This window comes from Metallosphaera tengchongensis (assembly GCF_013343295.1).
Taxonomy (GTDB): domain Archaea; phylum Thermoproteota; class Thermoprotei_A; order Sulfolobales; family Sulfolobaceae; genus Metallosphaera; species Metallosphaera tengchongensis.
Genome location: NZ_CP049074.1, coordinates 2,013,161 through 2,070,831, shown reverse-complemented (window position 1 = coordinate 2,070,831; position 57,671 = coordinate 2,013,161). Strand labels below are relative to the sequence as shown.

Genomic DNA, 57,671 nt, shown 5'->3' with positions numbered 1-57,671 from the left:
AGTCGACAGGATGAAAGACCTCATCAAGAGCGGTGGGGAGTGGATAAGCAGCGTTGACCTAGAGAACGCCATAATGTCCTTCCCCAAGGTCCTCGAGGCTGTGGTCATCGGGGTCCCAGACCCCAAGTGGGGGGAGAGACCTGTAGCCCTAGTGGTTGCCAAGGAAAAGACCTCGCAGGAGGAGATAGTCCAGTACTTGCAGGGACTGAACTCCTTCCCAAAGTGGTGGTTGCCTGACAGGATAATATTCGTGGATTCCATCCCAAAGACGAGTACTGGGAAACTCGATAAAAAGACGGTCAGGGAGGACGTCAAAAAATTCCTACAGAACCCATGAGGGACTCTCCTGAGTCTATGACAATCACCTGTCCGGTCATACCCTCCACCTTCAACATCGATATCACCAGCTGAGCTACATCCCTGGGGTCCAATATCCTCCCAGAGAGGGTGAACTTTTGGGCGTACTCCTCCTCTGTCATGCCCCACACCTTGGGGAGGCTCTCTCCCATCCTCGTCTTTACAAGACCAGGGGCTACAGCGTTGACTCTGATCCTTGGGGCTAGCTCCAGGGCCAGGTACCTGGTCAAGGTTATGACAGCTCCCTTCATGGCCCCGTAGATGGAAAGCCCTTTAAATGGAAGGATACCAGCTAGGGAAGCCACGTTCAATATCTCCCCACCGTCAGATATCCTTGACGCTCCCGCCTTCGAGCAGTAAAGGACCGATTTAAAGTCTGTCTGGAAATGTTTCTCCATTATCTTTTCGTCAACCTCTGCTATGGGGGAATATATCCCAACCCCTGCGTTGTTTATCAACACGTCCACCTTACCTAAGCTATTCTCAGTCTGGTGGAATATATCATTACACCCGTTCTCCGAGGAGACGTCAGCCAGAACCCCTATAGCCTCACCTCCTGTCTCCCTGATTTCCTGGACGGTTTTTTCCATCTCCTCCCTCCCTTTCTTGGCGTTGATAACCAGCTTAGCTCCTTCAGTAGCAGCTACAAGGGCTATCTCCTTCCCAATACCCCTCCCTGAACCCGTAACCACGACCACTTTTCCCTTCAGGTTGTACATGGTGGATACTACGAAAAGGAAGCTTATTAAGTTTCACTTGGACTGTGAGGGCTTTTCCTTCTGAAACGCGATAGAAAAACTTGCACAACAAGGGAGCTCCTCACTTCCCCGAAACAGCTTCCATAATCTCATACCGTTCAACTAGAAAAAGAAAGTCTTACCTGTAAAGAACTCTTGGCTTGGGGATTTATCCTTATAACTGAGTACTATATTTAGGCTAGTCTGTAGCCTCGTTCACCTCCTCCAACCTGACCTTTACGGTCTTAGGTAAGGCAAAAACGGTCACAATGGCCATTATTACCGCTGGAATCCAAGGGATCACCCACGCTCCCACGTTACCCAGAACCGAGATCAATGGGAATAGCGCCAGGAGTCCTATGGCTCCCCCCAGATGTCCCACCCCGTCTGCTATGGAATAACCAGTGGCCCTAGCGTGCGTTGGAAAGTTTTCACTACACAGTAAATAGTACACATTAAACCACCCTACTCCCACAAGCTCAGCTATGAAGGCTCCAAGGAAGAAGGTCGGAATACTCCTAGCTATACCACCAAGTGCCATGATACCCGAACCTATCATGAACATCACTACTCCGAATATGGTCATGTACCTTCTGTCAAACCTATCAATAATAAACCTGAGCAGTATAGCACCTAGGAAAGCTCCTATTCCTGCTAAACCGAAATAAAATATCGTGGACGATAGCAGTGAACCGGTGTAGCCTAGAATGTCCTTTGCCCACGTTTCAGGCAAGACTAGAAAAGGATAATCCATGAAGTAAATGGTGAACATCAGTAGGAAAAGGACTATCAGCCTCTTCAAGTACTTTGGCTTCGCCAAGGTCTTGAAGGGGTTCTCCTTGGCTACCCCGTACATCTTTACGTTGGGCTCAGGTAAGGAGTTTAGCTTAGCCCTCCGCATAGAAGTCTCCTCCATCACCTTGCACAGGCTATCAGCTTTGTCAAAATTGCCCTTGGCCGCCAAGAACCTTACGGTCTCTGGTGCATAGGCCCTTATGGCAAGGGCTAGTCCCGCAAGGATCCCCCCAACCACAAAGATCACTCTCCATCCAACCACTGGGATTGACGTGACGATGAGGGCAGCGATGAAAGGCCCTATTCCAATTCCAGCCCAACCTCCTATGAAAGCCAGGTTAGTGTACTGTCCTCTCTTTGAGGCGGGGGACATCTCAGCCATGTAGGTCATCACTAGTACGAGGTCAGCACCTATGGCCATTCCAGTTATAAATCTGAAAACAGCAAGCATGGGATAGTTGACTGAGAGGGCGTCCCCGAAACTCCCTATGGCAGTCAGGAGGGCTGTAAACATCAGGGTCGGTCTCCTTCCCACTATGTCAGCAATGTAGGAAAAGATAGGCGCTCCGACAACGTAACCGAAGAGGCCCAGAGAGGCTATGAGCGATGCCTGACCCGCTGTGACCACGAAGGGTATGTAGGGAAGAGCGAAACCCACGTTTATCACGTCGTAGAGGGTTATGAAAAATGAGAACCCCATTGCCCATATCAACGCGTAGGTCAACCCCCACGTGGGTAGCCTGTCTACCCTAGCTACGTACCAGTCTGGAGACTGTTTTAAATTGGAAGAGTCTGCCATTATAGTTTCATAAACCAATCAACTATATAAATATATCTTAACAAAAGCGTTATCCTCTAGTTTTTAATTTCAATTTAACGTTACGATTCATAAAACTGAGGAAGTGGTCACCTATATTCACTTAAGGTTAGAAGTTCATGCTTCCCGCAGGTGTCCACCCCTTAACATTTCCAGCATAGCTCTGATTATTTTCCTTTCACCGCTCCTTAGATCGTGGATGACCGAGTTCTTGGGTTTCTTCAACCTCATTGACAAGTCCCTTAGACTGGCCCCCCTTGGAAAGTTATAGTATCCCATTTCAAGTGCTGTGGTCAGAGTCTTCAGCTCGTTCTCGGTAAGCTTTTCATAGTGATAGTCTTCGACAGACACATCCCTAATTTTTGCCACTCCCTCCAACTCCTTAACCACGTCCCTGACCTGATACTCGTAAGCCAGGAAGTTCCACATTTCGTTTCCGTGGACAATGGTCGGTTCCAGTAGTAATATATTGTGGAAGTTAAGGATGGAGAAAATCGAGTTATGATAGGAAAGAGTCATGTCAACAAGGACCTTATTCCCCTCTAGATAGTTCACGTTGCGTATCTCCTCTATCCTGGTTTTTACGTCGAGTTTCTTGAGGACAGTAAACCCCCTTTGGTCACCCAAAACCAAGTCCCTGTATATCCTCCCGTTCGTCTTATGGGCTATGACTTCCATTCTATCGCTCAGGTAACTCGTCCAGCACCCCTCATGGAGGAGATTTACTGAAACCAGTTTTAGAGGATATTTGGAATACATAGGTATATATTATTTTCAACAATAATAAACCTTAAATAGGTCAATAACGATGGTGACGCGGTTAATGTTTTTAACGGGATTCCGTGAGTCCCTTAAATAGTTCCTGAGGGTGCCATAGATCCTCTGACCTCTCCCTCGCCTTAAAGGACAAAGTCTGAATCTCTTCTATCAACGGTTGTGTACATAGGAAAAGTCTGGGATATGAGGCAGAGAGACCGTGATGCGCGTTCGATGAGTTCCTCGACCTCTTGAACAACCTATGGATAGGAAAATTAATTATCCTAATAAGTGATAGTGAACATATGAGGACAAAAGGCGAATTTATTGAGTCGTTGAGGGATAAAAGAAAAGTTTATTATAGGGGAAAGTTAGTCGACGTTACTGTCCATCCTACGCTGAGGGTAGCTGTAAAACATGCCTCGAAGCTCTTCGAGTACGGAGAGAGGATCTCGGAGGGTAGGGTTAGTAAGTTCTTCACAGTCCCCAGGAACTCACGTGACTTACTAGACAGACACGAGCTTATATATGGCCTCACCATGTACTGTAACGGAGTTTTCAACATCTCCCAGGCGATAGGTACAGACGCTTTATTCGCCCTCATGGTCGCTACCAGGAAGCTAGACAGAGAGGTAGGGACTGACTACTTCAAGAGGTTATCATCCTACTTCGACTACGTGTCCAGGAACGACCTTACCATGGCCACAGCCCAGACGGACGTAAAGGGAAATAGGTCCAAGAGGCCTGGGGATCAAGAGGATCCAGATATGTACTTAAGGGTCACAGAGGTCAATGAAAAGGGGATAAGGGTAAGGGGTGCCAAAGCCCACACCACGCAAGGGGCAGTCTCCAACGAGATAATTGTTATACCGACTAGGGCCATGAGAGAGGGAGAAGGTGAGTACTCAATTGCCTTCGCAGTTCCAGCTGACGCTGAGGGACTGAAAATGTATGTGAGACCCATAGACGAGCTGGAGGGTAACTCCTCGTCAGTTCTGTCCAGGGAGGACTACGAGTTGGAGACCCTTACCGTCTTCCAGGACGTTTTCGTACCGTGGGACAGGGTGTTCCTCTTTAAGGAGACTAAGTATAGCGGAATAGTGGCGAGTTTATTCGCAACGTTCCATAGGTTCACTGCAGTCTCGTATAGGATAGCCACCTCAAACCTTTTCTTGGGTGCGTCAAGGTTAATGGCGTTAGCCAACGGAATTCTGAACGAGAAGCAGGTTAGGGACGAAATAGTGGACATAGTAATGTACAAGGAAGTCATGAAAGCAACAGCCATCGCCGCAGCCATGAATCCCATAGTGGATGAGGAAGTGGCTATACCCAATCCCACTTTCACTAACGTGGGAAAACTCTATTCCAACGCCCATTTCCACGACATAGTTAGGGACCTTATAGACATATCTGGGGGTATAATAAGTACTATGCCCTCGGAGGAGGATCTGTCTAGCCCTGAGGGAGAGGTTATATCTAAGTATCTTAGAGGCGCAGTGGACGGAAAGGAGAGGGTCAAGCTTCTGAAGATAGCTAAGGAACTTGGATCCAGTCACCTGACCGGTTACCTTCTCACCCTCATGGTGCATGCTGAAGGGTCCATGGAGGCGAGTAAAATAGAGCTATCTAGAAGTTACAACTATAAGGACGCCGAGGATTTAGTGCGTAGGTTGACAGAGCAGGAGGGCTGAAATGAACGTGGTTTACGAGAACGTTGGGGTTTTCGCGAAACCATCCAATCCAGCTAGGTTACCTGCTCTTTATATACTCATATAATTTATATAAATTAAATCAAAATGACCTCGGTAGCTTAAGTACGTTATGGGCAATATCAGCTAAGATCAAGTTTTTGGATATTGGAGCAACGAGGAAGAGCCTAGTCTCCCTAACCTTCCTCTCAATACCCAAGTCCCGCGCATACCCCAGCCCCCCGTAAACGTCCATAGCCACATTCCCAGCGTACCAGGCAGCTTCGGTAGCCTTAAATTTGGCGATGTTGGCGAAGGTACCTATTGATCTCTCATCGGAACTGGTTTCATAGAGGTCCAGTGCCTGCTTCAAGGTAGTTGAGGAAGTCATGAGCTCCATGTAAGCCTGGGCCAGTGGGAATTGGACTCCCTGATTCTGGCCTATAGGCCTTCCGAACACCCTTCTCTCCCGGGAGTAGTCCACAGCCCTCTCCAAGAAGTACTCCGTGTTCCCTACCATCTCTGCAGCTATCATTATCCTCTCCGCGTTTAAGCACCTCAACAGGCACTTAAACCCATCGTTCTCCTTCCCCAGCAGGTCCTTCCGTGTTACTTCCAAGTTGTTGATGTAGAGCTCATAGGCGTCGGTGTTGGACATGGTCCTTATTCTCCTCATTTCAACTTGTCCCTTCAGTTGCCTCATGTCAACTAGGAACATGGAGATCCCTTCGGTTTTCCTCTCCTCGTTGTAAGGCTTAGTTCTAGCTACCAGCACTAAGAAGTCAGTCCTGTCCACCCTTGAGATGAATACCTTTCGACCGTTTATTACGTACCTGTCCCCTCTCTCTTCCGCGAAGGTCGTTATCCTCGTACTCTCAGACCCAGCCTCAGGTTCGGTCAAGGCTAAGCTCAAGACCAGCAAGTTATCTCTGACCATCTCGGGGAATATCCTTTCCTTGAGCTCCTGGGAGGCGCACTTATTTAGGAGGGCTAGGTTGTAATACTGCCCGTGAACGAAGTAGGAGTTCCCTCCAAGCCTGTTAATCTCCCTGAGGATCAGGGAAGCCTCCTTCGTACCGAGCCCAGCGCCCCCAAATTCCTTTGGGATGAGGATGGAGCCGAAGCCACTTCCCACGAACTCCTTGAAGAACTCCTGGGGGAACTCCTCCTTGCTGTCCATCTCGTTCCAATAGCCCACGTTATACTTCTCCATGAGGCTGTCCACCGAGGAGAGTAGCAGGTCTACCTCCTCCGAGTGTCCTATGACCTCCAGGACCTCCTTCAAGCTATCACGCCCCAGATCCTCGACATCTCCACCAGGTCGTGCCCCTCATGTCCCTTTAACTTCACCTTCTCGTGATACTTCAGGAGGCTGTCCTTGAACGTTGGGTGAGCGCACTTCTCTATCAAGAGCTCAGCCCTCTCGGACGGGGAGAGACCCCTTAGGTCTGCATATCCCTGGTCCGTCACTACCACATCAACGTAGTGTTCTGGTATGTCCACGTGGCTTACCATGGGGGATACCCTAGATACCCTTCCGTTAGATGTCGTAGAAGGGAGGGCTATCACGGTCAGATACGCGTTGGGAGCGAAGTCCACTGACCCTCCAACTCCGTTATATACCTTCCCACCGATGTGGGATACGTTAACGTTTCCGTAAATGTCGACCTCTATTGCTTGGAGGATGGACACTAGCTCCAGTCTCTGGATCACCTCAGGGTTGTTGGTGACCTCTTGCCCCCTTATGGTGAGGTCCTTGAACATGGAGAAGGCCTGATAGAACTCCTCCAAGTACCTTTCCTCCCCGTGGAGGGCGAAGAGGGCTGAAGAGGTTATACTGTCCACCTTTTCTCCCAACAAAAATGCCCATTTCACGGGTAGAGTCTCAGCCCAGATGCTCACCCTCATATCTCTCTCCTGGACCTCAGTGGACATGGCGCTGGATAACGACCCCGCACCTGGCTGAATCACAAACCTTGATCTCTCGTAGAGCTCTCTCGTGTGTCCCTTGCCTATCTCCTGGACCAGGAAGTCCATTAAGTTTCTTGACACCCTCTCCTCAGCAACCGAAGGGGTTTTATAGGCACCTGAGGAGCTCTCCTTAGAGTCGGAGATGACTACCCCTGATATCTTATCCTTAGGGATCCTAATCTTTGGGGACCCTATCCTGTCTCTGACACGGGTTAGGGAAATTGGCCCGTCCACGTCCACTACGTCGTGGATACCTTCAAGGTCAGGCTTGGACACGTTAACCTCCACTACGACCTTTCTAGCTACCTTCAAGAAGGACGTGGAGGAGTCCAAGGAGAGGGACGGAGTGACCCTACACTGGTCATCTATGGCAGTCCCCTCTATCACGGCTAGATCGATACTGAACGAACCGTTTCTGACCATTCTGTTGAACTTGTACAGTCCGTAGTCGAAAAACCTTAAGGACAGTGAGTTGGCCATGTCCCTGTGGACTCCCCCACTCAGAAAGGGATACCTGGCCTTAAAAGAACCCGAGACTTCGGATATGCTCTCCTCAAATGACTCCGAGGTCGCGCCTCCAGTGAGGAGAGTAATGGAGTAATCTCCTCCCCTTAACAACTCCTTTAGAACCTTGGGAAAGACCTTGGGTAAGGAGGAACCAGACATTCCACCTACTGCTATCACACCGTTTGTCGGTATGAGAGCCCTCAAGGTCTCCAGGAGGTCCCCGGAAGAGTCGGGGGAACACCTCACTCTTTCCATATTTTCACCCAAGGGGAAAATCCCTTTCTGTAAATCTCGAGTTCCCTCACAAAACTTCCAACTTCCTTGGAGAAGTTGTCCTTGAATACGGTGGTCTTCGCCCTGACTATTCCCGTGGTCTCCAGAGGTTCCGCGCCCAATATTTCAGTCTTGGCGTGGAGTGTGTCACCATCGAAGACGGGGGAAGTGAGCTTAAGTTCCCTGATGCCTAGGTCCCTAGCCAAGTTTACTCCAAGTTCCGTGGAGGAAATTCCGCACGCTATCCCCACGACGAGGGGTCCCTGTACTACGGGTTCGCCGTATTCGTGAAAGAGCATGTACTCGCTGTCGAAATGTAGAGTTGCCACGTTCATGGAGACAACAGTGCTCAACAGATTATCGTATTGATAGACTGTCCTACCAATTCTGTGTATCATGACCTGACCAGGGGAGAAGTCCTCTAGGAACCTCCCCCACCAACCTGGATGGGAAGGAGACAGCTCCTGAGAGGCTATGGGGTCTCTCCTGTAGTCCTTATTTTCCCTATTTTTGGTTACAAGGTCTCTGGCCTCTAGGTACTTTATCCAGGGGGACTCCTGCCTTTTGTAAATGAGGTTGCTCCTCTTGGTCTCGTACACAATCTCTCCCTTCTGATTGAAAGCCCTAACTACCCAGCTAACTACGCCGACGTTGGGTCTCTTAGACTCCCTTTTGGTCACAACCTCCGATTCCACGCATAGGGTATCCCCAGGGAAGACAGGTGCGTGTAGCTTTTCGTAGTCTACCCCAAGGAACGCCATAGTGTTTAGGCTCGTGTCCCTAGTGGAGAGACCAACCACCAGGGAGTGAACGAATCTAGGATTTATTGAGATCCTCCCCGTGCTAGTCAGGGACGCGTAGGTCTCGTCTAGGTATAGGGGAGTATAGTCCAAGGTTAGCGCAGACCACAGCACGTTATCGTACTGAGAGACAGTACGGCAAGGCCTGTGTTTGATTTTCATTCCTATTTCAAAGTCCTCAAAAAAGGGACCGAAGGCTCCAAATACCACAATGTCACCCATCTCTATTAAGTAATGAAAATTATAAACTATTCTAGACAGAGCATTCTCTACGTATGAAGGAACTACCACGCAGACGTTAACCCTGACCCTATACTGATGGGAAAAAGTAATAAACCGGCTCCTAGGTTTCCTAATTTTGATGGAACCAACTTACTGCACGTGAAGGTATCTGCAAGAAGCAATGAAATCGGTTTCCTTGTTGCGATGATCCGGAGCGTAACCAGGTTAAAGCAGGAAAACCTTCCCTGCCAGTCTATCCATGTGTAACTCTACCCATGTTAAGGATCACCATCGTATCAACACGCTCTCCTAGGTCTTATAAAAATATTTGAGGATACAGAAAAAATGTTTAAAAATATTCATCTAAATAGGTCTTAATTTAAATAGTTCTGATTAATTTTAAATAACTATATCCGTGTGATAATATGTTATTCATCTCGATGAGGAGATAGTTATTAACCTTTCATGGATTCAACTTTTATTTGTATAAATATCCCATCGTATATTATTTTCTATGCCCCTCCATAAATTAGAAATAGACAGATGATTGAAACGATGCACCCTAAGTCCAAACTGACCATGGAAAGTGGAAAGCTGTGAGTGGCCAGGAGGACTAGCCCTATGAAGCTGGGAACAACCATTGTAGCGACCTGGGAGACTGAATTGGTGAAACCGATACTGGTCCCAGCTCTCAAGTTACCGCTAACCTTTATTATTAACGCGTCTGTAGGGGGTCTGAAGGCGAAGGAGAATACGCCCAGAGGTAGCGCTTCAACCATGAGGAGCATAGTTGACGTCGTGACGGCCACGAGACCGGTCAGGAGGAGAAAACCGAGTAGGTTTATCAGGATGACCTTCTTATCCCCCATCACATTGACCAACCTGCCCACGGCCAATATCCCCAGGAGTTGACCAAGCCCGAAGAGGAGCAAGAAGACGCCAGAAAGGGAGGTAGATACGTGCCGGTATAGGACCAGTAGAGGGAATATCCATGTGATGGTACCCCACGTGGACCACATCTCCCCAAACCTCATTGCGGTAGCTATGGCAACCCTCCTGTCCATCAGGATGGTCAGTGACCGTCTTACCCCAATAGGTCTGTTATTCACCTTAACCCTTAAGCTAAGGATCAGGGCTATAGCGAATCCCAGTGAGAGGGCGAGGAAGAGGTACCTCCAGTCCTTGATGAGCACAGGGGAGATAACCCCAAGAAGGAGGATGGTCACCGGGAGGGCTCCGTCCAACAGTGCTATGGATGAGACCAGACCCGACCCGCTCTCAGTCAAGCTCACCACCTTCATAGCCGACGGGAATATCCCAGATGCTATCGTCCCTTCCATGAGGTAAGCTATGAAGACTAAGGTGAAGGAGCTTAGGTTGAGGAAGAGCAACAAGTTGATGATGAGGAGGACTAGGGAGGACAAGGAGATAACCTTGGTTGGGCCGAACCTGTCAATGGTCACCCCCCAAGGGATGGAGGTAACGACGTAGCCCAGGTAAAAGGCGCTTGCGATCAGGCCAATACCCAGGGAGTTGAGGTGAAGGACAGTCGCTAAGGGAACGGAGATCACTCCCCAGCTCGACCTTATTAATAACTGCAGAAATGTCCCAAACCACCCCAGGAAGATCTCTTTTCTCACGGGGGACTTTGTTCATGACAAGAATAAAGCTTTAGTTGCCCAAGTCCCTGGACGGAACAGTTGTTATTCTCATGACTACGTTGCCTATGGGCGTCATTAGTGGCGAGGTTTGGACGGCCTCCGGTGGATTAGACCTGGAGTGACGGGAGGAGGGATAGCCCTAAACATTTTGTCCTTCAATTAGTGAGTTAAGACGGAAACTCTCTCATTAATCTAGGGAGTGGGTCAGGAGAACTGCAAGGGATGGACAGTGAACCGTGAGTAAGGTACAGTACACCACAAAATAGCGGAGTTAATCGGCGTCCCTCACACAGCTTCGTATACTTGGGCTGTTACCATGAGCTCTAGATTCATCCCTTGGAATATTTTCCCTAAGTCTTCGTAGCCTGACTGAGCGTGCAGAAGTTGAAGGTTTAAGTCCTTCTAGATTATATTAGGAAAAGTTTCTTTATGAATAGTTTTCACTGACCTGCTCCCGTCCTAAAGGGTTAGATTCGCCTTTCCTTTGTCACTCTCCCAAAGTAGTCAAACATGAAAGGCCTAGAGAGAACGGCGTGATAATAGATCTATGGTTGTGTTCAACTTCTTAAAGATTAGATTTAAATATAGATTTTGAATCAATTATACTATGAAATATAATCGTTGGTTGTCCATTCTTTTAGTATTTTTCATGACAACCCAGTTTCTTAGTATACCCACAAACGTTACCCCCGTTACGGCTCAACAGAATAGCTATTCTATACACTACTTTGAGAACGTCACAGAGGCTATACCAGCGAATTATTTCTTCTTTTATCAGTTCACAGTGCCTAACACTAGTCCCAATGCGACTATTGGAGTCTATTTTACTGAAAGTAACATCTCCGTTGCTACGGCTATAATGACGGCCCAGCAGTTCAACGAGTTCAATTCTACCGGTATTATCAACGGGAACAGTATAGCAGAACAGAACGGTACCCTTAACTTAGATGGGGTGCTGTTCACTGAGGGGACGTATTACCTAGTGGTGTACGCTTATAATGGACCTGCTGATGTCTATATATATCTTAATGTGACAAGTAGCTTACAGGTAGTTAATGGAACACAGTATGCGGGTGCGTATGTTACAGTCCCTGCTGATAGGGACATTTCTATTCCCCTCCATTATGCCACTCTCGGATCACCTTTTAACCTGACTGTGCTAGGTGCCTCCAATCAGACTGTGGTGTATCAGCTAATCGATCTCACAAGTCAGTCAACGGTATTTGAGTCCCCACCTGTGACCATAACCAACTTGAGCCTTGTATCGTATAACTACACCTTTAAGGATTTGAACAGGGGCATATATTACCTTCGGATCCTTAATCCACATCCCACGCCCGCATTCGTTTATTTTGAGTACCATATCAACCCTCAGTACGTGAACCCATACCTTTACCATGAATTATCTGGAAAACAGGGTGCCCCCACAGGCCTGGCGTCATATGGGGTGTTAAACCAGAGTGGTACGCCAACGCCTTATTATGTAGTAACTAGTAGCGTGATGGGTGAGGCCAACATAACTTCGATCTTAGCGTATAACTCCACGGCTGCATTTATTGCGAATTTATCAAACCCATATATGGCTTCTCTTCAGCTCAACCTAGTACTTGTGGTTGTAGACTCGAACAACGGGATACAGGTTTATTGGCCCCAGAACGTCCTTTTGTTCCTCACCAATGAGTCCTTAGTTGGATTATTAGATAGCGTCCTTAATATTTCTGGGGATGGTGCAACACTCTCAAACACAAGCATAACCTCTCCCAATGGATATGTTGACCAACACTATTATTATGAAAATTACTTAAATCTGCCATTGTTAAACTACAAGCTGCCCTTCTCTTTTATCCTCGGGATGAATGAAACCGTTATTCAAGGTCAAGGTGTCCAGATAAAGATGATAATCACAGTTCTACAGAACGGATCCTCCATAGCCAATCCCACCCCATATACGTTTGACACAATCATGATACACGATCCATCTGTGGAGGCTGCGGGTTTTGCTGTGTCAGGATATACATATACTCCTGCGGGCATAAACTCCACAGTTGGTCATTACTACGATGCTGAACTTGTGTTTGGAGGAGGTGGAAACGGTGAGGTAACCCAGTTTCAGAGCTTGAATGCGGAAATAGGCCTGCTTTACTATAATATTTCAACAAATACCTATGTACCGTTCCCTTCATACTACACCTTCGGCGGTGACACAGCAGAGGCTACCACTAACGTCCATGTAACATATCTAGGAGACGGTTTGGCCTCATTATCAGTGGGCCAACCAGACTATTCTTATGCTGTTCCACAGAATGTAAGCGGGCATAAGAGTGTCAAGGTTTCAAATAATACCACCACGAATACTACGACAACAAAGACTAGCACTACGAATACTACTACCACGAAGACCACCACCACGAATACTACGACAACAAAGACAACGACAACCTCAACGAATACCACTTCCAGCAGCAGAACTCAGTCTTCCTCCACCACTCAGAAGACCTCTAGCACCACCTCCTCACCGCCGTCATCACAGTCTTCGTCAGGTTCAGATGCAGCAGGATCAGTCTTCCTAGTGATAATAGTGGTGATAATCGCCCTAGGAGTAAGGTTCTTGCGTCGGAGAAGGAGAAGATAGAAAGTAAGATTTTTTGTAGGAATATTCATAAAATTTCATATCTTAATTTTTATAAAAGAAAAAGAAAACCTCGCCTTTCAATGCGGGGATGAAGTCCTCTGGACAGTTAGAGTGGTAAAAGTAACAGACCTCTTGGTCCTCTCTTAGACTGCTTCATCGCGCCCTTCATAAGGACTATCGTAGTCTCTACCTTTCCAGAAGTTCAGCAACAGGTACATAAAGACCCATATGCGCTGGAAAGGAATGAGATAAACCAGGGTGAGACTATGTTCTGCACCTCATCTATTAATATGATCCATCCTCCAAGTTTGCTCAGAATAGTCTGTAACCCCTTGACTGGTCTCTTGGTAACCTCAACCTTCAATATCCTCAGGTCAACCAGGACTCTAAAACTGAGTGAGTCGACCAGCTCGTTCGCTAGTGTCCTAAGGGAGTTTATCCCGGTAGCGTCAACGTAGACTCCATTGAGCTCTTTACTTACTATTTTAAGGATTGAGGTCTTCCCAGTCCTCTTAGGGCCTATTATCAAGGGCCAGAACTTACCTTCCAATAGTTTCTCCACGTTGTCTAAGACTTCTTCATTATCAAAGAATTCCTCCCTGCTGGACTTGGGGTAGGGATCAAAGGTTTTACATATACCCATATTAGTTACTAATATGGCTTTTACTCCCACGTCGGCTCCACAGTCCCAGAACCTCCTTGTATTTATGAAGGTTGGAGATCCCAAATTTCTTTCCTAGAAGGGCTAAGCTTTCCTCATCTTTAACGGAGTCCTTACGCGGACTATAATATTATGTGGACGTCCTGGTAAGGGTAGGAGTGAAGAGGGTGTTTATCCCGAAAGGGAGTAAGGTAACTTGAGATGTGCGGGTTAACTCCTAAAAACTTTACATTCACTGGTATGTGGTTTCCTCTCACAATACATGGGAACCTCGTGTAGGGGAACCTTCACTGGTTGGCAAGAGAGCGTTAAACAGCAACTACGCCAAAAACGAAATTCCAAAAAAACGGTCAAAAATAGCGAGGAAATTAAAGTTTCACTCCTCTTTCTTCTTCTCTTCAGCCTCCGCCTTCTTTGTCTCCTCTCCTCCTGTGGTGGTCTCTAAGTAAGCTACCTCTCCGTGCATTGCGTAGTCTCCTACGTTCAAGGTCTCCGGAGGTGCCCTAAGAGGTATGAACAGCCCTATTGCCTTGAGAAGACCGTACGTTATTGCGAAGTCGTAGACGAACACCACCGCTGCTCCCAGGGCCTGTATGCCCACTTGCGCTATGTTACCGTATAGAGCTCCTACCAACGCAGGGTCCACGTACTTTGTCACGTTGGGGTCTGCAAACACACCTGTCAGTATACCCCCTACGATCCCAGCTATACCGTGGGTGGAGAACACGCCTAGACTGTCATCTATCCTGAACTTAGGCTCTAGTTTATACAGGGCTAACCAGGGGAGGGATCCTGAAGCTATCCCTATCAACATCGCGTAGAACCCGTTTATGTAACCAGCCGCTGGGGTTATGGCTACCAGACCAGTTATGGCTCCGGAAGTAGCTCCCACCAAGGAGGGCTTACCAAAGAACTTCATATCCATTAACATCCAGGTTATGGCACTTACTGCTGTCGCAATGTTGGTATTTAACACAGCGATCGCCGCGTCTATGGTGGACCCTCCTGGGTCTCCACCGTTGAAACCGTCCCACCCCAACCATATGAGGCCAGCACCGGCTAGTATTAGGGGTAAACTGTGCGCCTCTAGCTTCCTCTCGGACGCCATCCTCGGTCCCACGGCGAGGGCCGCAGCTAACGCTCCGACACCGGCGTCAACGTGGATGACGTAACCGCCAGAGAAGTCAACTGCGCCCAGCTGGTTCAACCACCCTCCTGCAAATAGCCAATAGGCTACGGGGCTGTACACTAGGAGGGACCAGAGGGGCACGAAGACCATCCAAGCCTTGAAGTTCATCCTCTCCAGGACACCGCCAGCCAACAGCACAGGAGTTATGGCAGCGAACACGAACTGGAAGAATATATACGTGGAGGTCGGGATGTCCAACGGAACGTTCCCTGGCCCGTATATGGTCTGGGATCCCTCATACAGTCCTGCAGTTGCAGGTGTGGGGGAACCCAATATCCCGAAACCGTTTATCTCCAGGAGGGGCTTCCCGAACCCGAAGTTGTACCCAGCAATCATCCATATTACCAACACCGCGGCGAACGCGTAGAACACCATCATGGCGCTGTTTATAGCGTACTTCTTTTTGGAAAGCCCAGCGTAATAGAGCGCCACACCAGGGACGCTCTGGAGACCCACGAAGGTCGCTGCGGTCAACATCCACGCGTTGCTTCCAGTGTCAAGCCAGGAGGGGACAGAGACCGCAGGGTAGTCAGCAGTGTGGTTGGACAGCGCAGCTATGCTCTGATTTAGTTGTTGAAGAGTGGAGTTGGTCGAACCTAGGGCTATGAAGCCCATAAAAAGGGGGATTAGGAGTAACACATATATCCTTTTCATTTTTTTCTCGATGATGGGATTCTCTAAATTATTAAAAAATATTAGCCCTATTCTAGGTTAAAAATATCTAAAAATAAGATTAAGTTTTTAGCAAATCTTCATACTGAGTACTACTAAGTCCAGGGAAAGTTTGATTATTTTCTAACAAACAATAGGAAAGGAATATGGTGGAGTTTAAATAAACAGAAATTAGTAATAGAAAATTCACGGCAACGTCGAAGGCTACCCCCAGGTTTTAGCCCCTTCCGTGTTTTAGGGTCCATACGGTACTGCCCCATCTCTGCTTAAGGTAGCCCTCATAAGGGTTTCCTCAAGGTCATGAGAGATGATCGAGACTGTCTAGCACTGGAGAGGACATCTATCTTTCGCTAGGGTCAGAGAGGGAATGCAGACCTCACCCTGAGGAGTCAGAACGGTCTGTAAGCCTCGTCCTAGACCTGGGGGATGACGTTTTACCCGTCGATGACCTTGAGAGTTGGGCCCAGCTCTCAAAGCGCTTAACCCCACTAGTTCCTCTCCAACTTCTACAGAACACCTCTGCATGATAATTTAATAAAAATTTAATTAACACGAGAAAATCTTATAAATTGTTAGTTACATTAAATGTCCATGCAGTTAAGAAATTGGTTAGGCGTCGTAATAGCCTTAATTGTTGGGTTAGGGATCGGGACTGCAGTGGGTTTTTTGTACTTCACCTCCCACGTTAACTCAAACGGGGTGCAGGGACGCTCCCCGTCGGTCTTGCTCTACAAGGTCCAGTCGTCTCCTTCCTCCCTTTACACGGTTGATGGGTTTCCTGTCTGCGTTACCTATTTCCAAGAGAACTCACCTGGTCTTACCAACGGGTCTTGGACGCTTTTTGACAATTCCACCAACAGGGTCCCGTCAATACCTGGGGAGTTAAACGTGAGCTGGGTCTTCCAGCAGGAGATGCCAGCTTTCCAGCTAGGAAACATCAGCGGTTGGGTGAACTTGATTAAGGACTACACCCCACAGTTCAGGGAAGGTTACGTCCAGATGATGGGAGACGCCGTCCCTCCCTCTTACGCCAACGGGATGGTGTACATAGCTGCTTCCGACGGTTTCCTCTACGCCATTGACGCAGAGAACGGAAAGCCGGTGTTCATCGACATGATCCCAAGTACATTAATGTCCCAACCCCTCATATACCACGATATTGTCTACGTGGGTCTAGGAGGGGCGTTCTTCACCTACGGTCAGGGGTTGTTGAACGCATACGGAGGGGGTCATAGGGGGCAGTTCACCGGCCTCTCAGGGCTCATGGCCCTAAACGCTTCCGACGGAAGACCTATCTGGTTCTTCGTGACCAAGTCCCAGGTCATGCCTACCCCGCTCATACTTAACGGGACGATATACTTCGATGACGGTGATGGGTTCATTTACGCCCTGAATGCCACGACCGGAAAGCTGGAGTGGAAGTTGGGTCCGTTCGGGACAGCAAATATGGCGAGCCTGGACTACGTCAACTTGACTAGTCCAATTATAGTAGCTGGGTTTTCTTCATCCTACCCCGTAAACGTCTCAAGCATTGTGGGGGTAAGTACCAATGGAAAGGTGGTCTGGAGAACATACTTGCCCTTCACTTACGATTCTGGTCCTGGAGACGCAGTAATGGCTGTTTCAGGAGACTACGTCGTGGACGGGTTCATCTCAGGTTATCCTATACGCCACGGTATTCTACCGAATGAGACGTTGGCCAGGGAAATCGTGGTATCCTTGAACGCTACCAACGGGAGGATTATCTGGGTGAGAAACGTCTCAGGGTACGCTGTCCCAACGGGGGCAAACAACGGAGAGAGCCCAGCCATAGTCCACGGTATCGTCATGGTAAACGATAGAAAGGATGGCCTAATAATGGCACTCAACTTGAGTAACGGGAGGCTTATCTGGAACGATAGTCTAGTGAAGCTGGCACCGGGGCTCATAGGCCCTACGTATGTGGACGGTTACGTCTTGAACCCCGACTTCCAGTACATCCAGGTCATCAACGCATCTACGGGTAAGGTGGTGAACCTCTATCCGACTGGACAGGACTTGGTCATAGACACTCCCCTGGTAGTCGGTCAGACAGTTATCGTGGATGGCGGATTCGGCTACGTGGAGGCGATTCCCCTCTACTTCGTGGTACATAACACCACGTCCTATTACCAAATCCTCCACGAGAACTTTGTGGAACCTTAGTCCCATGGTACTAGGAGGAGTCGTCAAGTCACGTCAGCCTCTTTGTCGGTTTTCCTAGGGTTTAACCGAAGCCCTTCAGAAATGTACAGGACTATTGCCCTACCTTATTCCAGGGCCTGAATTAAAATTTCCTAGTTATGTCTGCAATATTCGTAGTAGAATATATATATGCGAGTTTCGTAATTATCATTGAGTATTCATGGTAAGAATAATAGTCTCAATTAAGCAAGTCCCGGACGCTGACGACTTGAGAGTTGACCCCGTGACGAACACGTTGGTGAGGGAAGGGGTTCCTGCAGTTGTGAACCCCCCAGACCTGTACGCGATTGAGGAGGCCATAAGGCTTAGGGAAAGGTTCGGGGGCAAGGTGACGGTAATCACCATGGGCCCCCCGCAGGGTGAACTGGCCCTTAGGGACGCCCTAGCTATGGGGGCAGACGAAGCTTACCTGATCACGGACAGGGCAATGGCTGGGGCTGACACCTGGGCTACCTCCTACACGCTGTTTAAGGCCATCACGAAGCTCGGGGGAGCCGACCTGTACCTGTTCGGGAGGAGAGCTGTGGACGGGGAGACAGAGCAGGTAGGCCCTCAAACTGCTAAATGGTTGGGAATACCCGTCCTAGGTTACGTAAAGGAGGTCAAGGAACTCGACCAGAGGAGAGTCGTCGCTGTGAGGGCTACTGAGAACGAGGAGGAGGTGGTGGAGCTCCCGATACCTGCAGTCCTCACTATCTTGGAGACCGGGAGACCCAGGGAACCAGACATAAACTCCCTGATCAGGGCAAAGACAGCCAAGATACCCAAGCTCACCAAGGAGGACATTGGGGCCGAGCCCAGTAAGATAGGCCTGGCAGGTTCACCCACCAAGGTCATAAAGGTACACCCTCCTCCCAAGACCAGGAACCCTGAGGTCAAGAGACTGGAAGACCCGGACGCTGTTGAGTGGTTGGTCCAGAAGATAAGGGAGTCCCTGCAGGGAGACCAGGGGTATGAGGAGAGGTACGTAAAACCGGAACCTAAGGTAAAGGTAAAGGGAGAGGTCTGGGTCTACGTGGACCACATGGATACCACCGTGAACCCAGCCTCATGGGAGATAATGGCTGAGGGGAGGAGAATAGCTGACCTGATGTCGACCTCCCTCTCTGCAGTGGTGGTTGGGGACAACGTGGACAACGCGGTGGAGGGGTCATTCAAGCACGGTGCTGACAAGGTCTACGTTGGGGTGACCAAGGGTTTCAACCTCTACGATAACGACGTCTACACCCAAGCCCTATCTAAACTGGTGAGGAAATACCAACCTGAGGCAGTACTCTTCCCTGGGACAAGGAACTCCAGGGAACTAGCCTCAACCACAGCCATCACAGTTGACACTGGCCTCATAGCTGACTGCACGAGCTTCGATGTGGACGACAAGGGAGTCCTGAACTCCACTAGGCCGGACTTCGGGGGGAAGGAGATGTCAACGATCGTATGCCCCAAGAGCAGACCAGTGATGGTGACCGTGAGACCTGGAGTATTCCGGCCAATACTCCTGGAGAGGAAGGGGGAAGTTATCAGGGAGGAAGTGGAGGACCTATTCACTAGGTTCAAGGTTCTGGAGCACAGGAAACTGGAGAGGAGGAACGTCCTAGCCGAGGCTGATGTCGTGGTGGGCGTGGGTAGGGGTATAAGGGACCCTGAGAACATAAAGATGGCTGAGGAGTTAGCGAGCAGACTCGGGGGAGTCGTGGGGGTAACGAAGCCCCTAGCAGACTCAGGTTGGTACCCTAAAGACAGGCAGGTGGGTCAGACCGGGGTGACCATAAGACCTAAGCTTTACCTAGCCCTGGGTATCTCTGGGGCAGTCCAGCACTTAGTGGGCATTTCCGGGGCAAGGAAGGTCATAGCGGTGAACCAGGACCCTGAGGCGCAGATATTCAGCAACTGCGACTACGGATTGGTAGGGGACCTGTTCAAGGTGGTCCCAGAGCTCTTGAGGAGGTTGTGAGCATGTATGACCTAATAATAGTAGGGTCAGGACCAGCTGGGAGCGCCTCAGCACTCGTGGCGTCCAAGATGGGGTTAAAGACCCTGGTAATAGAGAGGGGGTCCGAACCTGGGGCTAAAAACGTGTCAGGGGCAATGGTGAGGGTTGAGGACCTGAGGGTCTTCGGGGCGGAGCCCCCGTTGGAGAGGGAAGTGAGGAGGGTGAGGTTAGTGTTGGGAAAGGGTGAGGTGGAGATAAACGTGAGACCTAGGGATAGGCTAATCACCACAGGGAGACTGAAGCTGGACAAGTGGATGGCCTCCCAAGCGGAACAGGCAGGAGCGTTGGTCCTAAACAAGACGACTGCGCTTAAGGTAGAGGGAGAAAAAGTCGTCACTGACAGGGGGGAGGTGTATGGTAAGTCAATAATCCTAGCTGAGGGGGCTAATCCCCTCGTCTCTATGGACATGGGTCTGAGGAGGGACCTGACCCCAGAGGAGACCGTGCAAACCGTTAAGGAGGTGTACTCCCTTAACAAGGACGAGGTAAACAAGAGGTTAGGGCTATCCTCAGACCTAGAGGGGATCTCGGTCAGGTACCTCTTCCAGGACCCTGTGCCGGGGGCCGGGTTCCTCTACACCTATAAGGACTCCATAGCCTTCGGGATAGGAGTGCACATGAGGTCGCTCCTGAGACATAAGCTCAGACCGCAAGACGTCCTGGAGGAAGTCAAGAGGTACCTAGGTATACCGGAACTCGTGAAGGGCTTTTCCCTGAGGGAGTACTCAGCTAAGATCATACCAGAGAACGGGTACCCTGAGTGGAGGCCTTGTTCAGGAAACGTTTACCTAGTCGGGGACGCCCTTGGCCTAGTGAACCCCATCACTTTCAACGGGATCGGACCTGCAGTGATCTCAGGGGCACTAGCAGGGGAGAGCGTAGCCAGGGACGGATGTGAAGGGTACGAGAGGTCTCTCCTTAGGGATCCTGAAATATCCCAGATCGTGAAGGGGAGGTCCCTGATCAGGGAGTTGGTAAAGGAGGAGAACCTCAGGTTCTACGTCTCCTCAGCCATTGACGTCGCCACCTCCTGGACTGGGGGGAGTATATCCATGTCTGGGATCAGGGAAAACCCGTGGAAGTTGATGAAACACGCCCTTCTCCTAATGGAGGTGACAGCATGAGAGTTGAGGAGAAGCTCTACACGTTAAGGTACAAGAGGGACGAGAGACCACACCTAAGCGTGAAGGATAACGCTACTTGCCAGAAGTGTAAGGAGGTGAATGGTGAGCCCCAACCCTGCATACTGGTGTGTCCTGCCAACGTCTATACATGGGACGGGAGGAGGCTAGTGCTTTCCTATGAGAACTGCGTGGAGTGCGGAGCGTGCAGGATCGCCTGCCCATACCAGAACATAGTCTGGAGCTTCCCAAGGTACGGGCTGGGGATGTCGTTGAGGTACGGCTGACCTTAGCACTAGAGGTCTTCCTCAAGTTATAAAGAGGTTTATTTTATGAAATCCTAGAATGTCCTCCGTTTCGAGACTAGGTACACAACATTACCGTCGTTCCTCTCTGAGACCTGGGGCTCAAGACCAAAGTAGTTTAGCACTTCCAAAACGTCCCTTTCCTGAGAGCTGCCCTTCTCGACCACGATCTCCAGGATGTCCATCTCCTTCATCTTCTTTAGGTTTGAGTACACTAGCATCTGAGGAACAGAACAACACAGGCCCGTAAGGTCCAGTTCAATTCTCATGATATTGTAATTGCTGTGGAGACAAAAAAGTCTTAATCCCGACTCTTGAAAATCCAGGCGTCTTCAATGCTTAAAGTGTTCTTTACCCGATCTCCTCCTAGCTAAAGGGCTAGTTTTCCACGCTCTAGGAAGAAAACGTGAAGAGGGAAAAGGAGGTCACTCAACTTCCCCTCTCGGATCTCTTGCTGGTCTGGGGTTTTAAAGACGAAAAATCAACGTGATCGACTTCACGTATCTCCCTAGGAAAAACCTATAATGTACTATTCTACCTGAGTTCATGGACCAAGTAGAAGTGAGGACTCACACAGCTCTCCACGTCCTCAAGGGATCTGTCAGGAAGGTACTGGGGGCAAAGTGGACGGCTAGCGTTTATGTGAGCGGAAGTCACGGGAGGTTGACAGTACAACATGATAGAAAGCCTTCTGAGGAGGAGATCGGTGAGATAAATCTTCTCGCCAACAGGAAGATTGAGGAGAACGTTGCAATAATTAAGGAGGAGTTACCCAGGGAGGAAGCTGAAAGGAAGTATGGAGATGAGATGTACGACCTCTTCCCGGTCCCCCCTGAGGTAAAGGTCCTCAGTATCGTTGTAATACCGGGTTGGAACGTGAACGCCTGCAACAAACCACACACTAACTACACAGGGGAAATAGGGAAAGTTGAGGTAAAGGACTGGCGTTTTAGGAGCTCCAAAAAGCTCCTCGAGATATCTTACGATCTCGTCTAACCTCGCTCAGCTTGGGGTATATCAACACATCATAGATCTTTCCTTGGGGTTTGGTTTCATCGGGTCTCATACTTGATATCGATCATCAACCCTTGTCACGGGAGGAGAGCGGGTCTTCCTTCACCCTCCTCCGCCCCAAGGGGTAACCCCAACCCACCTAGACGGGATACCGTCTAAGTAGGGGAACCTGCACATCTTGGGCTGTCCGTATGCAAGCCTTTCGGGATACATACCCACATCCGGCATTATGCAAAAACATTAGATGGAGTTGTATAAACTTAACACTCTCGCTGAAACTGCCCACCACAGCTTTCTTCCCATTTATAAAGCACATATTTAACTCTATTACATGGAATTAAAAATAAAAACACTTATATATTATATTTCATACTTTCTAATTTTTGTTTTATAAATAATTATAGATGAAACCCATACTATTGCAAATGTTGCTATAATTATTATTCCAATGTTCCCCCACCATACGCCCCCATTTATCAACGCTATTGCGTCCCAAAGTCCTCCGTTCAAGTTAAACTCTGACTGCACTAGTCCCAGGAGTTCTAGACTGCCAACCACATACGCGACCAAAACAGATATCACAGTCATTGTCAGGTTATACCAGACTTTCTTTATAGGGTGTCCCATGAACGCCCATCTATACGCTCCGTTCATGAAGAGACCATCAGTAGTGTCTATAAGAGTCATACCAGCCGTAAAGAGAAGGGGGAAGACCAACAGCGTCCATAATGGTATCCTGGTGAACGCACCTGCAGTCCCTGCACTAATAGCTAAGAGGGCGGTCTCAGAGGCAGTATCGAAACCTAGACCAAACAAGAACCCTATAGGATAGAGGTAGTACTGGCTGTTTACTATTTTAAACAGATTTTTAAAAAACCTATTCATAAAACCTCTTTTCAATAAGGTATCGTTCAACTTATCTTCGTTCATTTTGCCTTCTTTTGCTTCCTTAAACAACTTGTATATTTCAATTAATACGATAAAATTGAGAAAACCTATGATGTATAAAAAGAACCCACTCACTAACGTCCCTATAATAGACCCTACATTTTCGAGTTGAGGGATACTAGACTCTATAGCACGAGTGGCAAGCATCAATGCTACTGAAAGAAGGATTACTACAGTAGAGTGCCCTAATGAGAAAAATAACCCAGTGAATAGTGATGACTTACCCTCCTGAACAAGCTTCCTAGTCGAATTATCTATTGCAGCTAGGTGGTCTGCGTCTACGGCGTGCCTAAGACCGAAGAGGTACGCTAAGATCCCTAATGTCAAAAAACTTGCTAAAAGACCTTTTATATGGACTTCTATGTTCCCTACGGCCTGAGATACTTGGAACAGCCATACCATTAATATTGAAGTTATTATAAATTCACTAACGTAGAAAAGTAGTCCAGCCATTACCCTCTGCTTAACTACCTTACCCATCTAGATATGGATAGGCCATCCAGACTTTAAAACTATCTATCGTTGTATATGTACAGAAAATATGTACAGAAATTTTATCTGAAAATAAATTCAGTGGACTGAACATAACTTGAAATATCTGATGCTCAAGACTTAGTCCTCCACCCCCTTTCCGTGGACGTAATAGTCGACCTGTACCTTTGAAAGCTTAGATTTTACATCAACAGATAGATAAAATGAACGAAGAAAATCAACGAATGAGGAAAACAGGTAAATAAACAAATGATAGTACTAGAACACCGCGTTCACTTTACGTTTCAGTTCTTCATCGTTGCTCACTAGGTCTAACTTGTTCTTAATGGCTGTAGCAACGTGTATTGAGTCCTCCAAGTCCAATCTATACTTCCCCATGGTCTCTGTTATCTCGTCCCAGGGAGGGAGGTCCAAGTACCTTACCCCGACTGAGCTAAAAGCGTCCACTACGTCCTTGGCCAGTGCGTGGTCTCTCACGGGTCTGCCCAGTACCTTACTTAACACAACAGTCACCAATAAAGGGGTTATCGAAGAAGTGTACTTCTCTTCGGTCACATGGAACCAATGCCTAGCCTTAGGGCCATTGGTCTTATCCCCAGTCAAATAGTACACGAAAACGTTAACATCAAAGTACCTAGAGGTCATACCCCATCGACTCAGAGAGTGACTCATGCAAGACCTTGTCCACGTCTATATCACCTATATCTTTCCTGAAGAAGCCGTAATATTTGTCCACGTCCTCTATCACGGGTTCCAAGACTATGTTTTGTCCCTCAAGCTTTACCTTTAACTTTTTCGTCTTCATCGCGTCCCTTATCTCCTTAGGTATCGTGATCCTCCCCCTCTCGTCCATGGTCACTATCTCCTCTCCCATGTTTACCCACTCTGTTACCCACATATAAAACTCTTTTTATCCTTGGTAGAAAACTCCCTTACGCTGAAGGTGAAAAGGGCATATGAACCCGTCCCTCCTACGTGAGGAAAGTCACACTATGCAGGAGGTCAGTGGGTACTGTGTCTTCGCAGTCTCACGGCAAACGCAGGGATCGCCCCCAAACAAGGAGATAGGACTAACTGGAGCGTCCTAATAATCCGACTGGAGACTAGAGATAGCCCTTAAGGAGCTGGAGGTTTGGTCTTTTTAGGGCCATGACTCCCTAGGAGGACCATAGACGATGCATGTGACCAGCACCGGTTGGTGGTCTTGCCCCTCTAGGTAGAGAGGAAGCCCTCTCCTAAGGGTAACCCGTAGGACGATGGCCTTGTCCATAAGGGCTTGGAGCAGGCCATAATAATCGGGAACGACTCCTCGACTCCTAGCATCACTGTGGGCCAATCATCCTTTAGAGAAGTCTATCTAGGGTTGCCGCTTGACGAGGTGACGTTACTATAATATCATTCTAATGTTACCCCACCATACGTCCCCGTTTATCAACGCTATTATGTCCCAAGGTGAACATTCATGAGATTCAAGACCACTGATTACCTTATTTCTTATCCTAAGAACAAGGGTTCTTACGAGGCTCAGAGAAGGTCCCATCTACCTTCTAAAGTCGCCCGAGACTGCTATAGGGTCGCTATCGCAAAGTACAAGTCGTGGTTAAACAGCCCTAAACACGGTAGGTAACCCAGGGTACGAAAGGTATCTGTGTGGGTGACCCCAGTCCTACCCATGCGGGCTCTAGGATTCTTACACCTCTTAGGGCCTTTAAACAAGCTCTTATACACTTCTATAGCGTCCCTAAAATGGTACTGGGCAGAGGGTGAGGACTAAACCCCTCCTTCGGAGATTAATAACTGGCTTTATGAATTCCCCTGATGATCTCCTTACATGGTTGAGGGAAAGTAGAAAAGGACGTAACCCATTACCACTTGATCTAGATAAGGGTCGAGGATCTGACCTGCTTTCCCCTAGAGATAGGCTTTCGTCTATTGTGACCCGCTTGACGGAAAGACGTGTCTAATTATTATGGTGAATTCGCCCTGTCCTTCTCCCTAGGTCATATCTCACCTTATCATGAGTAGATCATAGTTTGGTTTTATTTTTTAAATAACAATAAAATTGATATATGCTAACATTCAAATAAACCAAAAAATTCTTAAACTACATAAAGTTATATATAATATGATCATAAAACCCGAACCTTCTTTAAAGGATTTAAATTACCAGATTGAAAACCTAGGTCTGAAACCCGGTGATCTAGTCCAGATCTACAAGAAAATGGCCACAATAAGGTTCTTTGAGGAAGGTCTAAGGAAAGTCTATCATGAGGGGAAAAATCCCTTCAATATGGCAACAGGATTAATAAGGGGAGAGATGCACCTCTCCATTGGTCAGGAAGCGATCGCAGTGGGTTCCCTTCACGACGTGAGGGAAGGGGACACAGTGGTAAGTACCCACAGACCACACCACCATGCCATCGCTAAGGGGGTTGACCTCAAGAGGCTAGCAGCCGAAATTTTCGGGAAGTCCAATGGGCTCTGTAAAGGAAAGGGAGGTCACATGCACCTCTTCGATAGATCTAAGAACTTCGCGTGCAGTGGAATAGTTGGGGCCTCATTCCCGCAAGCTGCAGGCGCCGCCTTCGCCAACAAGTACCTGGGGAGAGATAACGTTGCATTTGCCTTCGCCGGTGAAGGAGCAGCCAATCACGGAACGTTCTCGGAGACATTGAACCTGGCTAGCGCCTGGGAGCTTCCCTTAATAATCGTGATAGAAGATAACAAGTATGCTGACTCGACCCCGAAGTCACTCGTGATGCCTACGACCTTCCACTATCAGAAGGGTCTGGCTTTTAACGTCCCTTCCTACCTCGTGGACGGAATGGACGTATTAGACGTCTATGAGGCATCAAGAAAAGCCATTAACAGGGCGAGGAAAGGTCTAGGGCCCACCCTCATTGAGGCCTTGACTTACAGGTACGTTGGGCACTTTGAGGGAGACGGTGAGGAGTACAGGACAAAGGAGGAAGTTGAGCTCTGGTCACAGCTAGATCCCTTGAGGAGATTGAGGAACAGGCTGCTGAGGCTAGGCTTCGCAGACGACGATACTATGAACAGGGTTGAGCTAGATGCGAAGAAGGAGGTAAAGGAGGCTATAGACTACGCCATGGAGAGCCCTCTACCGGAACCAGAAGAAGCGTTGAGGGGTGTCTTCGCGTGAAAGTCAGAGGTATATCCCAGGCTATATCCCAAGGGATAGAGCAGGAGATGGAAAGGAACGATAGGGTAATGGTCATCGGGGAGGACGTGACCTATTGGGGCGCTGTTTTCGGGTTCACCATGGGGCTCTTTGATAAGTTCGGCAGGAAAAGGGTTTTGGACACCCCAATTACGGAGCAGACTTTCATGGGTCTTGGAGTCGGAGCGGCTGCCAGCGGACTTCACCCGGTTATTTCCTTGATGTTCGTGGATTTTCTGGGAGCAGGTTTCGACCAAATGTTCAATCACATGGCCAAGAACCACTATATGAGCGGGGGTCAATTCGCAATGCCCGTCACAGTCATAACTGCCATAGGTGGAGGGTACGGTGACGCAGCCCAACATTCGGAGGTGCTGTACGGGTTGTTCTCTCACCTCCCCGGATTTAAGGTAGTGGTTCCCTCAACAGCGTACGATGCAAAGGGCCTGGTAATCAAGGCCCTTAGGGATCCGAACCCTGTCATCGTATTTGGACATAAACTCTTGACTGGGCTTCCGTTTCTACCATTCGAGGGCCAAGTGGAGGAGATCCCTGATGAGCCCTATGAGGTAGAGTTTGGGAAGGCTAGGGTTGTCAAGGAAGGTGATGACGTTACGATTGTTTCTACTGCCCTGATGGTCCACAGGAGTTTGAAAGCAGCTAGACTCTTGGAGAGGGAAGGGATCTCAGCGGAGGTAATAGATCCGAGAACCCTCGTCCCCCTAGACGAGGAGACCATCGTCAAGTCAGCTAAGAAGACTGGAAGGGTTCTCATAGTCGATGAGGACTATATGAGCTACGGTATGACGGGAGAGCTTGCCTTCAGGATACAAGCCAAGGCGCTTAAGGAATTGAAGGTTCCCATTGCCAGATTAGCTGTGCCAGACGTCCCAATACCCTTCTCAGAGCCTTTGGAGAGGAGAGCTATACCCAGCGTAGAGGGGATCTACGAGGAGGCAAAGAAATTGGTGAAGTGATTTCTTGGATCAGACCTCCCCGCGAGGCTTTCTCCTTCATTTAAAACGTGGGTAGTATTACATCCTAGATCTTAGGGTTTCCCCTTTCCGAATTCCCTGGCTTTTCTTACTAAATGAAAAGACTCGCCAATAAGGAGTCCAGATGAGAACATTAGGCTAGAGTCTAGGATACTAATCTCAACGAGATTAAGTCCACTAGGTTCCAACGATTCGATCCCAACCCTAACTAAGAACAGGGACAACCATAGGACGTAAATGAGGATAGACCTCTTGTAGTAGAGAGTTCCCTCCTTCAGGAATAACGTAGATCCGACTCCTAATCTTAAGCCGAGGGCGAGCCCAGCTATAAACCCTATGGATACCAGGGGAAGGGCTTCTAGGTCCTGTAGAGTGACGAGTGCACCGAGCACTAGGTAAAGGAGAGGTCTCAGGACTACCCGAGTAGGTCTGTACTTCCTCCCATAAACAGTCCTTAGCGAACTCAGTACAACTATGGCACCAATTACACCTAGATAAACGACTCCCCCTTGGAATCCCAAACTCTCACTACCGCTAACCGTGGATGTTATTCATACTATTTAAATTTACCTAATTTTTATGTGTATAAAAATTTTAAAAGATCTTTGAAATTTTACTAGCTAAGTTCTGCGCATGTAGTCAGTCCTTTTGCAATATATTACTAAAAAAGGTATAGCTTAGGAAGGGTTCGCTAGCACGTAGACCGTGCTACCGTTCTCGAGGACTAGCCTTATCCTCTGAGTCCCTCCCGCTGAGACAGGGAAAGCAAACGTCACAGTGAGCACGTTGTTTCCGGGCTGAAGGTAGACTGGGGTAATGTTCACTGAGTAGTTGTTAGTCCCCTCGAGAGTGGCGGTGTCTATCCTTATCCTTGCGGAGGAGTAGAGAGTGAAGTTCGCCATGTTCCCCTTTATCGTCCCCTGTCCAACTTGGTATACTTGAGGTTGTCCCTGCCCCTGGGTCGGCTGCGGTGGTAGGTAGGTGGGGTTAGCGTTAGAGGTTGGGTTTTGAGGTTGAGGTGCCTGGGATAGGGACGGGTTTATTGAACCCAAACCCACGTAAGATATAATTAGCCCTATGAATGTGATGAGACCGAACGGGATTGCGGTCAGAATCCCCCCAATCTTTAGGGTACCGTTGTTGTACTTGTCTCCTATAAGGTACAGAGATACCCCAATTAGAATGGTACCTACGAAGTTGAGTATCGGTATTACCGCCAAAATCACGCCGATCTTCCCAAGGTTCATGTTATTTACGTAGGGTTGAAGGAGAGAAAAACCTCTGTACATTCTGATCAACGCTAGGATGGCGAATATCACCGCCAGTACAATAATAATTATCGCAAAGAAAATTGAAACTAGTGAGGGGACAAAGACGCTAATGATACCAATCCCAGCTAGGAGAGCGGCTACGATCTCGAAAACAATTCCGCCCCTGAGCAATCTAAACGCTTCAAATTCCTGCGAGTATGCCATAATATCTCTATCTCCTTGTACTTTAAAAGCTTTTTCAAAATATCGTGAGTTTTTACAAAGTTAGGGAGACCTCGGCATTTATGACTGGGAGGAAGTCAGCAACACGTAGACCGTGCTACCGTTCTCGAGGACTAGCCTTATCCTCTGAGTCCCTCCCGCTGAGACATGGAAAGCAAACGTCACAGTGATCACGTTGTTTCCGGGCTGAAGGTAGACTGGGGTAATGTTCACCGAGTAGTTGTTAGTCCCCTCGAGAGTGGCAGTGTCTATCCTTATCCTTGAGGGTAGGTAGGTGGGGTTAACGTTAGACGTGGGGTTTTGAGGTTGGGTTTTGAGGTTGTGGCGTCTGGGATAGGGACGGGTTTATTGAACCTAGACCCAAGTAAGATATAATTAGCCCTATCAACGTGAGACTGAACGCTATTTCGGCCATGATGCCACCAATCTCTAAATAAGACAATGTAATTAGCCCGAAGAAAGATAATGTAGAAACTGGCCCACCCATCGATGATATAATTAGCCCCTCCGACATGATTAGAACGAACGGTATTGCGGCCATGATGCCCCCAATCTTTAGGGTACCGTTGTTGTACTTTTCCCCTATAAGGTACAGAGATACCCCAATTAGAATGGTACCTACGAAGTTGAGTATCGGTATTACCGCCAAAATCACCCCGATCTTCCCAAGGTTCATGTTATTCACGTAGGGTTGAAGGAGGGAGAAACCTCTGTACATTCTGATCAAAGCCAAGATAGATAATATGGCTCCCAGTACAGTAATGATTATTCCATAGAAAATTGAAAATTGAAAAGGGACAAAAATGTTGATAATACTAATCCCTGCTAGGGGATAGGCTAGGATCGCGAAAACAATACCGTTCCTAAGCAACCTAAACGCCTCAAATTCCTGCGGGTATGCCATAATATCTCTATCACTTAGTACTTTAAAAACTTTTTCAAAAACCGGGAGTTTTTACAAAGTAAGGGAAACCTAGTATGGAAGGAGTCAGATCGAGTCTGTCTACCTATCCAGCAGGTCCTTTGTAGGTTTGCCCTCGTCAAGAAAAACGTGAGCTAAGCTTACGCGACAGTAACAAGACCCTTAGCGTGGGAGGTAAAACGACTATACCTTAGGAGAGTATTAATCCTTTGTCCCTACACTAGATCAGTCAATTCACTCGAGTCCAACGTCAAGTCCAACGACAGTCTTATAGTTTTGTAGTATATAGTCTTATAGGACTAGTCCTATGAGACTATATATTAAGAGACGGGAAGAGAAGAAGTTAGAGAAGAGCTTGAGAGGTTGGGTATTGGTCTACGGTAGGAGGAAGACGGGCAAAACCACGTTGGTAATAAACACGTTAAAGGACAAGATTGAGTCGTATTTCTTGATCGCAGACCAGAGTAGCGCAGTCACGCTAGATGACAAGTTCGTAGGTGTTAACGAAGCCCTTGAAGAGACTAAGAGGGTTTTGAAGAAGGGTGGGATTGCAGTAATCGACGAGTTTCAAAGGCTCCCGGAGAGCTATTATTCTGTAATATCCAACTGGTCGAGGAGCGGTGGAACGCTCTTAGCCCTCGGTTCAAGTTACGGTATAGTAAACAAGGTCTTCGATAGGAACAGCCCCCTACTAGGTTACTTTCTCCCCTTCGAGGTAAACATAATCTCTTACGAGGACGTCCTATATCAAGTGAGTGACCCAGTACTGTCAGTAATTTATAGGGACCCGTGGATAATAAGGTTCGAGAACTCTTACGGCGAGATTTTGGATAAGATTAAGGAGTTGTCGCTGGTAGCTAAGGGTCTCATAGGAGAAGTCTTCAAGGAGGAGGAGAGGTATCTCACGGATATCTACTACAGGATCCTGTTGCTCTTAGGGGAAGGGATATGGAAGACCTCTGAGATCAGCGGGATTGTTCAGCCCCAGGGAGGCGAGGCTACGATCTCTTCAATGGTAAATAAGCTGTATAAGATGGGCTTGGTGAGGAAGGTCCCCCTTATATCAAGGGGTTACCACTACGGGATTAGATCTCCAGTCCTGTCCCTTATCTTATACGCAGAGAGCAAGTACTTAGTAAGTGAAAGGGAGGCAAACGTAAGGGAATTACCAATAGGGAGGGAAGTTCAGTTCAGCGTAGGTGAAATGCTGGCGAATTACTTTGGTAGCGTTCAGTACTATTCCGAAAAGGAGGACATCGACGTTATCCTAGTTAAGAAGAGGAAGCCTATATGGGCTTTTGAGGTAAAGATGGGCGAGTTTTCAAGGAGTGAGGCTAAAGAGGCTGTAAAGAGGATGGCAAAGGTAGCTGAAAAAGCGGGGTTGATAAGCCTTAAGGAGAGGCCTGAAGACTACGGAGATCTGAGTCTAGGGCCTGAAGATTTATTAAAAATTGCTGAAGAACTTGTTAAAAAGGAAATGGACTAGTGTAGAGAATGATATAGATCAAAACTTTAGGACAGAAAGACCTCAACCTCTAGGGGTACGTTGAAGGGGTAGTTCAGCTAGTTATGACCTCCTCTCCCCTATAACTTTGCTGTCCCCTTTATCAGGGGAAGGGACAAAAAGTCTTTGGATCAAGCTTAATTCAGAGCAGGAGACTTAAAACCCATGAAGAACGACAGGTTTATCCCACCGTTTTTCCTGGACAACCCCTTGAGGAAAGTAATTACTCCACCCACTAGGGTAGTAGCCAGGTTTAAGGACTTGTTAAGCCCTGGTATGACCGTGTTGGATCTAGGCTCTGGACCAGGGTTCTTCACGGGCGTACTGTCCTCCCTAGTGGAGCGGGGGACTGTCTGGGCTGTAGACCCTGACCCCCGGGCAGTGCAAAGGTTGAAGGCTAAGTCATTTCAAAACGTGATACCCATCGTGGCTTCCGCAAGTAACCTCCCTTTCCTGAAGGACGAGAGCGTCGACTTCGTCTTTTCCAACCTAGTGCTCTGTTGCGTTGTAGACCATGAGGGGGCTATGAATGAGACCTACAGGGTGATGAAGAGGGGAGGAAAGGCCTACGTGAGTTCCAGGAGAGGTAGGGGAAAGGACCCGAGAGACGTGAACGGGGAGGAATGGAAAAGGTTGATTTCCAGGTTTAAGGTCTTGAGGTCCGGGGAGTCGTTCATGGAGTTCTGGGCGGTTTTGGAGAAATGAGATTACCTTCAACGTGATGTCTGACCCCCCATGGGAGGGCTGTGTAGAGTTCTAGGAAGTCACTCCCCCTGTTAGAGTACCTTGTTCAAGCAGACCACCGGGGTTAGGGCCCTTTTCAGTGATCTTGACAAATGAAGGACAAGCCTCGCCCTTCAGGGCGGGAAGGAGGTCAGCTTGGTACTAAATTGTATGAACTTTATAAAAAAATCAAGACTGCAAACACAGGAGAGCGAAACCTAGACCGAGGAAGCGTTCACCCAGACTCGTCAAAGTTCTCCCGAACAACTCCTAGACACGAAGGGATAATGTGACGTAGTCTAGGACGTGGATATCCATGAGCTGGAACCCACGTCCATAGACACCCCTAGGTTTCCTACTCCTCCGCATCCCCTACCGTGGCGTTCGCCATTTCCCTCAACGTCAATATCAAGTTCGCCTGCGCGAAGGCTTGGGGAAAGTTACCGGTGAACTGTTTCCTGTCTGGGTCGATGTGCTCCCCGACTAGGTAAGTGCCCCCGGTGGCCTCCAGGATTCCGGAGACTATCTTGGCGGACTCCTCCATCCTTCCTAGTCTAAGGTAGACTCTAGCTAGCCATAGGGAAGCCAGAGTGAAGGGGTACTTAGCCTCCCCGAGGAAGTCCCTCTCGTACCTCTTTACCTGACCCTTCACCACCAACCTCCTCTCCACCTCCGATAGGGTGTTAAGGAACCTCTGGTCCGTAACCTCCACGAAGTCGTAAAGGGGTAAGGTGAGGAGGGCCGCGTCGACCTCCTCGCTCCCAGGCTTCTTCAGGAACCTCTCCTTGACCAGGTTCTCGTTTATCCACTCCCTTAACTCGTTCCTGGAGTCCCTCCACCGGTTCTCCCTGTCCAAGGACTTCATGATCTTGCCTGCCCTGTCAAGTGCAACCCACATCATCACCTTGGAGTGTGTGTAGTGGGCCCTCACACCCCTCTCCTCCCATATACCCACGTCTTCGAGCTTCCAGTTCTCTGAGACCCAGTCGGCTATGTACTCTATCACATCTAGATGGCCCCTCACGTAATTCGTGTCCCCCGTAGCGACGAAATACTTGTGGAGGGCGTCCATGAAGAACCCCTCGAGGTCTAGTTGGAGCTGAGCTGCAGCTGCGTTCCCTACCCTCACCGGTCTAGAGTTTAAATATCCTGAGAGCCAAGGTATCTCAACCTCCTTGGGAGGGACGGACCCGTCTACTGCGTAGAGAGGGTAGAGGAAGGGCTTAGTGGTGAAGGACACCATCCTCGAAAAGAAGTCAAGTATCCTCCTTGCCTCCGTGAGGTATCCAGCGGAGATCAGGGCATCAGCCACAATCGCTGAGTCCCTGACCCACGCGAACCTGTAGTCCCAGTTCCTAGACCCGCCCTCGATTTCTGGGAGAGAAGTCGTGGGGGCTGCAACAATTGCCCCGGTAGGATTGTAGAGTAAGCCCAGGAGTACGCCCACTGAGGTGTCATAGGCGTTAAGTAACTCCTCCCCAGAGAGGCCAGAGAGCTCCAACTTGGCTACCTTCCCTCTGGACTTACCTCTCTTTAGCTGGCTCCTCCAGTAGTAGATCGTCCTCTCGAAACCTCTAGACAGGTCGAACTTAACGTCCTTCCCGTATATCCCGAACCTATCGTCACTGAAGTGCCCCAGGAAAACGTAACCTTCCCCACTGACAGTCCACGTTTCCTCGTCCATCTCCGGGAAGAGAATGTGGAGTTCTAGGAACTCTGAGTTTTCAGGGTTGGAGAACTTGTAAATGCCCTTGGCGAGCCTCTGAACCTTGGCTTTGTCCCTCCCGTAATTGAAGGTCACGTTGACCTTCATCTTCAAGGGATTGGGTGCCCTGATCTTCCTTACTAACGCGTGCTCGCCCCTGAGGAGTAGGTCCACGACCTCACCTCCCCCCTTTAACTTGGTCTCAACTACGTTAGGTACAAGGTAACTCTGAGACTCAACCTCTCCCTCGACTAAGAAGGAACCTCCCCTCTCTTCGTCCAAGAGTTTAGCGAAAACCGGGGAGGAATCGTATCTGGGAAAGGGTAACCACACGATCTCGGTGCCGTGAATGAGGGCACCAGTGAACTCGTTGTTGAGACAAAGCATTCTGGTGGTCTGCATGGGTATAGAAGAAAGGCGGAAATAATGAAATTTTTGTAATCCGACCTCCTCCCAGTCCTAAAGGAGGGTCACGCTTAGGTCTAAATCGTGATAGCATCAATTAGTTTGCGGTAAACCTTGTCTTAGGAGATGATGTGAGGGTAAAACCAAGTAAACGGTTGAGACTCCTAATTCCCATACGCTTAGATAGGTGTGATAACGAATTCCTATGTGGAGAAGTCCACGATATAGTTTCCTAAGTGGTCAAACCTTGTGGGGAACGTGTTTTCGGGAAGTACCGGTTTCCAAGTAGGTGAGTTTCATCGGATTTAGAAGGTCCAGGATGACACGTAACAAGACGCTGAGGTATTGTTTGGGATTTAACTGGGGAGTTAAAACAAGTCAGAACTTTCGGTCTCCTTTGTAATAACCCTCAGCTACTGACTCTTTTGACTTTCAAAGCACTAGACAATAGACCTCTGCCATCTCTCAGCCATGAAGTTAGGGTTTTCTTCCCTTTTTATATTACCCTAAACATGTGTTCCAGGTTAGTGAGTAGGCAACACTTAATTTAATGGAACCTCCTCAACGAAGGAGGTGTATGATAGGGTGCAGATAAAGTCCCTGGGTCCTCACGATGGAATAGAGTACATTAACGTTGTTTCGCGGGGATTCGTTCCCTAATCCTATGCCAAGTTGGAGCTGCTTTTTATTTCGATGTAATTTCGGTCTAGGTCACAACTTTTACCTTTCTCTTTTCCTGAGGATGCCTTGGCAAAGTAAACGAGTTTAGGTCACTGTTATGGAGGACTTGACAAATGAAGGACAAGCCTCGCCCTTTAGGGCGGGGAGGAAGTCAGATAGCTACCCACCACAAAGGGCAAAGCCTGCCGTTCTTTTATCAAGTGATCTTCCAACGTGGAAAGTGGATAAGCATAGCTCAAGGTGAGCTTTTAAAGCACATTATCCTCTCATCCACGTATCGAGTCTCCTAACCTCGGTCACCTCCCTCCAGCAGGGTCTCAATCATCTGAGCCCTCCTGGCTGGGTGAGGGTGCGTGGAGAGTATGTCAGTGAAAACGCTGACCTTTTTCCTCAACCACTCCTTGACAAGGAGGTAAGGGTCCTCCTCCTCCACCTTCACTGGTGCTGCAGTCACTATTATCCCCGTAAAGGGGTCTAGCCTCACCTTCTGCATATAGATTTCAATCTTCGCCAAGGCTGTAAGTAGGGCCTCAGAACCCTCACCGAGTAGGGAGAAAGAGTGATAGTCCGCGTAGGACTCCCTAAGCCTGTTGAACCATAGGACGAAGATCTGGAGGGTAAACGTAACGATAAAGAGCACTGTTCCAAGGGCCATGAGTAGTAGAGCAGCTAAGAACTCCACCTCATCAGCTGCTAGCAATATTGTGAAGAAGCCCAAGTTGAGCAGGAGCGTACTAATGTACCCTAGGGCAGTCGGGATTAAACCCAATGTCATCCCTATTTCCACGTCCTTGTGCTTTATGTGACCTATCTCGTGGGCAATCACCGCAACCAGCTCCTCCCTGTTGAGTATTTCCAGGAGAGGGACGGTAATCCCGACCCTTCTTCCGGTCAGGGAGTTACCAAAGGCGAAGGCGTTAGGATAAGGGGAGTCGACTAGGAACACCCTCGGGGGCTTAACCCCTGACCTCAAGGCTATTTCCGCCACTAAGTTGTAGAGCCAACCGTACTGGCCACCGGGGCTAACCTCCAAGGAGTTTCTCCCAACTAAGTATGGGGAGATCAGGTACTGTATGAGCCAGAAGACTAGCAACGCAGGTATCATGAAGAGGACGGGGACTTTCAATATCGACGCTATGACCAGTAGGATCAGTCCCTCCGACAACACTACGAGGAGAGTAGAGATTACCATGCTCAGTAGGAGTTTACTTTTAGGGTCCATTGACATCACTAGGAGAAATTAGTTAATAAGAGTTGAAAGTCCTGGAGAACTATCCAACCTATCATTGGGCGAAGGCTTAAGTCACCTCGTTAACTTGACGGATGGGGTTTCCCAGTATCCACCAGTTTCAGTCATATCATCGAGTTTATATGATCTTATGCACCGTGATCTATGATAACACCAGAAAGAGACCTTCCTCAATGTGGGTATGTCCTGAGAGGGACAAGCTCAGACCGGGGGTGTGAGAACTCTTACCCATTATTCTCAAGCTAACGGTCGTTATTAAGAGTCCTCCTTGTCTTCTGTGAAGACCAGGGATTAGGGATCGATATCAGACGTTAACACCATGAAACCCAAGCCCTGCAATTCCCACGTTAGACAAGAGTTAGAGCTTCAAAAACCTAAAACCATACTCGTGATCCCACTGATCAAGGCAAGTACTCCCATGGTAAACACGAGGAGAAGGACCTTGTTGGACTTAGCGAACCTAAGGAGGACGTTGATGAAAGCTAAGCTCACTACGGTTGCTACGATCATGGATATGGCTAACCCATCTGGGCTAAGGTAGCTCAAGCTACTTACTACCTCATGCTTACTGAAGAGTACTGTGACCCCAATAGCCCCCAAGGCTGCAGGTATTAAGGATATGAAAGAGAGCCTGAAGGACTCCTCCGGCCTTACACCTAGGAGGATAAGGGCTGAGGTCGTCATACCGGACCTACTTACCCCTGGGAGGGCAGCTAGTCCCTGGGCTAAGCCTACGACTACTGCCTCTTTCATTGAAATCTCTTTCAGGCTCTTCCTTGGGGTGTACTTCCTCCTAGACACGTGGATCAAGACTCCATCGGTCAGCAGGACCAAACCGAGCACCGTCATGGGAAGTCCAACAACGTCTCCTGAGACTGACGTTTCCACTAGGAGATAGAGCGGTACCCCTACGACTCCTGTCACAACGGTGACTATCAAGAGGTACTTGAGTAGCACCAAGCTCTCCTCGTCCCCTCTCCCAACGAGAGCCTTTAACACTTTCATTAACTCCCTCCTAAAGTAGAGGATAGCAGCTATCAGAGTCCCAATCTCCATAAAGAGGCCGAAGGCATAGGCCGTAGAGAAAGAGAGGCCCAGCAATAGGCTGGAGATTAGGAGGATTTGGGTCTTGCTACTGATGGGTAGCCACTCACTAACTCCCTGGACTATACCTAGGACTATTGCCAACTCTATGAAATCCATGGGCTTAGTTAGGTCAGGAGGAAAAAACTTTAACATATATAGAGTTATATGACTATATAGTAGTTTATAGCTAACCATAGGAGGATGTAGGCAAAGCGTTAAAGTTAGAGGACCTTGGACGGTCGATAGGGTCTGGGGAACGTGAGCCTAACGGTGTCCGAGTCTAGGTATATCCTCTGTTTAAGTAGGACTAGATTACGTGAGGCCTTATGCAGACGAAGACTGGGTACCCAAGTGTTAAATGGACAGACAATGGGACTTAGCGTATTTCATTTATATTATATACAATATGTACTGCGGTTTGTTCAGTCTAAATCCGTGGTCTACATGACGCTCTAACCCCACGTAACGCTCTAATACTTCCAAGTTGATTAAAATTTTTACTATATAATGAATAGACTCGGATTTAATGAGGAATAAGTAAGCATTAAGGCTTAAAAATGATATATATAAGTAATAACTAATATGATAATCACAATAAATACGGAACACAGTGTAGAATCCTTGAGGGTGATCCTCTCTGACCCATCCTTCTTATTACCCAGGCTGTTCCCAACAATAAGGAAATTAGAGGTTATGGGTTCCTCCTTTAACGGGGTCGCCAAATACTTAACTTTTGAGCACAGGATTTACGGGAACGTGTTCTTCTCTGTCAACGAGATAACCTATCCCTTCACCTTAGTTTTCAGAGAAAGCACCGGTACTGGTAGAATCACGATAACGCTACTGGACAAAGAGGTGAGGATAACTCTAGATTATGAGGGTTGGATGGGGTTCCTATCCAAGGGGCTCCTCAAGAGATGGCTTGAGAGCTTCTCCAAGGACTTCAACGAAGTAATCAGGCTCGAAAGGATAAAGAGGAAGATATGACCAGAGAAACGCAAGGCTGATAACCTGAGAAAAACTTCTTACCTTTTCCTACTCAACAACGCTACCGACAGTCCAGCTACTCCTATCACCAGCAAGAGTGGGATAAACACAAGGTAAAACGCGTTACCGTTCGTCCCTTGTCCCGAGGGTTGCGCGTAAGCGTCAGCCTTTATGAACGGTAGTGGAGGAGAGTAATTCCCCATACCCAACGCTTTGTACATCTCCTGGTAAATGGTGTAGTTATTGTTTATCGTAGCGACATAGCCCTGGTGGATGGGGTACTGTAGGGGTATAGGGTAGGTCCAGTTCTCAGGAGTTAAGATAATGGGAGGCCTAGGGGAGGTGAAGTTGAAGGCTTCAAGGATTCCGCTATAGCCAAACTCCTTTACAATCGGGTTGAGGGCAGGGAGGTGCCAGTTGTAGTCGATGAAGGCCAGTATGGAGTACCCAGAGGACGTGTAGTTATCCACGAAACCCTCCTTGGCGTAAGGTGATATTAAGATGAGGGGTACTCTTTGCCCCACTGTGAAGTAACCATCCATCCCTGGTACCGTAGAGGACTTAGCTAGCCCATAACCGTAGAAGATCGGTGGAGGTACCGGGTCGTAGTAACCTCCTCCTTCATCGAAGGTTATGAATATCGCTGTCGAGTTCCAGTCAGGCCCCCTCATGACCGCGTTGATCACCGTGATGAGGGCAAGCTGAGAGAGTGTAGTGTTGAAAGGAGGGTGCATATCGTAACCGGGGACGTGGTCGTCATACCCGTAAGGCCCAGTGAACATCACGAAGGACACTGAGGGGAGGTTCCCAGACTCAGCCTGGCTAATGAAGTCTGAGATGTCGTGATAGTTCGCGTCCCAACTTGAGGAGCCCTTAATCAAGCTCACTGGAAGGGGGGCAGTGTTGTTATACCCCAGGTAGAGGTCTGGGGACAGGAGTTGGAAGTCCTTGGAGTAACCGTACTGGTACCACCCCCAGCTCACTTGGTTCTCGGTGAGCTGGTACAGGACGGTCTCGTTAGCAGGGATGTACCCGAACTGTGGGGAGTCGTTTGTCGCTACGGTTGGGAAACCAGTGATGTAAGCTATCCTATTGGGTACTGTGACAGAGAGCTCAGGGGAAAAGTAGTTGTCGAAGAGGGTGTACTCCTCCGCGTAGTCCCATAGGGGGTTTGGGTTTCATCGGATCTCATATAATTTGATATCAATCCTCAACCCTTGGGCCTCACGGGAGTCGAGTGAATTCTTCACCTTCATCCTCCTCCGCCCCATTAGCGGGGTAACCCCGACCCACTTAGACGGAATACCGTCTAGGTGGGGAAACCCGCACATCTTTAGGTAGATGTTCAGGGAAGCGTTCAACTGCCTGTCTAACTTAAACCCACACCTCTCACAGGCGAAGGTCTTACCTACCTTTCGGGATATAAACCCACATCTGGGGCAAGACCTAGAGGTAAGGTATGGGTTGACCTCGAAGACGCGGGAGCCGAAAAGGAGGGCCTTATACTTGAGTACCTTGTGTACACTCCTCCACACGGTCCTAGAGATCTTCCTAGACAGCTTACTGCTAGCGTTCTTAAACATGTCCTGCTTGTCCAGTCTCTCAACTGCGAAGGTGGTGAAGGGGTATAGCTCAAGTAGAGCGTTGACAAACTTGTGCACATAGTCCAGAACCCTGTCCCTCTCTCGGTGGGAGTACTTCCTCAACAGCTCTCTCCCCTTCTTACCGTGCTTAGACGCGAAGGACTGTACCTTACCCCTCTTCTTGACCATACCGTATTTCAGGGAGTATAACCCCTTGAGTGAGAAGGTAACGAACTTCTCACCGTCGTAGGCGTCTAGGGCGAAGAGGTTTGAGTCAATTGCTAGGAAGTCCAAGGGAGTCTGTTTCGGTACTTTATAACGGAAAGGCAAGTACACTTTATCCTCCTTGATCACTGGCTCACCAAGCTCTAAACCCTTAACTCTATCCTTAAACCACGCACCCCTCCACGAAAAGGTCAAGTACTCGTGAGGTCTTACCGTGACCCTTACCTCGTCTTTGACCACCTTCCTGAGCGTAGACTTAACCCTAACGTAAGGTCTCTTCAACCTAGGCTTTCCTAGGGACACCCTACCCCTTATCGCCCTCTTCCTCCAGGACCTCAAGATGGAGAACGCGTCGTTTATAGCCTTGTCTACGTAGTGTGATGCCAGTGGGTTCACCTCCTCTAGTTGGTCCCTCAACCCCTTGTACACCTCCTTCTTTTTTGGAAGGGTCACCCTCACTCTCTTGTGGTGTCTTCCCCTCCTGTCTGTAATGCTCTCTACTTCTACCCTCGTCTTGTTCCACAAGTGGTCTAACACCTTGTCCAACAGTCTCTTATACTCCCTTATCAAGAGGAGTGTCTCTCCCCTCCTCTCGTTCTTGACAGCGTAAGTTAAGTAGATGGACTCCTCTGGTGGTGTGAAGCTGTTAATCCTTAATCTCCTCGACGCATCCCTTCACCTCCTCGTACTCCCTGGTTCCATATAACTCACCCACTGAATCACGAAAGTATTGCGATTAAGTCCTAGACTTTCCCGCTCTGAGTCCTGTCCTCTCCCTCCAAGACCTGGATTCCGCAGTTATGAGCTTCACACACCTCCTCCACTACCCCGGAGCTGGACCCACTGACCTGTGCCTAAACGCGACTTTAGAGACCTCGTCGTAGAGGGCCATCCTCAGTCTTCGGGATTCCTTCCTCTCCATGTCCAGGCCTGGACCATGTCAGTAGTAACAAGGTCATATTCCTTCACTCTATCCTTTATGTAGACCTGTTTTAGCTCGTCCTTCTGTGCGTCTGACGACACTCTAGCGTAGAGGGCCACCTTCCTCTTTTTCACCGTGCCCACTAACCTCCCCACGTCTTGCCTAAACCCCATTTACCTCTCTCTAGGACGACAGGCTTCCCTAACCCTGTTTAACTTAAGTCCACAACGGAAGGTAGGATATGCCCAGTCTCTCCCATACCTCTTTTGGTCCTAGCATCGTATAAGATCTTGATATGGAGTTATATAAACTCAATATTCTGACTGAAACTGCTGACAAGGCTGGTGCCTGCTCGTAAGATATGTAAGCTAGGCTCTGTGGCCCAGAACCGTTGACGAATCCGTCCATCCTCCCGTAGTCCCAGTCCACGTGGTAGTTGACGTAACCCTCTACAGGGTCCTTCAGGACCACGTTACCTGCATAGTATGGGTGGAGTACCTTGTCCCCGTACTGGACTGAGACCCAGGACACGTTCCCGCCCTGATCCAAGAGCTGGAGTACGGAAAGGTTGTACACGTAGTTAACTGGTCTCATCAAGTTCAGGGTGATGTTGTTCTCCAGGACTGGGTACCCAAAGGGATAGGTACCGAAAATGCTGTCGAAAGCGTGGTTCTCCAGCTCAATGAACACCACGTGCTTAATGGGAGTAGCAGTCCCCTGGGGAGTTTCTGCTTTACCTATTACAAAAAAAGAGGAGAGCACGAGGAGCACAAGAAAGATGAACAACTTAGCTTTCATTTGTCCTCTATGCCTACATCCAGTCCTAGAATTAAAGGATTCCCTATAGATAAAAAATAAAGAATATAGGCCTATATACCCAACCTACTTTTGTCCAGGTCTCTCCAACTCCTCCATTTTCCCTGTCCTCACGTCCTTCCCCCTCATGAAGGAGAAGACAGTTCCCAGCCCCAAGATGACTGCTGATATGAGGAACGCCAGGTGTAGCCCCGTCACGAAGACTGAGGAAAGACCTCCATCTAGCTTGGAGGTACCCAGAAATATCTCGAAGGCTACGCTCTTAGGTATCGCAGCAGCTGCCACTGAGAGTGATACCACGTAGCTTAGTATTATCCCTACACCTCCCAGGGTCCTGGAGAGCCCTGAGATTGACCCGAAGTAGCCCTTTGGAGCGCTGGACATGATAGCGCTCGTGTTGGATGGCCAGAACATCCCGGACCCCACACCGTTCACCCCTGCCACAAGTAGGATTAGGTAGTAGGGCGTGTCTGGGGTCAAGATCAGGTAGTAGAGGAGGACTGATAGCATGATCACGCCTATCCCTATTGTGGAGAGCCACCTGGAACCGTGCCTGTCTGTAAGTCTCCCCATGTAAGGGGCCAGAAAACTGGCTATGACGTACCCAGGAAGGAGGACCAGGGACGCGTCGAGGGGAGAGAGACCCCTCACGCCCTGAAGGTACATGATGAGGAGGAAAGTGATGGCCATACCTCCGATCCCCTGCATAAAGTTGGCAGTCAGGGAGTAAGCTAAGAGCCTGTACTTAAACGCCCTGAGGTCTATCATGGGGTTCTCCACTCTCGTCTCGTTAAAGATGAAGGCCCCTACGAAGGCCAAACCGAGCAGGAGTAAGACGTCTGACACCAAGGATGATCCAGCACTGGCCATGGAAATTGATGAGTAGGATATGAGAGTCAGTCCGACCCCTAGGGTGAGAGACCCCGTGATGTCCAGCTTCCTGGGGACCTTATTCACGTCCTTAATGTTCTTGATACCCAGGACTAAGGCTACTATCCCTATGGGTACGTTGATGTAGAAGATGTATTGCCACCCAAAAAAGGTAGTGAGGCTCCCACCCAGCACTATCCCCAGGAGGGCACCGATGTTCCATCCCAAGGAGGTGAAACCGTACGCCCTACCCATCAAGTTAGGAGGGAAGTGGTCCGCCACTATGGCCCCACTGTTGGCTGACATCATGGCTCCCCCTACTCCCTGGATTACCCTGAAGAGGATAAGGACATACACGCTATCCGAGAGGCCGCATAGCGCTGACGCGACAGTAAAGATGGCGAAACCTAGGTTAAACATCCTAGCTCTTCCAAAGATGTCCCCTACTCTACCCATCTGTGTTGAAAATATGGCTGAGACCAGAAGGTAAGCTAACAAGACCCATATTGACGTGAAGAGGTCTGCGTGTAGGTCCTGCGTTATTTGGGGTAGGGCGAGGAGGACTATGGTGCTATCTACTGCTGCCATCAAAGTACCGAGGACGAGTACCAGTAATATGATAGTTCTGTTCATAGGAGGTTAGAAATCTAATCATTAAAAAATGTATCTTAACTGAGAAGAGGTCTAATTATCGTTCTAAGGAACGTGGAAGTGCTGGGACAGACGTGAATGGGTATGTCGACCAGGGATGTGAGGGTGTGGAAGATGACTTCATACTCGCCGTGCGGGTTTCCCCTCGTTGGTTAGAGTGTGGATCTGCATTTGAGGGGGTTGAGGGGGAAAGGATACCTCCCATATCGATTCATGATTGCGATAACGTCGAGGACGTTTTCATTACCGCATGACAGCTAAAGTACATAAGAGACCTCTGCCATTCTCCCCACTTAGGGTGTGTAGTATTGGAGTAGTGAGGGTCTACGTCACGGCTCTCAGTCTTTTTTGCCTACCGCCCTGACTACTGGACGCGTTTACACTACTTGAGACAGCTAAAGAGACTCTAAAAGTTGATACTGAAACCCCCAGGCCCTCCTTGCTGTCCTTGCGGTAAGAATGGCACTAGTGCCTGGGCCAACTGTTGCGCAGTTAAGGTATGTAACCAGACTCTCCCTGGACCCGTAATGGTCACAAAGAAGAGGCCCTCGTGGGAGAAAAATATGGACCTCAGACCTCCTACCAGCTGCACTGAGTAGTTCATCCCCTCCTGAAAAGCCATCAAGTGGGACGCCTCCACCTGGATGGTCTCCCCTGGGGCCAAGTCCTTGATGTACAGCCCACCGTAAGCGTGGAGGAACAGGTTCCCCGTCCCCCTGAACCTAGCCAGGAAGAGCCCCTCACCTCCCAGAATACCAGCGCTCAACCTAGCTAGTGACGCATCGTACTCAACTGTAGTCTCTGCCGCCAGGAACGAGTGGGACTCAGCCATTATCCCCCCTCCCTGCATGGGTACACTGACTATTTTGCCTGGGAAAATCCCAGATAGCACGACCTCTCCAGGTCCGTAAAACTCCGTGACGAAGAAGGAGCCACCTGTGATTGCCCTCTTCAGGCCTGAGAGAAAACCTCCCCTTAACCTCGTCTGTAGTGAGACCCCTGAATCCTTCATGACCATGTGGCCTGCGTCTGCGTATATACCCTCTCCCTGAGAGAGCTGGACCTTAAGGTATTGGAGATCTGCTCCCACGACCTGATATTGTGGCATACTAATCAGATAAATTTCCAATTAAAATAACTTTTGGTTCTAAAGGGGTGAGTTCGACTAGTGCGGTGCTCCATCAGCTAGTGAAGGTGAGCAGGGTTTTTATCGTGCAGTATATCTAGTTAGCTTAGAAAAGTACTCAACCCACGTTAAAGGGTCTAGGACCGAGTCTGAGACCTGAGGGGAGAGAGCGAGAGCGAATTTAGTCAGAGGAGTAACCAGCGTCTCAGCCACTCCGTCTAGTCCATGTGGTCTCATGCGACCATGTCATGACGAGCCCTGGAAGAGACCTACCTTAATTTGGGCTGCATCTGAGAGGTGAAGGCTAGGCTAGGGGTGTATAAGGGTGAGAGGAATTCTTGATCCACTGAAGCCAAAGGGTTAAGGACGTATTAGACATTACTAAATCCTGAGCGAGACCCCATCTAGACGGAGTCAAGAGACGTTGTTCAGTCCAAAGGTCTTCCTAGTCCCTGGAGACCCAAGGTCTGAGGTCCACCTACCCTTCCAAGATCCCTAGTCCTCCTAGAGACCTCATATTACCCTCGCCAGCTCACTTACGACAGTTATAACGAAGACGCTCCCGAGAAAAGAGTACATGACTGAGGGCCTCATCCTGTTTGCTATCCTCGCGAAGAAGTAACCCGAGGTCAAGGCTGTCACCCCTATTATGGCTGAAGCCAAAAGGTCGATCCTCCCTAGGGACAGGTAAGCGATACTACCGCTAGTTGCTGAAAGGAGCATCGCCAAGGTAGCAGTCCCCACCATCTTCTTCACATCTACGGAGAAGAGCAACATCATTACAGCTATGAACATGATCCCCCCGCTAGCGCCCAGCGTCCCCGTTACCGTTCCTATACCTACGCTTAGGACAAAGGCGAGGGCGTAACCCCCCTTGAGGTTTATCCTCCTGACCTTGATGTTGGGGTTCCTTGACCTCCTGAAGGACACGTACGCCATGTACCCTGCGAAGACCACGAAGGCTAACTCTAGATACCTCTCAGGCACTAGAAGGGCTACCCTAGAGCCCAGCTGGGCACCGAGGATAGCCCCACCTCCTAGGACGGACGAGGTCCTCACGTCGACGTTACCGAACTTAAAGTAGACCGGGATGACGGAGAGGGTTGTGATCACGTCCACGAGTAGGCTAACGCCCACGGACTGTACGAAGTCCAAGCCCAAATAGGAGAGGGCTGGGACCACGACCAGGACTCCGCTTGAACCAGTAATCCCAGTTAACGCGCCAACGGCCAGCCCAAGGAGGACGAGTAGATATACGGGTACCATGCTGGTAAAGGCGAGGGCAAGTTTAATAGCTTTATTGGCTGACCTCCCTCCGAAGAGTTAGGCTTGTAACTTTAACGTCGAGGTAGAGCCAGGTGTGGGTACAGAGCCGTCTGACGCAGGTAAAGAAAGCTCTTAATCTGTTAACAATGCGCTTTTCTACTCATGACTCACCTCTAGATGGAGAGCACTTGGTCCGAAACCCCTTCTCCGGACGTGGTGAGACCACTGACATCCCTTAAGATGTGGCTAGTCCTGAACTCTTGCCCAGTCCAGTCCAGACGTTCTCACCTGGACACCTCTCCACCGTGTAGGTATTCAGTAATAACTGGAATTAAAGAAGGGGAAAACTATTCAGGGACACCCCAGCTGAGGTCAACGTAACGCACGATTTGGGTAAACGTTTATATATCGAATTTAAAACGGATCTCGTATGAAAAGAAGGAATTTTCTAAAACTTATGCTAGTTTCTGCTTCCCTCATAGCTCTGTACCGCCTAGGGGGCAACGGACTCAACTCCCTACTCCACACCAACGGAGTGACTCCCTTCGGTAGCTGGTACATAGTCCAGGTGGGCAGCACTCCCAACGTAAACGTTGAGAACTACGTCCTGACGGTGGACGGCGACGTCAGCAACCCTCTACAACTGACCTACAGCCAGCTAACCTCAATGCCCTCAGTCACCGTAAAGGACACCATACAGTGCGTCTCAGACCCGCTCTTCCTGCGGGCGAACGTGGAGTGGACTGGGGTCCCCCTCTCTAACATCCTCCGACTGGCTGGACCCGACCCTTCTGCCATAAAAGTCCTCACTTTTGGTGCCGAGGGTTATACAGCTGACCTCCCGATAGAAAAGGCCACGGACGACGTTATAGTCGCTTACATGGTCGACGGAAAACCCCTCCCCCAAGTACACGGATACCCGGTCAGGATGGTGGTCCCAGGTTGGTGGGGGTACACCTACACCAAGTGGTTGGTCAGGATCCACGTAACCTCTAAGAACGTGTTAGGCTATTGGGAGAGCCTGGGGTACCCAGACGATGCGGTCAAGTGACCTTTGCCTGGCTAGCGCAGTCCTCCTGTCCATGGGGGCAGCGCTCAAGTTTGTCCCTCTACTCCCTGTGGCTTTGATCCTGATGGTCGGTCAATATAAAAAGGCCTTTAACCCTGTATCCAAGGACTCAATATATAACCCGGCGGTACAGAGGACCACAGCATACGTCCTGTTCGCCCTTGCCCTCCTTGAGGGGCTCACTGGTTTCGGGGCAGGGCCTCAGACCTCCACGGTAGTTAACGAGGTAACCCTTGGGCTCCTCGACAGGGGAACCAGTCTGCAACTGCACTTGATCCTGATAGCCCCACTCTCCTTCTTCTTCATAGTCCACTCCACCTCAGGTCTTGGGAACCTAATGCTGAGGAGGGGAGTAAAGAACCCCTTAGTCTACTCCTACCTGTTACCCCTGTCCATGGTGACCCTGTTCGTAATAGCGTTCTACCTCGACACGCTGTACTTTTAGTGAGCGCTAGACCACCATGACGGGGGCCATCAAGGCCCAGGGAAGGTCGTAAACTACAGCAGTATAGTCCCTAGAGCCGTGCTCAGCCCCTAAAGCCCGTCTGTGGAAAACGTTTCTCCTCACACTCCGGTCTCTCCTTGTACCACGGGAGTTCCAGTCAATGCCATCCCCGTGCCCTAAACGTTGAAGCCCCTTAACATTTGCGTCCTCTTTTGGTCTAATAACTTCCTCACAAAACTTTCCCCTTTTTGTTAAATTTTCTAAAATAAACTAGAAATTTCCAGATAATAATATGTATATGATAAAAATTTATTAGTCCAAAGCCTAGTTAAAGATATGAACCCGTTCCAGACCTTGGTCCTGCTGTACCTTGTGGGGATGATGTCCGTAGACCTTTCAGTCCTCTACTACGTGTTGAGGAAGCCACTTGTCAGCAGGGGAGCGGTCCTCTTCACGTCCTCCATCCTCCTCTACATGTCGCTGGAGGCCATGGACCTGGGTTACATCATCTTCCGCCACGGGTCTCTCCTGGAGGAACCCGTGACCCTTACCCTAGCGTCAGTCCCAGCCTTGCTCTCCCTGAAGGGCAGGGACTCTGTCATCCGTTGGAGGTCAGACCTAAGGTTGGCCTCGGTGTTGGGCCTGACCCTAGTTCTAGATGAGCTTTCCATGGGGTACCTCTATTCCCTAGGTTTCGGACCCGACCTCAACCCTCTAGTGTCCTCGGTGAGCAACCCGGCCTTTGGGGCAATGATGCTCGCGGACGCGGTCTTCTTCTTAGCCCTCGCTGGGGTAAGGGACTTGAGGGAGATCTCAGTGTTTACCTTCGCGGTCTCCATGTCCTTTATGCCAAACGTGTTTATATCCTTCCCGAGATACGTACTCCTCGTCACGTCAGTCCTCTCGTCAGCGGTCATGGTAGTGAACATCGTTACGCTCTACCTCCTTCAGATGAAGAGCGCGTCATTCAACGTCCAACTGCTCTCGTTCTCGCTGGCTGGGCTAGACCTCTTCATGATGCTTGGGCTCGTCACGCTGTCCTCCGGGTTGGGGATGGAGCTGATCTCGACCTCCATGATAATCTCCATGGTCTGGTACTTCGTCTTGGTCCTCCACAACTTCCCGGACAGGAGGACTAACCTAGGGTTGAAGCACGCTCTCACCTTTCTGGCCCTGGTAAACCTGACAGAACTAGTTATGGGCCTCGGGAACAGCGTCCTGGGTTTTACGGTGACCAACTCCATGTACAACCACGTTGGAGTCCAAGGGATGGGGAATACCATGGGTAAGACCATGAGTATGAGTCCGTTCTCCAACCCGTTCTGGTGGCTCTTCCCCATGGACCCCTTGGTAATGGTCTCATCTTCTTTTACCCACATGCTCGCGAGCACGCATGACCTCCTCCTGACCTTGGTCTACACCTCCTACGTGGCAGTCATGGCCACCACCATGACCCCCTTCTACGTCATAATGATGGGGGCCGAGATGGGCTTTCTTGTCTACGAGAGGTACAGGAATGTGACCAGGATTAAGGGATGGACCTTGGCCATCCTCGTTGGGGTCCCAGTCTTCGTCTGGCTCATACCCTACTACACCAACCTTTACGTCTTCGGCATGAGCGGAATGATATTCCCAGTGACTGTCCTGAGCTTCACCTTATCCTTGATGGGAATAGCCTTAGCGTCAACCCTCTTTGGGAAGAGGGCCTACTGCAACCTGGTCTGCATGTCAGCCCACATGTGGTCAAACGCTTTCTACGACAGGTTTAAGCCCAAGAGGACCCACAGGTTCTGGGAGTACTTTAGGTGGTTTCCTTTCACCCTGATGGTGATAACGTTCGTATACTGGGCCCTCGACGAGCTGACCCAGTCCCACGCGGAGGTCGACCCTCTTAACCTTTACGGCATGTTCACCCTAAACTACGTGTGGTGGTTTTTCTTCTTCTTGACACCTATCTTTGGGACTTACTCATGCTCCAGGCAGGGCTGGTGCGGTTTTGGGACTTTCGTAGGGCTGTTCAACAAGGTCTTGTTCAAGGTTAGGGCAAAGGACGTGGAGACCTGCAGGAGTTGTAACACTGTGGAGTGCGAAGGGGCTTGCCCAATCAAGATAGAGGTGAGGGAGGACGTCCTATCCAAGAGGTACGTGAATAGGATAAGTTGCGTAGGCTGTGGAGACTGCGTGGAGAGCTGCCCCCATGAAAACCTTATCATAACTGACGTAAGAAAAAGGGGTTAGTTGGAGTTCATGACGGTCGTTCGCGCAGCCCTTAGGGACAGTTCCTTAGAGGTACTTACACCGCGTGGGCTACGTTACCCTATTGGGATGGCTCTCTCGCTACGGTATTAACCCGGTTAATAAACCTCATTGTTCAGCCTAATGTTCTCGTTTTTTACTTAGGAAACGCGAGTTATAACCATGAAAGTGGTCAAGAGCATATGTCCCTTCTGCGGAGTAGGTTGCGGAGTTGAGCTCTTCGCAGAAGGTCAGTTCATATCCAGGATCTCCCCTCTCCAAGAGCACGTGCTCAGCAGGGGACACCTCTGCGGTAAGGGGACGCTTTCACACGAGCCCCAGTACTCATGGGACAGGCTAATCTACCCCCTGAAGAGAGTTAGGGACGACTTCTATAGGATTTCGTGGGAGGAGGCCATCACCGAGATCTACCTTAAGCTCAAGGAGGTAATATCGCGTTACGGTCCCGGGGCCGTCGCGTTCTACGGTGGTTGTCAGAACACGTTGGAGGAGGTCTACTCGATGCAGAAGCTGGCGAGGGCCTTGGGGACGAACAACGTCGACTCCTGCGCTAGGGTGTGCCACGAGCCCTCAGCCCTCTCACTGAAGGAGATGGTCGGGATAGGGGCATCCTCAATTTCAGCTTCAAAGATTCCGGAGATGAGGGTCGTGGTAATAGCTGGGGAGTCCCTCACCGAGAGCCACCCGGTCCTCTCCCAGTACCTCACCCAGGCCAAGATCAACGGGACCAAGTTAGTTGTAGTTGACCCCAGAGTGACGGGTACCTCCAAGCTCTCCGACCTTCACCTAAGGCTCAGGCCAGGCACGGACGTCGCCCTCTACAACTCCGTAGGGAACTACCTGATACAGCACGGTCTATTCGACCAACAGTTCGTGGAAGAGCGGACCTCAGGGTTTGACGACTACTCCCGTGGAGTGTCCAAGTACACCCTAGAGTACGCAGAGAGAGTGACGGGTTTGAACAGGGACCAGATAGTTAAGTTCGCTGAACTGATAGCTGGGAAGGGCGTCATCTTCTCCTGGGGCCTTGGGCTCACACAGACCTCAGGGGCTAGGGGGGTCATGTCCTACGTGGACCTAGCCCTCCTTACTGGGAACGTGGGTGAGGCTGGAGGGGTCCTGGTCTTCAGGGGTCAGACCAACGTCCAGGGGTCAGGGGACCTGGCTAAACCTAACGTCTTCCCCATTGGGGACATGACTGAGGAGAACGCCGAGAAACTTAAGGAGGTCTGGGGGTTCAAACCTCCCGTCGAGCCCGGTCTAACGGTCACCCAAGCCCTCCTGAGGGACTCAAAGGTCAGGGCCGTGGTCCTCCTAGGGTTTAACCCTGCCTTTAGTATGCCGAATAGGAGAGCTGTGGAGAGGAGGTTAATGGAGCTCGACCTCCTCGTCGTCCTCGACCCGTTCATGACCCAGACCGCTAAGTTTGCCCACTACGTGCTACCTACCGCGGTCTGGTCGGAAAAAGAAGGTTCAGTGTCAGACCTTGACAGGCTGGTCAAGTGGAGGTTCAAGGCAGTCGACCCACCGGGAGAGGCTAAGGGAGACCTTGAAGTGTTAGCAATGCTGGGGGAGAAGTTCAACGTCAAGTTGGACGCAGATCCGGAGAGGGTCTTCCGTGAGATGAGGTCCGTGACCCCGATCTACTCTGGTCTGGAACTGGACAAGGTGAAGGACTACTCCTCCAACTCCAGGTACCCCAACGGGGAGATCTCCCTCTACGGCCAAGGCTTTAAGACGAGGGACGGGAGGGCAAGGTTTAAGTTCTATGACCAGGGGGAGGTGAAGGGTGGGCTAGTCCTCATTACTGTCAGGAACGTAACTCGGTACAACACGGACGTCTGGACAGGTAGGATGCCCGGTTACGGGGGGTACGAGTCGTCGATCCTCTTGAACCCTAGCGACGCCAAGGGGAGGGGGATCGCGGATGGGGATACAGTCAAGGTAAAGTCGGAGTGCGGTGAACAGGTCTTTAAGGTCAGGGTCAGCCAAGAGGTGACTCCTGGGACTGCTGTAACCTATTTCCATGACGGAAAGGTCAACTACGTGGTCTGCGATGAGTTAGACGACCTGTCTTTCACACCTAAGTATAAGTTCACGTCGATTGAGGTAGAGAAGGTGGAGAGGAACCCAACATGACGACTCCTACTCCCACAAGTGAGCGGACAAGCTAAGGCAGGTTCTCCAAGACGGGATCACCCTCAGCAAAAGGCCTGGAACTTACAGCCTACCCTCTAATGCGGAAGGAGCTCACTAGGAACTGGAGGAAATATGGTAGATGGGCGCTATTACGCACTCCCTGTCTTGAGAATCCTGATCCTGTAAGTAGTCCCCTCCTTCACGGAGAGGCATGGATAGCCTCTACTCTTACATATTGCAGGTATGGTAACGTCCATGGGCTCCTCGTCGCTTATGACCTCAAGGACCTCCCCTGCCTTCATGTGGTTTAGCCTCTTCACGATCTCAATTTGTGGCTCAGGGCAGGACTCCCCCCTCAGGTCTAGGACCTCGTCCGCTTTCCCTTCCTTAAGTTTATCCATAATCCATGTTTATTTTGAAAGTAATTAAACCTTCCCTTTTTTTAAGCTATTTATATGGTTTGCTTCAAAATAACTAAAAACTATAAAATTTGTTTCAGAGCGTCTCCATAACCGTGAGGAAGAACTCGCAACACGTCTAACTTAGGGCTAACGTCTCGATTCTTCCTATTACGTTTTTGTATTTTCTAACTTTGTATTTTCGAACATTACGGGATCGTCTCCTAATTTCTACAGAAGGGGATTCCATTTCCATTAGAGGCCTTTTTAAACATTTCATCTCAGACCCTTGTCCTGACAAAATTTTATTATTTACCCGTAATCTATTGACGTCTTATAAAAAAATCCGGTTATAAGATTAGAATCTTAAAATTAGTTAGGCTTAAGACTTAGATCAAGTTTAAGAAACCTCGGGGAACAGGAACTGAACTCCATGAAAAGTAACTTAATATAGACAAAGAGGGACACTCACTTTCTAGGCCTCTCCTAGAAGCTCCCGTCCCTGTTCCAGGACATTCACACGATTATTACCGAGGGTCCTCAAGGGTCCCCCAAGACTGAGACTGAGAGACCTATCCAATCTGGAGGAAATTAGTCCAAGAACAGGGAAAACTCATCCGGTGAAAGCGTCCATCACGACAATGCGTAGAACGTGGGGGTCACGCGTACGATAAGGGCACTTCTCTTAGCCAAACGTGTGTGGGCACCTCAGAGAAGCCCTTGGCTTCGACCACGTTTATCAACCTCGAGGCTTCTCTAGACCTGCATGTGATGTCTCTCGTCCTCTAGGATCCACTCCACACTCTTATCGTCCCTGAAGTTCTGGAGGTAGAAGTTAATGGCACCAGTCTCCAGTCTCCTTATCACTCTCTTTGTCACATTCAGTCCCAGTAGGGAGATGAGGATCCCCGCGGCGAAGAGGGTATAATACACGGGCATCTCCAGCCGGGACCTCCTGAAGCCCCTGAAATATCGCCAATGAGTAAGTTCTTGTTTGTATGCTGTTTCAAGACTTTGTAGCTTAAACCTCACGTAGAAAGCCTTGGCTATCCCCGCTGCCCCCGCTTCTCCCAACAACGCTAAGTAGTACCTGTCCATATGACTAATGAAACGGGACGTTTAAAACAATGTGTTAGCTCGCTTTTTCGGTTTAGTCTTAGGTGACGACGGTGTGGGTTTGGTCCGAGACCCTGCCCCCCTAGTCTCCTCCCCTCCCTGGGACTTTGGAGATCACAAGATGAAATCAAGACCTCGAGAACACCGTTGCCGAAAGAGCCCCACGCTGTTAAGTTGTAAATCAAACGTGAGAGGACACTTAGAGCCTAGAACAACAACTGGTCCCTTGACGACACTAACCTATTCAAGGGTGAGTTTGACTGTCGACAGCCCACCTCTCTAGAAATGACTTTTCCCAAGAACCCAATTCCCCGACCCTCATATTAACACATGAATAAATGTTCATATATAAATAAGTTTATTAGTCCTCGGAGTCTATACATAGTGTGATACCATGAAGATAAACATAAGGATGGAGAAAGGAAACCCTGGAGAAAGGTGTGAGTACTGTGGGGTTGATATGGCCCCAGACAGCGCTTACGTAAGGGAGATCCACGGGGAGAAGCACTACTTCTGCTGTTCCCACTGCGCAGACAAGTACGAAGCCAGGCTAAAGTGAAGGGGATGTATAAGCTCGGTATAATAGGTTATGGTGCAGCTGGATTCGCTGCCCTCATAGGCGCCAACGAGATGGGGGTCAAGCCCCTCCTCATAGGGAAGGGGCCACTTGGGGGGACTTGCGTCAACGTCGGGTGCGTCCCCTCAAAGAGGATGCTGAGGGTAGGTGAGCTCTACAAGTACGCCAGGGACGTGGGTTGCCAGGTCTACCCTCCCTTTACTGCCTTCCAGGAAAAGGAAGCCCTAGTCCAGGAGATGAGGAAGGTAAAGTACGAGGACCTGCTCTCCTACTACGACGTGGAGCTCGTGCAGGGTGAGGCCAGGTTTGTCTCCCCCCACGCCGTTAAGGTCGATAGCAAGGTACTGGAGGCTGAGAAGTTCATAATAGCTACAGGTTCATCCCCCTCAATACCTGACGTCCCTGGTCTGAGGGAGACTGGTTATTGGACTAACGTTGAGGCCCTCTCACCTGACAGGAGGATAGACTCCCTAGTCGTGATAGGGGGCAGGGCCCTAGCGCTGGAGTTCGCCCAGATGTACAGGAGGATGGGCGTGGACGTCGTGCTTCTACAGAGGAGCGGGGCCCTATTGCCCAACTGGGAACCTGAGGTCTCAGGGGAGGCCAGGAGGATCCTTGAGGACGAGGGGGTACAGGTGTTCACTGGGGTCAAGGTCAGGGAGGTCAGGAAGGGTACGGGAAAGGTGGTCGTTACGGACAGGGGAGAGGTCGAGGCGGACGAGGTCCTCATAGCTACTGGGAGGAGGCCCAACGTTGACCTTGGGCTCGAGAACGCTGGGGTGAGCTTGAACGAGAGTGGAGGGATAAAGGTGGACGAGACCCTGAGGACAGATAACCCCAACATTTACGCTGCCGGGGACGTCCTGGGAGGGAAGATGTTGGAGGCCCTGGCAGGAGCTCAGGGCACAGTAGCTGTCAGGAACGCTGTCCTGGACGAGGGGAAGAGGATCGACATGCTCAGCGTACCCCAAGTCGTGTTCACCCAGCCCAACATAGCCAGCGTGGGCCTGACAGAGAGGGAGGCTAGCCGACTAGGTGAGGTGAGCAGTAGGACCCTCAGGTTAGAGCAGGTAGCTAAAGCGGAGATACTTGGAGACACTAGGGGTCTCGTGAAGATGGTCACCCTGGGGAAGAGGATAGTGGGGGTCTCCATGGTCGGGGAGAACTTCGCTGAGGTCATAAACGAGGCTGCACTGGCCTTAAAGTTGAGGGCGACTGTGGACGACCTAATTGAGACAATACACGTTTTCCCGACCATGTCCGAGTCCTTAAAGCTTGTCGCCATGAGCTTCACGAGGGACGTGGCCAGGCTAAGCTGTTGCGTCTAGGGTGTCAGGGGTCGTCGGGGGACTCCTAACGACGTCAAATTCTGGGGATATGTTTAGGACAGTAGACACCAGATCTAAAAACTGGCCTTGGTAAGACGTAAGTTGTTGCCTTGGAACTTGTACCTTAAGAACTTATAGAAAAATCTGAACTTTTGGAAAGATTTTTAATGGTGTTGGCTATAAACGATACATGTTTACTCTACTGTTCTTAACGTTTTACATCTGGTTAGTTGTCGATCTGACCTTCGCGTATTTAATACCCGCGGTGAGAAGGAGGAGGGTAGTCAAGAGGGACTACAGGGATCTAGCGTATTTACAACTCACAATTTTCGCCGCTATTTTCCTTCTCTTCTATTTCGCATTCTTCTCCTACTACAGCGGTATAGGTGAGGTAAGGTCACCTCTCCTATACTGGTTAGGAGTACCGCTTACGTTTTTGGGTGAGGGGTTTAGGGTATGGGCAATCGTCACTCTGGGTAAGTACTTCACCCCAGTGGTGGAGATACAGGAGGGGCACGGACTAGTTGTGAAGGGCCCCTACAGGTTCGTGAGGCACCCAGCTTATACCGGAGCACTTTTCGCAGTCCTGGGTATGAGTCTCCTTACTGGGTCCATACTCTCTTTGGTTAGTTTCCTCCTCGTCTTTGTGGGCTTCCAGAGGAGGATAGCCAACGAGGAAAAAGTCCTAATCTCCAAGTTTGGGGACGAGTACACGCAAAAGTTCGGTAGGAAGAAGAGATTAATCCCTCTTATCTGGTGAGAGTCACACCTGCGTTTTCCACGCTTGTGAGGCCTGCCTTCATTTATTGTCTTTCTGTCTGTGTAGAGCCAAGGTACCGTCACCCGTGGGGTAGGTGACCGAGGGGTCTGTGACTTCACTATCCACGTTATTGCATTTGAGATGTCGTCGGTGTGAGGACGCACCACGGGTCGTGACAGTACGCTATACTATATTATATATTATACATATGTATTGCGTAAGAGTTAAGCCGATCATACGGATAGTTGGTACGCAGAGGTCTCTGTAGTTTAGAGCATCCAAACATGAGCCCTATTGGGCTCTGCGCACGACAAGGTCACATGCTATTCGAGCCAACTATCGTCCATAGCTTATATAAGGTACTATGGTTATCCTGGTCATAGCGCGTGGTCGGAAGGAGGTAGAGTCCCCTCTTGGACTTGATCTATTACCCAGGGAGACCTACGCATCATGGTGAACTACATGAGCACCTTCCGTCTCTTGAGCTAATACAATCTAGTGCTAGTTACCTCCCTGAAGGGGTTTGGGTTTCATCGGATCTCATACTTGATATCAACCTTCAACCCTTGTCACGGGAGTCGAGCGGATCCTCCGCTTTCATCCTCCGCTCCATTAGCGGGGTAACCCCAACCCACCTTGATGGGATATCACCTAAGTGGGGGAACCCGCACATCTCAAGTTATCTTACCCCCTTTCGAGATACATACCCACACCTGGGGTAAGACCTTTTCTGTCGTGTAAGATATCAATATGGAGTTATGTAAACTAAATTCTCTCACTGAAACTACTTATCACGGCAGGTAAGCTGGGGCACAGCCCCAGGTCCAACCGTGACCGTAGCCGACCGACATTTCATCGCCCAGGTCTCAAGTATAAATACATATACAAATAAAACATACCGTATATCTACTTGGTATGGACAACCTGGAATACCTAGAGGACCTGGAGGACGAGAGGACCAAGTCCCTAATAGAGGAGAGGAACAGAGAAGTCAAGTCCCGCCTAGGCGAGGGGGCTGAAAGGCTATATACCCTAGACTTTATCAAACCCTCAGGGAACTCACAGTCCTAGACATGTTCGCCTATGACGAGAGGGACGCCGTCCTCCTCCTCTACGGGGAGAGGAACTCCGTGAATTTAGGGGGGCGCGAGATATTCTCCCCTCCACCTGGGAAGTTAGTCACCAGGGTCTGGAAAGTCCACAATTCCCGGGAGGTGCGCGTTAGCCTCAGCGAGAAGGGGAGCGATAGGGAGACCACTCTCCTAGTCTCCCCAGGTGAGAGTGTCAGGGAGGTAGGGGAGATGGTGGAACAACCCTTCTACTTTAAGGGCGAGCTGTGCTACGTGAAGGTGTACATGTCCT

Annotated in this window: 49 protein-coding genes and 3 pseudogenes (2 of these 52 running past the window's edge); 22 read left to right on the top strand and 30 right to left on the bottom strand. The window is 49.4% G+C overall.

Features of this window, described 5'->3' with window-relative positions:
- Positions 1-337, top strand: the end of a protein-coding gene (locus tag GWK48_RS10840) for an AMP-binding protein (protein WP_174632193.1). It extends 1,175 nt beyond the left edge of the window; only the last 337 of its 1,512 coding nucleotides appear in the window; its start codon lies off the left edge, out of view; it ends in the stop codon at positions 335-337.
- Here the strand turns inward: GWK48_RS10840 and GWK48_RS10835 are convergent.
- The 3 genes from GWK48_RS10835 to GWK48_RS10825 all read right to left on the bottom strand — a co-directional run bounded on the left by GWK48_RS10835 (position 312) and on the right by GWK48_RS10825 (position 3,465).
- Complete coding sequence (locus tag GWK48_RS10835) at positions 312-1,076, bottom strand: SDR family NAD(P)-dependent oxidoreductase (protein ID WP_174632191.1); 765 nt, start codon at positions 1,074-1,076, stop codon at positions 312-314. The two genes, GWK48_RS10840 and GWK48_RS10835, sit on opposite strands and share 26 nt — an antisense overlap.
- A gap of 217 nt (positions 1,077-1,293) precedes the next feature.
- Entirely contained in the window at positions 1,294-2,688 is a 1,395-nt protein-coding gene (locus GWK48_RS10830; RefSeq protein WP_174632189.1) for an MFS transporter, read from the bottom strand.
- Positions 2,689-2,823: 135 nt separating this feature from the next.
- Positions 2,824-3,465, bottom strand: a complete 642-nt coding sequence (locus tag GWK48_RS10825) for a helix-turn-helix domain-containing protein (protein ID WP_174632187.1) — start codon at positions 3,463-3,465, stop codon at positions 2,824-2,826.
- Positions 3,466-3,767: 302 nt separating this feature from the next.
- On the opposite strand from GWK48_RS10825, the gene GWK48_RS10820 reads away from it, so the two are divergent.
- Complete coding sequence (locus GWK48_RS10820) at positions 3,768-5,153, top strand: 4-hydroxyphenylacetate 3-hydroxylase N-terminal domain-containing protein (protein ID WP_174632185.1); 1,386 nt, start codon at positions 3,768-3,770, stop codon at positions 5,151-5,153.
- 100 nt (positions 5,154-5,253) lie between these two features.
- On the opposite strand, the gene GWK48_RS10815 is transcribed toward GWK48_RS10820, so the two are convergent.
- From GWK48_RS10815 to GWK48_RS10800, 4 genes are all read right to left on the bottom strand, one after another.
- Complete coding sequence (locus GWK48_RS10815; RefSeq protein ID WP_246263820.1) at positions 5,254-6,435, bottom strand: acyl-CoA dehydrogenase family protein; 1,182 nt, start codon at positions 6,433-6,435, stop codon at positions 5,254-5,256.
- Entirely contained in the window at positions 6,432-7,883 is a 1,452-nt protein-coding gene (locus GWK48_RS10810; protein WP_174632183.1) for an acetyl-CoA hydrolase/transferase C-terminal domain-containing protein, read from the bottom strand. Before GWK48_RS10810 ends, GWK48_RS10815 begins: the two co-directional genes overlap by 4 nt.
- Positions 7,871-8,992 carry a MaoC family dehydratase gene (locus tag GWK48_RS10805; RefSeq protein ID WP_246263819.1) on the bottom strand — a complete coding sequence of 374 codons (1,122 nt, stop codon included), beginning with the start codon at positions 8,990-8,992 and terminating at the stop codon, positions 7,871-7,873. Before GWK48_RS10805 ends, GWK48_RS10810 begins: the two co-directional genes overlap by 13 nt.
- Before the next feature lie 443 nt (positions 8,993-9,435).
- A complete protein-coding gene (locus GWK48_RS10800; protein ID WP_174632182.1) occupies positions 9,436-10,563 on the bottom strand; it encodes an MFS transporter in 1,128 nt (375 codons plus the stop codon).
- A 628-nt stretch (positions 10,564-11,191) separates the two neighbouring features.
- Here GWK48_RS10800 and GWK48_RS10795 point away from each other — a divergent pair.
- Entirely contained in the window at positions 11,192-13,216 is a 2,025-nt protein-coding gene (locus tag GWK48_RS10795; RefSeq protein WP_174632180.1) for a thermopsin family protease, read from the top strand.
- A gap of 202 nt (positions 13,217-13,418) precedes the next feature.
- On the opposite strand, the gene GWK48_RS10790 is transcribed toward GWK48_RS10795, so the two are convergent.
- Both GWK48_RS10790 and GWK48_RS10785 read right to left on the bottom strand, forming a co-directional pair.
- Positions 13,419-13,943 carry an AAA family ATPase gene (locus GWK48_RS10790; protein ID WP_246263818.1) on the bottom strand — a complete coding sequence of 175 codons (525 nt, stop codon included), beginning with the start codon at positions 13,941-13,943 and terminating at the stop codon, positions 13,419-13,421.
- Positions 13,944-14,253: 310 nt separating this feature from the next.
- Positions 14,254-15,720 carry an ammonium transporter gene (locus GWK48_RS10785; RefSeq protein WP_174632178.1) on the bottom strand — a complete coding sequence of 489 codons (1,467 nt, stop codon included), beginning with the start codon at positions 15,718-15,720 and terminating at the stop codon, positions 14,254-14,256.
- A 609-nt stretch (positions 15,721-16,329) separates the two neighbouring features.
- Here GWK48_RS10785 and GWK48_RS10780 point away from each other — a divergent pair.
- The 4 genes from GWK48_RS10780 (at position 16,330) to GWK48_RS10765 (ending at position 21,359) form a co-directional block, all read left to right on the top strand.
- Complete coding sequence (locus GWK48_RS10780; protein WP_174632176.1) at positions 16,330-17,922, top strand: outer membrane protein assembly factor BamB family protein; 1,593 nt, start codon at positions 16,330-16,332, stop codon at positions 17,920-17,922.
- Positions 17,923-18,121: 199 nt separating this feature from the next.
- Positions 18,122-19,912, top strand: a complete 1,791-nt coding sequence (locus GWK48_RS10775) for an FAD-binding protein (protein WP_174632175.1) — start codon at positions 18,122-18,124, stop codon at positions 19,910-19,912.
- 2 nt (positions 19,913-19,914) lie between these two features.
- A complete protein-coding gene (locus tag GWK48_RS10770; protein ID WP_174632173.1) occupies positions 19,915-21,075 on the top strand; it encodes an NAD(P)/FAD-dependent oxidoreductase in 1,161 nt (386 codons plus the stop codon).
- Positions 21,072-21,359, top strand: a complete 288-nt coding sequence (locus GWK48_RS10765; RefSeq protein WP_174632171.1) for a ferredoxin family protein — start codon at positions 21,072-21,074, stop codon at positions 21,357-21,359. The genes GWK48_RS10770 and GWK48_RS10765 overlap by 4 nt, the downstream gene beginning before the upstream one ends.
- Positions 21,360-21,412: 53 nt before the next feature.
- Here the strand turns inward: GWK48_RS10765 and GWK48_RS10760 are convergent, their stop codons facing one another.
- Positions 21,413-21,646 (bottom strand): sulfurtransferase TusA family protein, encoded by a 234-nt coding sequence (locus tag GWK48_RS10760; protein WP_174632169.1) that lies wholly within the window; start codon positions 21,644-21,646, stop codon positions 21,413-21,415.
- A gap of 277 nt (positions 21,647-21,923) precedes the next feature.
- Here GWK48_RS10760 and GWK48_RS10755 point away from each other — a divergent pair, with 277 nt between their 5' ends.
- On the top strand, positions 21,924-22,373 hold the full coding sequence (locus tag GWK48_RS10755; RefSeq protein ID WP_174632167.1) for an alanyl-tRNA editing protein: 450 nt from the start codon (positions 21,924-21,926) through the stop codon (positions 22,371-22,373).
- Positions 22,374-22,493: 120 nt separating this feature from the next.
- Here GWK48_RS10755 and GWK48_RS11715 read toward each other — a convergent pair whose 3' ends face one another.
- The 4 genes from GWK48_RS11715 to GWK48_RS10740 all read right to left on the bottom strand — a co-directional run bounded on the left by GWK48_RS11715 (position 22,494) and on the right by GWK48_RS10740 (position 24,729).
- Entirely contained in the window at positions 22,494-22,619 is a 126-nt protein-coding gene (locus tag GWK48_RS11715; RefSeq protein WP_281359969.1) for a hypothetical protein, read from the bottom strand.
- A 132-nt stretch (positions 22,620-22,751) separates the two neighbouring features.
- The gene (locus GWK48_RS10750; protein ID WP_174632165.1) at positions 22,752-23,819 is read right to left on the bottom strand and encodes a HoxN/HupN/NixA family nickel/cobalt transporter; all 1,068 of its coding nucleotides are present in this window, start codon (positions 23,817-23,819) and stop codon (positions 22,752-22,754) included.
- Positions 23,820-24,089: 270 nt separating this feature from the next.
- Positions 24,090-24,476, bottom strand: a complete 387-nt coding sequence (locus tag GWK48_RS10745; RefSeq protein WP_174632163.1) for a type II toxin-antitoxin system VapC family toxin — start codon at positions 24,474-24,476, stop codon at positions 24,090-24,092.
- The gene (locus GWK48_RS10740; protein WP_246263817.1) at positions 24,466-24,729 is read right to left on the bottom strand and encodes an AbrB/MazE/SpoVT family DNA-binding domain-containing protein; all 264 of its coding nucleotides are present in this window, start codon (positions 24,727-24,729) and stop codon (positions 24,466-24,468) included. Before GWK48_RS10740 ends, GWK48_RS10745 begins: the two co-directional genes overlap by 11 nt.
- Positions 24,730-25,956: 1,227 nt before the next feature.
- On the opposite strand from GWK48_RS10740, the gene GWK48_RS10735 reads away from it, so the two are divergent.
- Together GWK48_RS10735 and GWK48_RS10730 are read left to right on the top strand one after the other, a co-directional pair.
- Positions 25,957-26,994 carry a thiamine pyrophosphate-dependent dehydrogenase E1 component subunit alpha gene (locus tag GWK48_RS10735; protein WP_174632161.1) on the top strand — a complete coding sequence of 346 codons (1,038 nt, stop codon included), beginning with the start codon at positions 25,957-25,959 and terminating at the stop codon, positions 26,992-26,994.
- Positions 26,991-27,989 (top strand): alpha-ketoacid dehydrogenase subunit beta, encoded by a 999-nt coding sequence (locus tag GWK48_RS10730; protein WP_217451755.1) that lies wholly within the window; start codon positions 26,991-26,993, stop codon positions 27,987-27,989. Before GWK48_RS10735 ends, GWK48_RS10730 begins: the two co-directional genes overlap by 4 nt.
- A 71-nt stretch (positions 27,990-28,060) precedes the next feature.
- Here GWK48_RS10730 and GWK48_RS10725 read toward each other — a convergent pair whose 3' ends face one another.
- The 4 genes from GWK48_RS10725 to GWK48_RS11705 form a co-directional block, all read right to left on the bottom strand.
- Positions 28,061-28,528 carry a CcdC protein domain-containing protein gene (locus GWK48_RS10725; RefSeq protein ID WP_174632159.1) on the bottom strand — a complete coding sequence of 156 codons (468 nt, stop codon included), beginning with the start codon at positions 28,526-28,528 and terminating at the stop codon, positions 28,061-28,063.
- 156 nt (positions 28,529-28,684) lie between these two features.
- Positions 28,685-29,482 carry a DUF973 family protein gene (locus tag GWK48_RS10720; protein WP_174632157.1) on the bottom strand — a complete coding sequence of 266 codons (798 nt, stop codon included), beginning with the start codon at positions 29,480-29,482 and terminating at the stop codon, positions 28,685-28,687.
- 78 nt (positions 29,483-29,560) lie between these two features.
- Entirely contained in the window at positions 29,561-29,752 is a 192-nt protein-coding gene (locus GWK48_RS11710; RefSeq protein ID WP_281360022.1) for a DUF973 family protein, read from the bottom strand.
- Between the two features lie 34 nt (positions 29,753-29,786).
- Positions 29,787-30,404, bottom strand: a complete 618-nt coding sequence (locus GWK48_RS11705) for a DUF973 family protein (RefSeq protein WP_174632155.1) — start codon at positions 30,402-30,404, stop codon at positions 29,787-29,789.
- 325 nt (positions 30,405-30,729) lie between these two features.
- Between GWK48_RS11705 and GWK48_RS10705 the strand changes: the two genes are divergently transcribed.
- A complete protein-coding gene (locus GWK48_RS10705) occupies positions 30,730-31,908 on the top strand; it encodes an AAA family ATPase (RefSeq protein ID WP_174632153.1) in 1,179 nt (392 codons plus the stop codon).
- Positions 31,909-32,091: 183 nt separating this feature from the next.
- The gene (locus GWK48_RS10700; RefSeq protein WP_174632152.1) at positions 32,092-32,631 is read left to right on the top strand and encodes a class I SAM-dependent methyltransferase; all 540 of its coding nucleotides are present in this window, start codon (positions 32,092-32,094) and stop codon (positions 32,629-32,631) included.
- A gap of 373 nt (positions 32,632-33,004) precedes the next feature.
- Here the strand turns inward: GWK48_RS10700 and treH1 are convergent, their stop codons facing one another.
- The 3 genes from treH1 to GWK48_RS10685 all read right to left on the bottom strand — a co-directional run bounded on the left by treH1 (position 33,005) and on the right by GWK48_RS10685 (position 37,892).
- Positions 33,005-34,756, bottom strand: a complete 1,752-nt coding sequence (treH1, locus tag GWK48_RS10695; protein WP_246263816.1) for an alpha,alpha-trehalase TreH1 — start codon at positions 34,754-34,756, stop codon at positions 33,005-33,007.
- A 970-nt stretch (positions 34,757-35,726) separates the two neighbouring features.
- Entirely contained in the window at positions 35,727-36,662 is a 936-nt protein-coding gene (locus GWK48_RS10690; protein WP_174632150.1) for a zinc metalloprotease HtpX, read from the bottom strand.
- Between the two features lie 393 nt (positions 36,663-37,055).
- Positions 37,056-37,892: an undecaprenyl-diphosphate phosphatase gene (locus tag GWK48_RS10685; RefSeq protein ID WP_174632148.1), complete on the bottom strand. Its 837-nt coding sequence runs from the start codon at positions 37,890-37,892 to the stop codon at positions 37,056-37,058.
- Between the two features lie 465 nt (positions 37,893-38,357).
- Here GWK48_RS10685 and GWK48_RS10680 point away from each other — a divergent pair, with 465 nt between their 5' ends.
- On the top strand, positions 38,358-38,762 hold the full coding sequence (locus GWK48_RS10680; RefSeq protein ID WP_174632146.1) for a DUF3211 domain-containing protein: 405 nt from the start codon (positions 38,358-38,360) through the stop codon (positions 38,760-38,762).
- Positions 38,763-38,800: 38 nt separating this feature from the next.
- On the opposite strand, the pseudogene GWK48_RS10675 reads toward GWK48_RS10680, so the two are convergent.
- The 7 genes and pseudogenes from GWK48_RS10675 to GWK48_RS10645 all read right to left on the bottom strand — a co-directional run.
- A pseudogene (locus tag GWK48_RS10675) lies at positions 38,801-39,916 on the bottom strand (alkaline phosphatase family protein); the annotation flags it as partial.
- Between the two features lie 24 nt (positions 39,917-39,940).
- Positions 39,941-41,221 (bottom strand): RNA-guided endonuclease InsQ/TnpB family protein, encoded by a 1,281-nt coding sequence (locus GWK48_RS10670; RefSeq protein WP_174632763.1) that lies wholly within the window; start codon positions 41,219-41,221, stop codon positions 39,941-39,943.
- Positions 41,217-41,771, bottom strand: a pseudogene (locus GWK48_RS10665) (IS607 family transposase). Before GWK48_RS10665 ends, GWK48_RS10670 begins: the two are co-directional and overlap by 5 nt.
- A 111-nt stretch (positions 41,772-41,882) precedes the next feature.
- A pseudogene (locus GWK48_RS10660) lies at positions 41,883-42,290 on the bottom strand (alkaline phosphatase family protein); the annotation flags it as partial.
- 84 nt (positions 42,291-42,374) lie between these two features.
- A complete protein-coding gene (locus GWK48_RS10655; RefSeq protein ID WP_174632144.1) occupies positions 42,375-43,811 on the bottom strand; it encodes an MFS transporter in 1,437 nt (478 codons plus the stop codon).
- A gap of 424 nt (positions 43,812-44,235) precedes the next feature.
- A complete protein-coding gene (locus tag GWK48_RS10650; protein WP_174632142.1) occupies positions 44,236-44,937 on the bottom strand; it encodes a TIGR00266 family protein in 702 nt (233 codons plus the stop codon).
- Positions 44,938-45,468: 531 nt separating this feature from the next.
- A complete protein-coding gene (locus tag GWK48_RS10645) occupies positions 45,469-46,221 on the bottom strand; it encodes a sulfite exporter TauE/SafE family protein (RefSeq protein WP_174632140.1) in 753 nt (250 codons plus the stop codon).
- 430 nt (positions 46,222-46,651) lie between these two features.
- Between GWK48_RS10645 and GWK48_RS10640 the strand changes: the two genes are divergently transcribed.
- The 4 genes from GWK48_RS10640 (at position 46,652) to fdhF (ending at position 52,130) form a co-directional block, all read left to right on the top strand.
- Positions 46,652-47,272, top strand: a complete 621-nt coding sequence (locus GWK48_RS10640; RefSeq protein WP_174632138.1) for a molybdopterin-dependent oxidoreductase — start codon at positions 46,652-46,654, stop codon at positions 47,270-47,272.
- Positions 47,259-47,735: a hypothetical protein gene (locus GWK48_RS10635; protein ID WP_217451754.1), complete on the top strand. Its 477-nt coding sequence runs from the start codon at positions 47,259-47,261 to the stop codon at positions 47,733-47,735. Before GWK48_RS10640 ends, GWK48_RS10635 begins: the two co-directional genes overlap by 14 nt.
- 336 nt (positions 47,736-48,071) lie before the next feature.
- On the top strand, positions 48,072-49,973 hold the full coding sequence (locus tag GWK48_RS10630) for a 4Fe-4S binding protein (RefSeq protein WP_174632136.1): 1,902 nt from the start codon (positions 48,072-48,074) through the stop codon (positions 49,971-49,973).
- A gap of 180 nt (positions 49,974-50,153) precedes the next feature.
- Entirely contained in the window at positions 50,154-52,130 is a 1,977-nt protein-coding gene (gene fdhF / locus GWK48_RS10625) for a formate dehydrogenase subunit alpha (protein ID WP_174632135.1), read from the top strand.
- A 149-nt stretch (positions 52,131-52,279) separates the two neighbouring features.
- Here fdhF and GWK48_RS10620 read toward each other — a convergent pair whose 3' ends face one another.
- Positions 52,280-52,531, bottom strand: coding sequence for a sulfurtransferase TusA family protein (locus GWK48_RS10620; RefSeq protein ID WP_343043988.1), 252 nt, complete (start codon positions 52,529-52,531; stop codon positions 52,280-52,282).
- 753 nt (positions 52,532-53,284) lie between these two features.
- A complete protein-coding gene (locus tag GWK48_RS10615; RefSeq protein WP_174632133.1) occupies positions 53,285-53,626 on the bottom strand; it encodes a hypothetical protein in 342 nt (113 codons plus the stop codon).
- Between the two features lie 412 nt (positions 53,627-54,038).
- Between GWK48_RS10615 and GWK48_RS10610 the strand changes: the two genes are divergently transcribed.
- The 5 genes from GWK48_RS10610 to GWK48_RS10595 form a co-directional block, all read left to right on the top strand.
- Positions 54,039-54,203 carry a TA0938 family protein gene (locus tag GWK48_RS10610; protein ID WP_174632131.1) on the top strand — a complete coding sequence of 55 codons (165 nt, stop codon included), beginning with the start codon at positions 54,039-54,041 and terminating at the stop codon, positions 54,201-54,203.
- Between the two features lie 5 nt (positions 54,204-54,208).
- Complete coding sequence (merA, locus tag GWK48_RS10605) at positions 54,209-55,549, top strand: mercury(II) reductase (protein ID WP_174632129.1); 1,341 nt, start codon at positions 54,209-54,211, stop codon at positions 55,547-55,549.
- 190 nt (positions 55,550-55,739) lie between these two features.
- Positions 55,740-56,309, top strand: a complete 570-nt coding sequence (locus GWK48_RS10600; protein WP_174632127.1) for a methyltransferase family protein — start codon at positions 55,740-55,742, stop codon at positions 56,307-56,309.
- 915 nt (positions 56,310-57,224) lie between these two features.
- Complete coding sequence (locus GWK48_RS11535) at positions 57,225-57,380, top strand: hypothetical protein (RefSeq protein WP_246263815.1); 156 nt, start codon at positions 57,225-57,227, stop codon at positions 57,378-57,380.
- Positions 57,381-57,382: 2 nt separating this feature from the next.
- Positions 57,383-57,671: the 5' portion of a prolyl oligopeptidase family serine peptidase gene (locus GWK48_RS10595; protein WP_246263814.1), read on the top strand. Its footprint extends 1,286 nt past the window's final position; the window shows 289 of its 1,575 coding nt (coding positions 1-289); it begins with the start codon at positions 57,383-57,385; its stop codon lies off the right edge, out of view.

Coding starts and splice junctions, on each gene's coding strand:
- GWK48_RS10745 (WP_174632163.1), bottom strand. CDS start 24,476: ATGACCTCTAGGTACTTTGATGTTAACGTTTTCGTGTACTATTTGACT.
- GWK48_RS10655 (WP_174632144.1), bottom strand. CDS start 43,811: ATGAACAGAACTATCATATTACTGGTACTCGTCCTCGGTACTTTGATG.
- GWK48_RS10735 (WP_174632161.1), top strand. CDS start 25,957: ATGATCATAAAACCCGAACCTTCTTTAAAGGATTTAAATTACCAGATT.
- GWK48_RS10765 (WP_174632171.1), top strand. CDS start 21,072: ATGAGAGTTGAGGAGAAGCTCTACACGTTAAGGTACAAGAGGGACGAG.
- GWK48_RS10615 (WP_174632133.1), bottom strand. CDS start 53,626: ATGGACAGGTACTACTTAGCGTTGTTGGGAGAAGCGGGGGCAGCGGGG.
- GWK48_RS10705 (WP_174632153.1), top strand. CDS start 30,730: ATGAGACTATATATTAAGAGACGGGAAGAGAAGAAGTTAGAGAAGAGC.
- GWK48_RS10830 (WP_174632189.1), bottom strand. CDS start 2,688: ATGGCAGACTCTTCCAATTTAAAACAGTCTCCAGACTGGTACGTAGCT.
- GWK48_RS11715 (WP_281359969.1), bottom strand. CDS start 22,619: ATGCCGGATGTGGGTATGTATCCCGAAAGGCTTGCATACGGACAGCCC.
- GWK48_RS10690 (WP_174632150.1), bottom strand. CDS start 36,662: ATGGACCCTAAAAGTAAACTCCTACTGAGCATGGTAATCTCTACTCTC.
- GWK48_RS10620 (WP_343043988.1), bottom strand. CDS start 52,531: ATGGATAAACTTAAGGAAGGGAAAGCGGACGAGGTCCTAGACCTGAGG.
- GWK48_RS11535 (WP_246263815.1), top strand. CDS start 57,225: ATGGACAACCTGGAATACCTAGAGGACCTGGAGGACGAGAGGACCAAG.
- GWK48_RS10610 (WP_174632131.1), top strand. CDS start 54,039: ATGAAGATAAACATAAGGATGGAGAAAGGAAACCCTGGAGAAAGGTGT.
- GWK48_RS10640 (WP_174632138.1), top strand. CDS start 46,652: ATGAAAAGAAGGAATTTTCTAAAACTTATGCTAGTTTCTGCTTCCCTC.
- GWK48_RS11705 (WP_174632155.1), bottom strand. CDS start 30,404: ATGGCATACCCGCAGGAATTTGAGGCGTTTAGGTTGCTTAGGAACGGT.
- GWK48_RS10685 (WP_174632148.1), bottom strand. CDS start 37,892: ATGGATTTCATAGAGTTGGCAATAGTCCTAGGTATAGTCCAGGGAGTT.
- GWK48_RS10600 (WP_174632127.1), top strand. CDS start 55,740: ATGTTTACTCTACTGTTCTTAACGTTTTACATCTGGTTAGTTGTCGAT.
- GWK48_RS10770 (WP_174632173.1), top strand. CDS start 19,915: ATGTATGACCTAATAATAGTAGGGTCAGGACCAGCTGGGAGCGCCTCA.
- GWK48_RS10820 (WP_174632185.1), top strand. CDS start 3,768: ATGAGGACAAAAGGCGAATTTATTGAGTCGTTGAGGGATAAAAGAAAA.
- GWK48_RS10780 (WP_174632176.1), top strand. CDS start 16,330: ATGCAGTTAAGAAATTGGTTAGGCGTCGTAATAGCCTTAATTGTTGGG.
- GWK48_RS10750 (WP_174632165.1), bottom strand. CDS start 23,819: ATGGGTAAGGTAGTTAAGCAGAGGGTAATGGCTGGACTACTTTTCTAC.
- fdhF (WP_174632135.1), top strand. CDS start 50,154: ATGAAAGTGGTCAAGAGCATATGTCCCTTCTGCGGAGTAGGTTGCGGA.
- GWK48_RS10755 (WP_174632167.1), top strand. CDS start 21,924: ATGGACCAAGTAGAAGTGAGGACTCACACAGCTCTCCACGTCCTCAAG.
- GWK48_RS10630 (WP_174632136.1), top strand. CDS start 48,072: ATGAACCCGTTCCAGACCTTGGTCCTGCTGTACCTTGTGGGGATGATG.
- treH1 (WP_246263816.1), bottom strand. CDS start 34,756: ATGCAGACCACCAGAATGCTTTGTCTCAACAACGAGTTCACTGGTGCC.
- GWK48_RS10740 (WP_246263817.1), bottom strand. CDS start 24,729: ATGTGGGTAACAGAGTGGGTAAACATGGGAGAGGAGATAGTGACCATG.
- GWK48_RS10810 (WP_174632183.1), bottom strand. CDS start 7,883: ATGGAAAGAGTGAGGTGTTCCCCCGACTCTTCCGGGGACCTCCTGGAG.
- GWK48_RS10825 (WP_174632187.1), bottom strand. CDS start 3,465: ATGTATTCCAAATATCCTCTAAAACTGGTTTCAGTAAATCTCCTCCAT.
- GWK48_RS10635 (WP_217451754.1), top strand. CDS start 47,259: ATGCGGTCAAGTGACCTTTGCCTGGCTAGCGCAGTCCTCCTGTCCATG.
- GWK48_RS10720 (WP_174632157.1), bottom strand. CDS start 29,482: ATGGCATACTCGCAGGAATTTGAAGCGTTTAGATTGCTCAGGGGCGGA.
- GWK48_RS10700 (WP_174632152.1), top strand. CDS start 32,092: ATGAAGAACGACAGGTTTATCCCACCGTTTTTCCTGGACAACCCCTTG.
- GWK48_RS10650 (WP_174632142.1), bottom strand. CDS start 44,937: ATGCCACAATATCAGGTCGTGGGAGCAGATCTCCAATACCTTAAGGTC.
- GWK48_RS10645 (WP_174632140.1), bottom strand. CDS start 46,221: ATGGTACCCGTATATCTACTCGTCCTCCTTGGGCTGGCCGTTGGCGCG.
- GWK48_RS10775 (WP_174632175.1), top strand. CDS start 18,122: ATGGTAAGAATAATAGTCTCAATTAAGCAAGTCCCGGACGCTGACGAC.
- GWK48_RS10680 (WP_174632146.1), top strand. CDS start 38,358: ATGATAATCACAATAAATACGGAACACAGTGTAGAATCCTTGAGGGTG.
- GWK48_RS10835 (WP_174632191.1), bottom strand. CDS start 1,076: ATGTACAACCTGAAGGGAAAAGTGGTCGTGGTTACGGGTTCAGGGAGG.
- merA (WP_174632129.1), top strand. CDS start 54,209: ATGTATAAGCTCGGTATAATAGGTTATGGTGCAGCTGGATTCGCTGCC.
- GWK48_RS10760 (WP_174632169.1), bottom strand. CDS start 21,646: ATGAGAATTGAACTGGACCTTACGGGCCTGTGTTGTTCTGTTCCTCAG.
- GWK48_RS10795 (WP_174632180.1), top strand. CDS start 11,192: ATGAAATATAATCGTTGGTTGTCCATTCTTTTAGTATTTTTCATGACA.
- GWK48_RS10785 (WP_174632178.1), bottom strand. CDS start 15,720: ATGAAAAGGATATATGTGTTACTCCTAATCCCCCTTTTTATGGGCTTC.